Origin of the sequence: Dongia soli (assembly GCF_034044715.1) — a bacterium.
In the GTDB taxonomy this organism is placed as follows: Bacteria; Pseudomonadota; Alphaproteobacteria; order Dongiales; family Dongiaceae; genus Dongia_B; species Dongia_B soli.
Window position 1 is genome coordinate 1 of the sequence record NZ_JAXCLW010000013.1, and the last position, 56818, is coordinate 56818.

General features: G+C 61.5%; 54 protein-coding genes and 1 tRNA gene (1 of these 55 cut by a window edge). 18 read left to right on the forward strand and 37 right to left on the reverse strand.

Features of this window, described 5'->3' with window-relative positions:
• Window positions 1–464: 464 nt before the first annotated feature.
• Entirely contained in the window at window positions 465–677 is a 213-nt protein-coding gene (locus SMD27_RS22915) for a hypothetical protein (RefSeq protein ID WP_320510782.1), read from the forward strand.
• A gap of 205 nt (window positions 678–882) precedes the next feature.
• Window positions 883–1242 carry a hypothetical protein gene (locus SMD27_RS22920; protein WP_320510783.1) on the forward strand — a complete coding sequence of 120 codons (360 nt, stop codon included), beginning with the start codon at window positions 883–885 and terminating at the stop codon, window positions 1240–1242.
• A 205-nt stretch (window positions 1243–1447) separates the two neighbouring features.
• On the opposite strand, the gene SMD27_RS22925 is transcribed toward SMD27_RS22920, so the two are convergent.
• Window positions 1448–1630, reverse strand: coding sequence for a hypothetical protein (locus SMD27_RS22925; RefSeq protein WP_320510784.1), 183 nt, complete (start codon window positions 1628–1630; stop codon window positions 1448–1450).
• A gap of 1109 nt (window positions 1631–2739) precedes the next feature.
• Here SMD27_RS22925 and SMD27_RS22930 point away from each other — a divergent pair.
• The 4 genes from SMD27_RS22930 to SMD27_RS22945 are packed head-to-tail and all read left to right on the forward strand — an operon-like array spanning window position 2740 to window position 6629.
• Window positions 2740–3600, forward strand: a complete 861-nt coding sequence (locus tag SMD27_RS22930; protein WP_320510785.1) for an FAD binding domain-containing protein — start codon at window positions 2740–2742, stop codon at window positions 3598–3600.
• Window positions 3600–4100: a (2Fe-2S)-binding protein gene (locus SMD27_RS22935; protein ID WP_320510786.1), complete on the forward strand. Its 501-nt coding sequence runs from the start codon at window positions 3600–3602 to the stop codon at window positions 4098–4100. Before SMD27_RS22930 ends, SMD27_RS22935 begins: the two co-directional genes overlap by 1 nt.
• 2 nt (window positions 4101–4102) lie before the next feature.
• Window positions 4103–6379, forward strand: a complete 2277-nt coding sequence (locus SMD27_RS22940; protein ID WP_320510787.1) for a xanthine dehydrogenase family protein molybdopterin-binding subunit — start codon at window positions 4103–4105, stop codon at window positions 6377–6379.
• 4 nt (window positions 6380–6383) lie between these two features.
• On the forward strand, window positions 6384–6629 hold the full coding sequence (locus SMD27_RS22945) for a MoaD/ThiS family protein (protein WP_320510788.1): 246 nt from the start codon (window positions 6384–6386) through the stop codon (window positions 6627–6629).
• 105 nt (window positions 6630–6734) lie between these two features.
• Here SMD27_RS22945 and SMD27_RS22950 read toward each other — a convergent pair.
• A tRNA-Leu gene (locus SMD27_RS22950) sits at window positions 6735–6823 on the reverse strand.
• A 313-nt stretch (window positions 6824–7136) separates the two neighbouring features.
• Here SMD27_RS22950 and rnk point away from each other — a divergent pair.
• Entirely contained in the window at window positions 7137–7550 is a 414-nt protein-coding gene (gene rnk / locus SMD27_RS22955) for a nucleoside diphosphate kinase regulator (RefSeq protein WP_320510789.1), read from the forward strand.
• Window positions 7551–7566: 16 nt separating this feature from the next.
• Here rnk and SMD27_RS22960 read toward each other — a convergent pair whose 3' ends face one another.
• Together SMD27_RS22960 and SMD27_RS22965 are read right to left on the reverse strand one after the other, a co-directional pair.
• The gene (locus SMD27_RS22960; RefSeq protein WP_320510790.1) at window positions 7567–8352 is read right to left on the reverse strand and encodes a competence/damage-inducible protein A; all 786 of its coding nucleotides are present in this window, start codon (window positions 8350–8352) and stop codon (window positions 7567–7569) included.
• A 26-nt stretch (window positions 8353–8378) separates the two neighbouring features.
• On the reverse strand, window positions 8379–8714 hold the full coding sequence (locus SMD27_RS22965) for a hypothetical protein (protein WP_320510791.1): 336 nt from the start codon (window positions 8712–8714) through the stop codon (window positions 8379–8381).
• Window positions 8715–8805: 91 nt separating this feature from the next.
• On the opposite strand from SMD27_RS22965, the gene sfsA reads away from it, so the two are divergent.
• The 3 genes from sfsA (at window position 8806) to radC (ending at window position 11398) form a co-directional block, all read left to right on the forward strand.
• A complete protein-coding gene (gene sfsA / locus SMD27_RS22970; RefSeq protein ID WP_320510792.1) occupies window positions 8806–9585 on the forward strand; it encodes a DNA/RNA nuclease SfsA in 780 nt (259 codons plus the stop codon).
• A 207-nt stretch (window positions 9586–9792) separates the two neighbouring features.
• Window positions 9793–10617 (forward strand): type I methionyl aminopeptidase, encoded by an 825-nt coding sequence (gene map, locus SMD27_RS22975; protein ID WP_320510793.1) that lies wholly within the window; start codon window positions 9793–9795, stop codon window positions 10615–10617.
• A gap of 10 nt (window positions 10618–10627) precedes the next feature.
• Complete coding sequence (radC, locus tag SMD27_RS22980) at window positions 10628–11398, forward strand: RadC family protein (protein WP_320510794.1); 771 nt, start codon at window positions 10628–10630, stop codon at window positions 11396–11398.
• Between the two features lie 63 nt (window positions 11399–11461).
• On the opposite strand, the gene SMD27_RS22985 is transcribed toward radC, so the two are convergent.
• Window positions 11462–13138: a Na/Pi cotransporter family protein gene (locus tag SMD27_RS22985; RefSeq protein WP_320510795.1), complete on the reverse strand. Its 1677-nt coding sequence runs from the start codon at window positions 13136–13138 to the stop codon at window positions 11462–11464.
• An 11-nt stretch (window positions 13139–13149) separates the two neighbouring features.
• Window positions 13150–15897 (reverse strand): HAD-IC family P-type ATPase, encoded by a 2748-nt coding sequence (locus SMD27_RS22990; RefSeq protein ID WP_320510796.1) that lies wholly within the window; start codon window positions 15895–15897, stop codon window positions 13150–13152.
• 332 nt (window positions 15898–16229) lie between these two features.
• On the opposite strand from SMD27_RS22990, the gene SMD27_RS22995 reads away from it, so the two are divergent.
• Both SMD27_RS22995 and SMD27_RS23000 read left to right on the forward strand, forming a co-directional pair.
• Entirely contained in the window at window positions 16230–17522 is a 1293-nt protein-coding gene (locus tag SMD27_RS22995) for an MFS transporter (RefSeq protein WP_320510797.1), read from the forward strand.
• On the forward strand, window positions 17503–19272 hold the full coding sequence (locus tag SMD27_RS23000; protein ID WP_320510798.1) for an alpha/beta hydrolase: 1770 nt from the start codon (window positions 17503–17505) through the stop codon (window positions 19270–19272). The genes SMD27_RS22995 and SMD27_RS23000 overlap by 20 nt, the downstream gene beginning before the upstream one ends.
• Here the strand turns inward: SMD27_RS23000 and SMD27_RS23005 are convergent.
• Window positions 19231–19449, reverse strand: coding sequence for an arginine deiminase family protein (locus tag SMD27_RS23005; RefSeq protein WP_452094311.1), 219 nt, complete (start codon window positions 19447–19449; stop codon window positions 19231–19233). The two genes, SMD27_RS23000 and SMD27_RS23005, sit on opposite strands and share 42 nt — an antisense overlap.
• A 450-nt stretch (window positions 19450–19899) precedes the next feature.
• Here SMD27_RS23005 and SMD27_RS23010 point away from each other — a divergent pair, with 450 nt between their 5' ends.
• Window positions 19900–20388 carry a DODA-type extradiol aromatic ring-opening family dioxygenase gene (locus tag SMD27_RS23010; RefSeq protein WP_320510800.1) on the forward strand — a complete coding sequence of 163 codons (489 nt, stop codon included), beginning with the start codon at window positions 19900–19902 and terminating at the stop codon, window positions 20386–20388.
• A gap of 74 nt (window positions 20389–20462) precedes the next feature.
• On the opposite strand, the gene grxD is transcribed toward SMD27_RS23010, so the two are convergent.
• The 9 genes from grxD to SMD27_RS23055 form a co-directional block, all read right to left on the reverse strand.
• On the reverse strand, window positions 20463–20801 hold the full coding sequence (gene grxD / locus SMD27_RS23015) for a Grx4 family monothiol glutaredoxin (protein WP_320510801.1): 339 nt from the start codon (window positions 20799–20801) through the stop codon (window positions 20463–20465).
• Window positions 20802–20872: 71 nt separating this feature from the next.
• Window positions 20873–21778: an EamA family transporter RarD gene (rarD, locus tag SMD27_RS23020; RefSeq protein WP_320510802.1), complete on the reverse strand. Its 906-nt coding sequence runs from the start codon at window positions 21776–21778 to the stop codon at window positions 20873–20875.
• Between the two features lie 93 nt (window positions 21779–21871).
• Complete coding sequence (locus SMD27_RS23025; RefSeq protein ID WP_320510803.1) at window positions 21872–22108, reverse strand: BolA family transcriptional regulator; 237 nt, start codon at window positions 22106–22108, stop codon at window positions 21872–21874.
• Between the two features lie 31 nt (window positions 22109–22139).
• On the reverse strand, window positions 22140–24344 hold the full coding sequence (purL, locus tag SMD27_RS23030; protein WP_320510804.1) for a phosphoribosylformylglycinamidine synthase subunit PurL: 2205 nt from the start codon (window positions 24342–24344) through the stop codon (window positions 22140–22142).
• Window positions 24341–25030: a phosphoribosylformylglycinamidine synthase subunit PurQ gene (gene purQ / locus SMD27_RS23035; RefSeq protein WP_320510805.1), complete on the reverse strand. Its 690-nt coding sequence runs from the start codon at window positions 25028–25030 to the stop codon at window positions 24341–24343. Before purQ ends, purL begins: the two co-directional genes overlap by 4 nt.
• A 13-nt stretch (window positions 25031–25043) precedes the next feature.
• The gene (purS, locus tag SMD27_RS23040; RefSeq protein WP_320510806.1) at window positions 25044–25286 is read right to left on the reverse strand and encodes a phosphoribosylformylglycinamidine synthase subunit PurS; all 243 of its coding nucleotides are present in this window, start codon (window positions 25284–25286) and stop codon (window positions 25044–25046) included.
• 77 nt (window positions 25287–25363) lie between these two features.
• Window positions 25364–26128: a phosphoribosylaminoimidazolesuccinocarboxamide synthase gene (gene purC, locus SMD27_RS23045; RefSeq protein WP_320510807.1), complete on the reverse strand. Its 765-nt coding sequence runs from the start codon at window positions 26126–26128 to the stop codon at window positions 25364–25366.
• A 316-nt stretch (window positions 26129–26444) separates the two neighbouring features.
• Window positions 26445–26771, reverse strand: coding sequence for a hypothetical protein (locus SMD27_RS23050; protein ID WP_320510808.1), 327 nt, complete (start codon window positions 26769–26771; stop codon window positions 26445–26447).
• Window positions 26772–26899: 128 nt separating this feature from the next.
• A complete protein-coding gene (locus SMD27_RS23055; protein ID WP_320510809.1) occupies window positions 26900–27646 on the reverse strand; it encodes an NRDE family protein in 747 nt (248 codons plus the stop codon).
• A 160-nt stretch (window positions 27647–27806) separates the two neighbouring features.
• On the opposite strand from SMD27_RS23055, the gene SMD27_RS23060 reads away from it, so the two are divergent.
• A complete protein-coding gene (locus tag SMD27_RS23060) occupies window positions 27807–28130 on the forward strand; it encodes a DUF1476 domain-containing protein (protein ID WP_320510810.1) in 324 nt (107 codons plus the stop codon).
• A 102-nt stretch (window positions 28131–28232) separates the two neighbouring features.
• Here the strand turns inward: SMD27_RS23060 and purB are convergent, their stop codons facing one another.
• From purB to cimA, 6 genes are all read right to left on the reverse strand, one after another.
• A complete protein-coding gene (gene purB, locus SMD27_RS23065; RefSeq protein WP_320510811.1) occupies window positions 28233–29525 on the reverse strand; it encodes an adenylosuccinate lyase in 1293 nt (430 codons plus the stop codon).
• Window positions 29526–29628: 103 nt separating this feature from the next.
• Window positions 29629–30165 (reverse strand): hypothetical protein, encoded by a 537-nt coding sequence (locus SMD27_RS23070; protein WP_320510812.1) that lies wholly within the window; start codon window positions 30163–30165, stop codon window positions 29629–29631.
• A 177-nt stretch (window positions 30166–30342) separates the two neighbouring features.
• Window positions 30343–31281: a DMT family transporter gene (locus tag SMD27_RS23075; RefSeq protein ID WP_320510813.1), complete on the reverse strand. Its 939-nt coding sequence runs from the start codon at window positions 31279–31281 to the stop codon at window positions 30343–30345.
• A gap of 165 nt (window positions 31282–31446) precedes the next feature.
• Window positions 31447–32061 carry a 30S ribosomal protein S4 gene (gene rpsD, locus SMD27_RS23080; protein ID WP_320510814.1) on the reverse strand — a complete coding sequence of 205 codons (615 nt, stop codon included), beginning with the start codon at window positions 32059–32061 and terminating at the stop codon, window positions 31447–31449.
• A 239-nt stretch (window positions 32062–32300) separates the two neighbouring features.
• Window positions 32301–33071: an RNA methyltransferase gene (locus SMD27_RS23085; protein WP_320510815.1), complete on the reverse strand. Its 771-nt coding sequence runs from the start codon at window positions 33069–33071 to the stop codon at window positions 32301–32303.
• Window positions 33068–34660, reverse strand: a complete 1593-nt coding sequence (cimA, locus tag SMD27_RS23090; protein ID WP_320510816.1) for a citramalate synthase — start codon at window positions 34658–34660, stop codon at window positions 33068–33070. The genes SMD27_RS23085 and cimA overlap by 4 nt, the downstream gene beginning before the upstream one ends.
• A gap of 112 nt (window positions 34661–34772) precedes the next feature.
• On the opposite strand from cimA, the gene SMD27_RS23095 reads away from it, so the two are divergent.
• Both SMD27_RS23095 and SMD27_RS23100 read left to right on the forward strand, forming a co-directional pair.
• Window positions 34773–35420 carry a LysE family translocator gene (locus SMD27_RS23095; protein WP_320510817.1) on the forward strand — a complete coding sequence of 216 codons (648 nt, stop codon included), beginning with the start codon at window positions 34773–34775 and terminating at the stop codon, window positions 35418–35420.
• Between the two features lie 12 nt (window positions 35421–35432).
• Window positions 35433–36530, forward strand: coding sequence for an FAD-dependent oxidoreductase (locus SMD27_RS23100; protein WP_320510818.1), 1098 nt, complete (start codon window positions 35433–35435; stop codon window positions 36528–36530).
• 17 nt (window positions 36531–36547) lie between these two features.
• On the opposite strand, the gene cysS is transcribed toward SMD27_RS23100, so the two are convergent.
• From cysS to SMD27_RS23115, 3 genes are read right to left on the reverse strand one after another with little or no spacing between them, the layout of a single operon-like run.
• Window positions 36548–37936, reverse strand: a complete 1389-nt coding sequence (gene cysS, locus SMD27_RS23105; RefSeq protein ID WP_320510819.1) for a cysteine--tRNA ligase — start codon at window positions 37934–37936, stop codon at window positions 36548–36550.
• A 27-nt stretch (window positions 37937–37963) separates the two neighbouring features.
• Window positions 37964–39304 carry a glutamate--tRNA ligase gene (gene gltX / locus SMD27_RS23110; RefSeq protein ID WP_320510820.1) on the reverse strand — a complete coding sequence of 447 codons (1341 nt, stop codon included), beginning with the start codon at window positions 39302–39304 and terminating at the stop codon, window positions 37964–37966.
• Window positions 39305–39316: 12 nt separating this feature from the next.
• On the reverse strand, window positions 39317–41005 hold the full coding sequence (locus SMD27_RS23115) for an NAD+ synthase (protein WP_320510821.1): 1689 nt from the start codon (window positions 41003–41005) through the stop codon (window positions 39317–39319).
• Window positions 41006–41116: 111 nt separating this feature from the next.
• Here SMD27_RS23115 and SMD27_RS23120 point away from each other — a divergent pair, with 111 nt between their 5' ends.
• On the forward strand, window positions 41117–41443 hold the full coding sequence (locus tag SMD27_RS23120; protein ID WP_320510822.1) for a hypothetical protein: 327 nt from the start codon (window positions 41117–41119) through the stop codon (window positions 41441–41443).
• A 17-nt stretch (window positions 41444–41460) separates the two neighbouring features.
• Here SMD27_RS23120 and SMD27_RS23125 read toward each other — a convergent pair whose 3' ends face one another.
• The 7 genes from SMD27_RS23125 to SMD27_RS23155 all read right to left on the reverse strand — a co-directional run bounded on the left by SMD27_RS23125 (window position 41461) and on the right by SMD27_RS23155 (window position 49745).
• Window positions 41461–42651 carry a nicotinate phosphoribosyltransferase gene (locus SMD27_RS23125; protein ID WP_320510823.1) on the reverse strand — a complete coding sequence of 397 codons (1191 nt, stop codon included), beginning with the start codon at window positions 42649–42651 and terminating at the stop codon, window positions 41461–41463.
• An 81-nt stretch (window positions 42652–42732) separates the two neighbouring features.
• Window positions 42733–44115 (reverse strand): class II 3-deoxy-7-phosphoheptulonate synthase, encoded by a 1383-nt coding sequence (locus SMD27_RS23130; RefSeq protein ID WP_320510847.1) that lies wholly within the window; start codon window positions 44113–44115, stop codon window positions 42733–42735.
• A gap of 142 nt (window positions 44116–44257) precedes the next feature.
• Window positions 44258–45622, reverse strand: a complete 1365-nt coding sequence (gene gor / locus SMD27_RS23135) for a glutathione-disulfide reductase (protein ID WP_320510824.1) — start codon at window positions 45620–45622, stop codon at window positions 44258–44260.
• A 90-nt stretch (window positions 45623–45712) separates the two neighbouring features.
• Window positions 45713–46783, reverse strand: a complete 1071-nt coding sequence (locus tag SMD27_RS23140; RefSeq protein WP_320510825.1) for an ABC transporter ATP-binding protein — start codon at window positions 46781–46783, stop codon at window positions 45713–45715.
• A 68-nt stretch (window positions 46784–46851) separates the two neighbouring features.
• Window positions 46852–48006: an extracellular solute-binding protein gene (locus tag SMD27_RS23145; RefSeq protein ID WP_320510826.1), complete on the reverse strand. Its 1155-nt coding sequence runs from the start codon at window positions 48004–48006 to the stop codon at window positions 46852–46854.
• Window positions 48007–48087: 81 nt separating this feature from the next.
• Window positions 48088–48888 carry an ABC transporter permease gene (locus tag SMD27_RS23150; RefSeq protein WP_320510827.1) on the reverse strand — a complete coding sequence of 267 codons (801 nt, stop codon included), beginning with the start codon at window positions 48886–48888 and terminating at the stop codon, window positions 48088–48090.
• Complete coding sequence (locus SMD27_RS23155) at window positions 48885–49745, reverse strand: ABC transporter permease (protein ID WP_320510828.1); 861 nt, start codon at window positions 49743–49745, stop codon at window positions 48885–48887. Before SMD27_RS23155 ends, SMD27_RS23150 begins: the two co-directional genes overlap by 4 nt.
• A gap of 176 nt (window positions 49746–49921) precedes the next feature.
• Between SMD27_RS23155 and dapF the strand changes: the two genes are divergently transcribed.
• The gene (dapF, locus tag SMD27_RS23160) at window positions 49922–50809 is read left to right on the forward strand and encodes a diaminopimelate epimerase (RefSeq protein ID WP_320510829.1); all 888 of its coding nucleotides are present in this window, start codon (window positions 49922–49924) and stop codon (window positions 50807–50809) included.
• A 10-nt stretch (window positions 50810–50819) separates the two neighbouring features.
• Here the strand turns inward: dapF and SMD27_RS23165 are convergent, their stop codons facing one another.
• The 5 genes from SMD27_RS23165 to hpnD form a co-directional block, all read right to left on the reverse strand.
• Window positions 50820–52193, reverse strand: a complete 1374-nt coding sequence (locus tag SMD27_RS23165; RefSeq protein WP_320510830.1) for a hypothetical protein — start codon at window positions 52191–52193, stop codon at window positions 50820–50822.
• Window positions 52190–53155: an ABC transporter ATP-binding protein gene (locus SMD27_RS23170; RefSeq protein WP_320510831.1), complete on the reverse strand. Its 966-nt coding sequence runs from the start codon at window positions 53153–53155 to the stop codon at window positions 52190–52192. The genes SMD27_RS23165 and SMD27_RS23170 overlap by 4 nt, the downstream gene beginning before the upstream one ends.
• 96 nt (window positions 53156–53251) lie before the next feature.
• Window positions 53252–54736, reverse strand: coding sequence for an NADP-dependent succinate-semialdehyde dehydrogenase (gene gabD / locus SMD27_RS23175; RefSeq protein WP_320510832.1), 1485 nt, complete (start codon window positions 54734–54736; stop codon window positions 53252–53254).
• A 111-nt stretch (window positions 54737–54847) separates the two neighbouring features.
• A complete protein-coding gene (hpnE, locus tag SMD27_RS23180) occupies window positions 54848–56122 on the reverse strand; it encodes a hydroxysqualene dehydroxylase HpnE (RefSeq protein ID WP_320510833.1) in 1275 nt (424 codons plus the stop codon).
• A protein-coding gene (gene hpnD, locus SMD27_RS23185; RefSeq protein ID WP_320510834.1) for a presqualene diphosphate synthase HpnD crosses the window boundary here: on the reverse strand, window positions 56123–56818 show its 3' portion. The gene runs 156 nt beyond the window's last position; only the last 696 of its 852 coding nucleotides appear in the window; its start codon lies off the right edge, out of view; its stop codon occupies window positions 56123–56125.

A 56818-nucleotide genomic window follows, 5' to 3' on the forward strand; every position in this document is an offset into this window, starting at 1 on the left:
CACATCATTGTCGAAGACCGCCGGATCGCCGACCTCGGAATGCGCCGCCAGAACCCGGTTCAGCCAAAGCCGGAGCCGCTTAACCCTTCGGAAAACCCGGCTGCGCCTCTTTGGCCGCCGGTCTCGTCCTGCATGCCATGGCGCCGGTCCGCTTCCATGATCCTCCCCATCCCCATAGTCATTACCACTATGGATACAGCGAATCATTCGATCCGCGTACAAGCAGCCCGTGCGATAGTGCGACGACTGTCACGCGGCGCCTGTGTTTCCCGCCGCCCTGGACCCAACCACCACGACCATGAAAGGACCCTTGGGCCAAGCTGCCGGTGTCAGCTTGACCCGCGCCCAGCAATTCTGCATGGACAGCAGTAATATATATCTGCCAGCTCGCCCCGTTGATACCGGAACCTTCGCCCGCGCTCGGCGCTTAACATTCGCGCTGAACTTCCGAAGAGGATTCCTCAATGACTCAAAACAAGCAGCCAAACCAAAATCAGAGCAGCCATAAAGTTCAGGGCAAACGTCCTGATCAAGGGCAGAATCAAGCACAGCACCCCGATCAGTTGCAAGGCGGGGAGAAAGCGACGCCGCCAGAACCCAAGACAGATCGGGAGCGTGCTCAACACCAGGATCAAGTCCGTGTCGGTCGAGAAAAGCAGAAAGACAAAGAGCGGTAACTGAGTTCATCGCAATCGCCGTACAGCGACCTATACTAGGCGGAGTGATCTACTCCGCCTTTTTTTGCCGCCCCTCTCGCCTTCGTCTCGCTTAAGCGCAACCAACCGATTGTAGAAAGTCAATGCGCCGCTCACACAATCAGGAGCGACGGAACAGTTGCCGCCTCTGCTGTTTTCTTTGGCATAGCAACACGAGGAGGTACCTATGAAACTTGCTACAGTCGCGTTCGCTGCGACCTGCCTGATCTTTGCATCGGCCGGCAGCAGCATCGCTCAAAGCAACAACACCACTGAGGGCACCAATCCGCAACCGCCGACAACCACCGGCACGACCAATGTACCCGACGCTACGGGCGGCGGCACGCAGGGCGGCGGTGCCGGCGAAAACAGTGGCTCGAATAACTCCGGCGGCGTATCAGGCGGTGGAACTTCCGGCGCCGGCGGAACATCCGGCGGTGCCGGCGGGACTTCCGGTGGTGCCGGCGGCACATCGGGCGGCGCGTCCGGCGGCGGAAGCTCCGGCGGCGGTTCAAGTAGCGGCGGCTCAAGCGGCGGCGGCGACTAAGGCTGATCTCCTTCCCAAGAGCCGCCACGAGGCGGCTCTTTTTTGCCCGGCCATCGATGGAGTATCGAACCACGTTTCCTCATGGGAGGCCGGAAGCCGACAGCCAAACTGTCTCGCTTGACGCAATCACTGCAATAGACCGGGGCATTTGAACGAGGAATACGAGGAGGCCCCACTTAAGCGATGTCGCGATCAGGGGGCCTCCTTACCGGCCGAGACCGCCACCACCTCCATCGCCAAGACCGCCACCTCCTCCATGACCAGGGTCTATACCATTGCGCTCGTTTGCATTCTGCTGCTTTTCCAGGGCTCGTTGGGTTGCGTCTTTATCACAGGCGGCGATGAAAGCGATGCAGGCGGCCAGCAGCGCGAACTTTCTACGCGTCATGAGAACTCTCCTTCCTAGATGGCACAAATTCCCGGAAGCGGTTTTGGTCGGGCGCGCTGGCCCAAGCGAAGAGCTGCATGTTTACCTGCAGCCGCGCGATGGGCGCGACCAAGCTTTTTGCTCTACCGGACATTATGGGATCTTCCATCCTTTTACATGCCGACGAACATTTCTCGAGGAAATCGTTTCAAGAAAGTAGGCACGTTCCACATCAGCCAAGCCGGTCTCCATATCCTTTTGCAGCCGGAGCTTCGTCACGAGTACCTGCTTCCTGGCATTGATGACGTCTTAAACGCCACTGTACGCTTCATCACATCGATACGTCCTTGTGGCCACAGAGCTGGATGTAGCGGAAGGGCATATTGCCGTATTCGCCCGGTTTTTCTCCAGTTCGCACCGAGGGCGTGGATATAGTAAAACAGGAACCCAAGCACGAAGGGGGCATGCAAAAAGGGGGGTGAACATCGCCGGTCGCCAGGATCGCATCCAACAGTGCATGCGCGTCTGCCGCTGCACTTTGGTAAGGCAGCACCTTGGCCATGCCCGTCAACACGATGCCGCTCGTCTTGGTTCCGTTGCTTCTATGCGCTAGACAACAATGAACGGACTATCTCGGAGCGGACAATCGAAGCGTCTTCGCAGCTACGCGGTGTCGCAGTCCACCATATCGGTTCGATAGTGCCTCAGCCTCATGTCAGCTGATTTTCGAGACGGCGCGATGCGGACCGGATCGGTCCGATAGGGACTCTGCTGGACGCATCCCGCCGACTGATATGCGCGCTGCCTCATCCAAGCGGTATCACACCGGACGTCTTCCCGTGGCCGCGAAGCGAGAATGAGGCACTTTGATTTCGGGTCACAGGCGGCCGCGCTTGCCAAGGCAAGAGCTCTCCGCCTAGAATTCCGCCAAACATTCAATCAACTATTTTGCTGAAACACCTCGATCATCATGGCCCGACCCTTCCCTCCATTTTCAAGCCGACAGCCCAAGCTGGGCCGCGCCGGATCTTTGTCGGAGCAGCGGCCATGAGATGCTGGAAGTTACGAAAATTATCCTTCCTTTTCAGCTATTTATCCGCGATCAACTCAATATCTGGGAAACATAACGAATGAGATATGAGCGTCCGACCTCCTTCAAGGCAGCGGCCGAGCTGCTGGCCAAGGAAAAGGGCCAGGCCTTTATCCTGGCTGGGGGCACCGATCTTCTGGTGCGCATGCGGACCGGCTTCGTCGAGCCGGATCTGGTGGTTGATGTCAAGCGCATCAACGGATCGAGAGAGATCAAGAAGACCGAATCGGGTTTCGTCATCGGCGCCGCGGTTTCGGGCGCCGAACTCAGCGAGCACAAGGCGTTAAAGAAGGCTTGGCCAGGTGTGGTCGAAGCCGCCAATCTGATTGGCTCGAAGCAAGTGCAGGGACGCTGCACCATGACCGGCAATCTGTGCAATGCCTCTCCCGCTGCCGATAGCGTGCCGGCTCTGGTTGCCGCCGGCGCCAAGGCGGTCATCGTCGGGCCGAAGGGCAAGCGCAGGGTGGCCGTGGAGGAGATTCCGGTTGGTCCCGGCAAGACCTCGCTGAAGAAGGGCGAGATCGTCGAGAGCATCATCCTGCCCAAGCGGCCGCCGAAATCCGGCGATGCTTACCTGCGTTTCATCCCGCGCAGCGAGATGGATATTGCCGTGGTCGGCGTTGGCGTCAGCGTGACGCTGGATGGCAAAGGTGTCGTCACCAAGGCGCGTGTCGCCCTCGGCGCCGTTGCGCCGACTGTCCGCCTGGTGCCGGAAGCAGCCAAGGCGCTGATCGGCACAAAGATGGAAGAGGCTGCGTTGGATAAGATGGCCGAAGCCTGTTCGGCCGCCTGCAGCCCGATCGACGACAAGCGCGGCACGCGCGAATTTCGTATCAAAGTCGCCGGCGTGCTCGCGCGCCGCGCCGCTATCATTGCGCGCCAGCGCGCGGGAGGAAAGTAATGTCCGGCGTTCATGTCACCACCAGGATCAACGGCGATGAAATCCAATTCGTCTGCGAACCCGATGAGAGCCTGCTCGATGTCTTGCGCAACCGCCTTGGCCTGACCGGCGCCAAGGAAGGCTGCGGCACCGGCGATTGCGGCGCCTGCAGCGTCACAATCGATGGCCGCCTCACCTGTTCCTGCCTGGTTCTGGGTGCTGAGGTCGATGGCCTCGATATCGGCACCATCGAAGGCATGGCCAAAGGCGATGAACTGCACCCCTTGCAGAAGAAGTTCATCGAGCATGCCGCTCTGCAATGCGGCATCTGCACACCGGGTTTCCTGGTCGCAGCCAAAGCATTGCTCGACCGCAATCCCACGCCGAGCGAAACCGAGATCCGCTTCGGCCTCGCCGGCAATCTCTGCCGCTGCACCGGCTATGACAAGATCGTGCGCGCCGTCCAGGCGGCCGCCGAAGAAATGAATAGCGCGAAAAAAATCCAGCAGAAGGTGGCCTGACCATGCCGCTCGACAATCCCTCCGATAATATCCGCAAGTTCAAGCTGGTCGGCACCCGCCCCGATCGCCAGGACGGTTTCGACAAAGTGACCGGCCGCGCCAAATTCGGCGCCGATGCCGTCGCCCCGGGCCAGCTCGTCGGCCGGATCCTGCGGTCGCCGCATGCCCATGCCCGGATCAAGAACATCGACACCTCCAAAGCGGAGAAACTTGCCGGGGTCAAAGCCGTGGTGACACGGGCAGATTTCCCCGACAAGACCGATGGCGATAGCGGCCTCTTCGACATCCTCACCAATATCATGGCGCGGGATAAGGCTCTTTATGAGGGCCATACCGTCGCCGCCGTTGCCGCCGTCAGCGCCGCCGTTGCGAAACAGGCGCTTAAGCTGATCAAGGTGGATTACGAAATCCTGCCGCATGTCACCGATGTCGATGAGGCGATGAAGCCGAATGCACCGGTACTGCATCCGAAGCTTTTCACCGAAGGCCTGCCCGAGAAGCCGAAGAAGCCGTCCAATGTCGCGCGGCGGTATGAATTCGGCCATGGCGATGTCGAAGATGGTTTCGCCAAGGCCGATATCATCGTCGAACGCAGCTTCAAGACGGAAGCCACGCATCAAGGCTATATCGAGCCTCATGCCTGCCTCGCCAATGTTTCGCCCGATGGCAGCGGCGAGCTTTGGGTTTGCACCCAGGGCCACTTCATGGTGCGCGATTACTGCGCGCGGTTGCTCGGCCTGGAGATTTCCAAGCTGCGCGTTACCGCGTCGGAGATCGGCGGCGGCTTCGGCGGCAAGACCACGGTCTTCCTGGAACCGGTGGCCCTGGCCTTGTCGCGCAAGGCCAATCGCCCGGTGAAGCTGGTGATGAGCCGCGACGAGGTCTTCAAATGCACCGGCCCGACCTCCAGTGCGTCGATCGACGTGAAGATCGGCGTCACCAAGGACGGTCTGATCACCGCTGCCGATGCGACCTTGCGCTATCAGGGCGGCGCCTTCCCCGGTTCGCCGGCGGAATTCGGCGCGATGAGTGCTTTCGCGCAGTATCATCTCGATAACGTGCGCACGATCGCCTATGACGTCGTCACCAATCGCCCCAAGCAGGCGGCTTACCGCGCTCCCGGCGCGCCGATGGCCAATTTCGCGGTCGAGAGCGTGATCGAGGAACTGGCGCATAAGGTCGGCATTGAGCCAATCGATTTCCGCATCAAGAATGCGGCGCGCGAAGGCACCCGCTCCTCCTATGGCCCGGTCTATGGGCCGATCGGCCTGCTTGCGACCCTGGAAGAAGCCCGCAAGCACCCGCATTTCAAGGCGCCCCTCGGCCCCAATCAAGGCCGCGGCATGGCGGCGGGTTTCTGGTTCAATTTCGGCGGCCAGTCCTGCGTCAGCCTCAACATCCCGGTGGATGGCACCGTCACGATCTCGGTCGGTTCGCCCGATATCGGCGGCTCGCGCGCCTCGATGTGCCTGATGACGGCGGAAGAGCTCGGCATTCCCTATGGGCATGTGCGGGCGATCATCGCCGATACCAGCTCCCTCGGTTACAACGATGTCACGGACGGCAGCCGCACGACCTTCGCCACTGGCATGGCCTGCATCCTCGCGGCGCGAGATGCGATCAAGAAGCTCTGCCAGCGCGCTGCCATGATGTGGGGCATTCCCGAAGAGGCGGTGACCTGGGAAAAGGGCTATGCCAAACCGGCCGGCGCCAATGCCGGCAATTTCCCGCCGCTCTCGCTGAAGGAAATTGCCGCGGCGTCCGGCGCGACCGGCGGTCCGATCGCTGGCCATCACGAATATTCGGCCGATGGCGCGGGTGTCAGCTTCGCCACGCATATCTGCGATGTCGAGGTGGATCCTGAGACCGGGGCAGCCCGCGTGGTGCGCTATACCGTGCTGCAGGATGCCGGCAAGGCGGTTCATCCCTCCTATGTCGAGGGCCAGTTCCAGGGCGGCGCCGTCCAGGGCATCGGCTGGGCGCTGAATGAGGAATATATCTACGGCAAGGATGGCCGGTTGCAGAATGCCGGCTTCCTCGATTACCGCATCCCGGTCTGCTCGGACCTGCCGATGATCGATACGAAGATCCTGGAAATTCCCAATCCGGGCCATCCTTATGGTGTCCGCGGCGTCGGCGAGACCTCGATCGTCCCGCCGTTGGCCGCCGTCGCCAATGCCGTGTCGAACGCGGTCGGCGTGCGCATGACCGAACTGCCGATCTCGCCGCCCCGCCTCCTGAAGGCGCTGGAAACGGCGAACCTGGCGAAAGCCTCGTAACTCCATGGCCAGGGTCACCGTCTGGGGCTCGCTCAGGAGCCAAACCGGTGGCCAGGCCACGGTCGAAATCGAGGCACGCAATGTGATGGAACTGCTGGCCCGGCTAGGTGAAACCTATCCGGGCCTGCAGCCCACCATCAAGCGCGGCGTCTCTGTCTCGATCGACGGACTTATCTATCGCGAAGGCTGGCTGCAGCCGTTGAAACCGGAAACCGAAGTCTATCTCCTGCCCCGCATGACGGGTGGTTGACTGACCGTGTGCGCGTTTATGATCCGCGCATGACATCGTCGCCGGGTGGAGAGTCTCCCGCGCCAAAGCAGTCCGTGGATTGAGTAATATCAAGACCGGCGTGAATGGTGCCCGCTGCCGGACTCGAACCGGCACAGAAGTTTCCTTCCGAGGGATTTTAAGTCCCTTGTGTCTACCAATTCCACCAAGCGGGCCTGCGAGGCGGGGCACCGGCCGGAAGGGCCGGTGGACGGCCATATAAGTCGTCCGCCGATCCTCTATCATCCTCTTTGGAGCCCGTCCAGCTTTGACCCGCGCCGCTCTTGAAACTGGGCGAGCGAGCTGCCACATCTCACTGATGATGCAGTTCTTGCCTGCCAATCTTCAGATGATGCATGGGGCGTGTCCGCGACTGGACAGCGTTGCCCCGGCGGCTCGACGCGACTGATTATCGCCCGCCGGGGCCTCTCCTACCACCTCACCTATTCAAAAAGTCCAAATAATTCGTCGTCGAGGGAGACTTACGTCATGACCCAGAGCGTCCAACGCCCACCTATCACCCTGAGCAGCACCGATTTTGAACGGCTCGACAATCTCATCGCGGCGATCGAGCGCAGCCAGCCGGACGTGGCGGCCTATTTATCGGAAGAGTTGGACCGGGCCAAGGTCGCCCCGAAGGAAGACTTGCCGGAGAAGCTCGTGGTGATGGGGGCGGATGTGACCTTCCGCGACGATATGACCGGCGATGTTCATCACAAGCAACTGGTCTATCCCGATCAGGCGCATGGAGAGGATGATCGCCTGTCGATCCTGACGCCGGTGGGCGCTGCCTTGATCGGCCTGAGCGAGGGTCAGTCGATAGACTGGCATACCCGCAGCGGGGAGGAGCGCCGATTGACCATTTTGAAAGTCGCGCGCCTGCCTGTGCATACAGCGTCTTAGTCAGACCGGCCAGCGATCAGGCCGCCGGCTCGCCGTCGATCGGTTCGGCGCCCAGCCGGCGGATGATATCCCGCAACTCGACCGCTGCCGCTTCCAGTCTCGCTTGCTGCGTCCCGCGCATGACGAAACTGGCGCCGTAGCGGCCCTGGCGGAAATAAGGATAGGAACCGATATCGAGATCGCTGTAGCGATCCTGCAGCAGGCCGAGATCTTTGGCGATGACACCTTCGCCGATATGGGCGCTCACCGTCACCGACAGCACCTTGTCACCGCCTTGCAGCCGCCCCTTCAAGCCGTCGAACATCGCCTGACAGATTCGCGGCACGCCGGCCAGCACGTAGACATTGCCGATCTGGAATCCCGGGGCGGCGCTGACCGGATTGTCGATCAGCACCGCGCCCTCGGGCACATGGGCCATGCGCAGCCGCGCTTCGGTGAGATGTTCCGGCCCGCCATATTGCCGGGTCAGCAGATCGACAGCCCGTTCATCGCGGATCAGCTTCAGACCGAAGGCCTTGGCGATACTGGCTGCGGTGATGTCGTCATGCGTCGGCCCTATTCCGCCGGTGGTAAAAACGTAATCGTAACGAGCGCGCAGTTCGTTCACCGCGGCGATGATGGTCGCCTCGATATCCGGCACCACGCGCGCTTCCATCAGGCGGATGCCGATCTCGGTCAGCGCGATTGCGAGATAGTTGAGATTGGCATCCTTGGTTCGGCCCGACAGGATTTCATTGCCGATCACCAGAACGGCGGCGGTGACGATACGCGGTTGTGGTGCAGTTGAGAGAGCAGCCGTCATGATGATCACATCGCCTTGTTACATCGTCACTTTACGGCTCGATAGCCGAGATCGGTCATGCAGCTATTGACCAGGTTGTCATAGCGTTTCTGAGTCGAATAAGCGTTGATATTCTCGTTCAAGGTCGGATTGAGGCCGCTATTGGTGCCGCCGCCCATCACGGCACGGTCCTGGTCGATGCCGCTATCCACCTTGGTCTGGCTCTTCGCATAGGCCTCGCAGCCCCGCTGGTCGCGATCACGCTGATCGGGGTTGCCGTTATTCTTGGTCCAAACCGCCTGGTGCGATGTGCTGGAGCAGGCAGTCAGCACCGCCACCGCCGCGACTGCCCCCAAGGCCAAGAATTTGCTTCGTTGCCGCATGGTCGGACCTCTCATGAATCGGTGCTTAACTTGCCGTGAAGCGGCGGTTGTTGCAACTATGTCGCCACGACGATCAACCGGATGTTGCCGCATGCGTTTTTCCGCGCCGCTTCTTCGCGCCACCCTGATTCGCCGCTATAAACGCTTCCTGGCCGATATCCGCCTGGCGGACGGCACCGAAGTCACCGCCCATTGTCCCAATCCCGGCTCGATGATGGGGCTGGCAGAGCCCGGCTTGACCTGCTGGCTCAGCGATCACCGTGGCACTGCCCGCAAGCTGCCCTATGGCTGGGAATTGGTGGAATTCGGCGGCACCACGCCGCGTCCGCATTTTGTCGGCATCAACACCAATCTCGCGAACGGTATTGTTGCCGAGGCGCTGGCAGCCAGCCGCATCCCTGCCTTGCGCGGCTATGCGGAAACCCGCCGTGAAGTAAGGCTGAGGCAGGAGGTCAGGACCGGGACAGAATCCCGGCTCGACTTTCATCTCCACGATGAGGAACGAGGCGATTGTTTCGTTGAGGTGAAAAGCGTCACCCTGAGCCGCCGGCCCGGCCTTGCCGAATTTCCCGATGCCCGCACTGCCCGGGGCGCCCGGCATTTGCAGGAACTGGCCCGCCTGGCCCAACAGGGCAAGCGGGCCGTGCTGCTTTTTCTCCTGCAGCGGGATGATTGCCGGTCGCTCCGTTTCGCCCAAGATATCGATCCCGGCTATGTTGCCGCTTTGCAAGCCGTGGCGCCCAGCATCGAAATCCTTGCTTATGCCTGCGATATCGGTCCCGAAGGAATCGAACTGGCAGGTCCCGTTACGATCGAACTCACCTGCCCGACCGCCTTCGGCCGGGCGAAGAGCCGGCGACTAATCCATTGAAGCAAGACGAATTTACACGCCGAGGCGGCGGGAACTGCACGCCTCGAAGCGGCGGGAAGCTGCCATACCGGCCTGGAAAAGCGGGATATACTTCCCATATCGACGGTGGCAGCATAATACCAGGCCGCGAGGCGGCGCACAGGAAGGTTGCGCCGCCGGTGCAGCGCTTTATGCTATTCCAAAATCGGGTTTCAAGGACTGATGACAATGCAGAAGCAGGATGTCGCCGACGAATGGGTCGACGACAATCGAAAGATCAAGATCCATGACGCGGCCGCCTTCGATGGCATGCGCAAGGCTGGCAAACTGGCCGCCGAGACGCTGGACTTCATCACGCCCCATGTGGTCCCGGGCGTGACGACGGATGAGCTCGATCGCCTGTGCCATGGTTTCATCGTCGATCATGGGGCCATTCCGGCGCCACTGAACTATCGGGGCTTCCCTCGCTCGATCTGCACCTCCATCAATCACGTCGTCTGCCACGGCATTCCGGGTCCGAAGAAACTGGGCGAAGGTGATATCCTCAATATCGACATCACCACCATTTTAGATGGCTGGCATGGCGATACCAGCCGGATGTTCCTGCTGGGCAAGGTGGGTGTGCAGGCGAAGAAACTGGTCGATGTCACTTATGAAGCGATGATGCTGGGCATCGCCGAAGTGAAGCCCGGCAATACGGTGGGCGATATCGGCTACGCGATTCAAACCTTTGCCGAGAAACAGGGTTTCTCCGTCGTGCGCGACTTCTGCGGCCATGGCCTGGGCCGGGTGTTCCATGATTCGCCGAGCATCCTGCATTTCGGCCGCAAGGGAACCGGGCCGGTGCTGAAGCCTGGCATGTTCTTTACCGTCGAGCCGATGATCAATGCCGGCCGTTATGACGTGAAGATCCTGGAAGACGGCTGGACTGCGGTCACCCGTGACAAGAAGCTTTCGGCGCAATTCGAGCATTCAGTCGCCGTGACCGAGACCGGCTGCGAGATTTTCACCCTGTCACCCCAGGGTTGGGATAAGCCGCCATATAACAACTGAGCCCATACCCGTGTCGCAGCGCGAGCCGACGATCCCCGCCAGCTTGCCGCTGGAAAACGACGCTGAGATACGCGACGGCGAAGAGCGCCGCCTACCGCCCTCACCGAAGCCGCATTATCACGGCCATCGCGACCGGCTGCGCCAGAAGCTGCTGGGTGTCGGTCCCAGCGCGCTTGCCGATTACGAGGTGCTGGAGCTGGTGCTGATGCAGGCAATCCCGCGCCGCGATGTCAAGCCGCTGGCCAAGCAACTGATCGCCCGCTTCGGCAGTTTCGCCGGCGTCATCGCCGCCGATCCCACGGCCTTAAAGCAACTCGACGGCATCGGTGAATCGGCGATTTCCATGATCAAGATCGTCCAGGCAGCAGCCCAGCTGATGTTGCGTCAGGAAGTCTTGAACCGGCCCATTCTCGGCTCCTGGCGGCAATTGCTGGATTACTGCCATTCGGTGATGTCGCAGGAAAAGGTCGAGCAATTCCGCTTGCTCTTCCTGGACGGCAGGAATCGCTTGATCGCCGACGAGATCCAGAATATCGGCACGGTCAATCATGCGCCCGTCTATGTGCGCGAGGTCGTGACCCGCGCTTTGGAATATGGTGCTCTCGCAGTCATCCTCGTCCATAACCATCCAACGGGCGATCCCTCGCCGTCGCGCGACGACATCGCCGTGACCCGCGAAGTGCGCAAGGCACTTGAGGTGGTCGGCATCAAGCTCCACGACCATTTGATTATCGGCAAGGAAGGCCATGCGAGTCTGCGGAGCCTGGGCCTGATGAACTGACGAACTGACGGCCACCGTTTCGCAACGGCATCACGCGGTTCTCCCGGACATCCGGCCACCGACTCAGGCAACGGCGGCGGCAAGATGGGCAGTTGCGCGCCAAGCGTGATGTGCCCGCCGGTCAAGCATGCGGACCGCCTCGACACGGGCGATGGCATCGCCCGCGGTCAGCCTGCCGGAAGCGACCGAATCCAGCGTCAGGCGACGGTGCTCAAGTCGCAGATCCGCCAGCTCCTGCGCACAGCGCGCCAGACGCTCTATAGGCTGGATTTCAGAGGCATTACCGGGCTTCATACCGGCCACTGTCACATCGGAGGGATCCGCATCTGAGGGATCTGCATCGAGCGGCAGCGCTTCGGGCGCCAGGGCGGATGCCTGGGCACCGGCGGCCGCAGCCACGCTTTGCATGGCCTCGGCGTGCAGCTTTACGGCACGCCGCTCGTCCGGGCTGTCGAGCGTCACATCGATCCGTGCGCTTTCCTGGGTCACCTCGGCCAGTCGGACGGTGTGGTCCAGGGCATGCACGGTGCTGATGAGCCACCGTTGTTCCTGCTCGGACACCAGGGGCTCGGTCACCTTCGACAGGAAAGCCCGGGCTTCGTGCAGGGCAGCGGAGGCTTCGCGGATCATGGCACTGTCGGCGGCCCCATTTTTCGAGGAACACAGAGCGTCGAGTATGCGGGCGACGGTACGGCGTACAGCCTCGATCGCCACGGTTGGGGCGGCGGCGAGCGCAGCGGGGTCCAGAGACCGGGCAAAGTCGGAAACCCGTTCCGGCACGATCCGCTCGATGACCCTGGTAAACGGCCCGATCAGCGGGAGCAGGATTGCGACACCGATCACATTGTAGGCGGTGTGATAGGCCGCCACCAGCGTCACCGGGTCGACACTCTCCGAGGCGCGCAACATCAGCCGGACGACCACCGGAAAGACAACGAGCGCGACCAGGGCGGCGATGAGCTTGAAGGCGACATAGGCCACAGCCAATCGCTTCGCTGTGCTGCTCGCACCGATCGCCGCCATCGCCGAACTGGTTGATGTCCCGATGTTCTGCCCAATGACCAACGCCATGGCCTGATCCAGGTTAATCGCGCCGGCATAGAGTGCCGAGATGGTAATCGTGGTCGCGGCAGTCGACGACTGCATGACGGTCGTCATGACGATGCCAGTGGCGACCAGCGCCAGCACGCCCAGCGCGCCCGACCACCACGGAACGCCAGGCTCGCCAAGTATGGCCGGAAGGTCTGCCGGGTTGAGCTGCTCGGCCAGCCCGCTCATTCCCTGCTGCAGCGTCGTGAGACCGACCAGGATCAGCGCGAAACCCGCAATTGCCGCACCGCTGGCCGCCCACCGCCCCTTTCCCATCAGCTTGAGCAACGCGCCGACGAAGATGATCGGCAGCGCATAGGCGGTGAGGGAGATCCTGACACCCAGGAGCGCCACCAGCCATCCCGTTCCGGTGGTCCCGATATTCGCGCCGAACACCAGACTCAAGCCTTGCTGGAAGGTCAGCAACCCCGCGCTGACCAGTCCGATCGTGGTCATGGTCGTGGCACTGGAGGATTGTACGAGAAGCGTGACAACGGCGCCCCAGAACGTGCCGCTTAATGAGGTCGCGGCCGCTTTCGCCAGGACGACGCGGAGCGACGAGCCGGCGAGCGCCTTGAGGCCATCCGTCATGACGGCCATGCCCAGAAGGAAAAAGCCTATTCCGCCGGCAATAGCGACTGTCGTCTCCAAGGACGTCCCCCTTATGTGCCCGCTTCTGCCGCGGTCACGGCTTGCCGCAGCAATGCCGACGACCGGATGACGAGCTTCTCCGCTTCCACCACAAGGAAGAACGCCAGGCCCCCGGCGAAAAGCCAGGGCCAGGTCCGCAGCGGAATCGCTTCGTTGCCGAAGATCGCCTGGAGCGGCGGCGCGTAGGTGAAAAGCAGCTGCAGGACAACGACCGCGCCGATGCCGAGCGGCAGGTACCGGTTGCCAAGATGGGCGGTGACAGAGAGGGAGCTGTCCAGCAGGTAGCGGCTGTTCAGCAGGTAGAACAGGCCGATGGTGATCATGTTGACCGCGACCGTGCGGGCGAGTTCGTCCGACGCGCCTTGCGACTTCATCCAGAAGAACGCCCATAGCGTGACGGCGAGCAGCGTCAGGCCGACGAAGATCACGCGCCAAATGCCGAAGCCGGTCAGGATCGGCCGGTCGACCGCACGCGGCGGGCGGTTCATTGCGTCGAGTTCGTGCGGCTCGAAAGCGATCACCAGTCCCAGGGCAACCGAGGTGACCATGTTGATCCAGAGAACCTGCGGTGCGGTGATCGGCATGGTGAAGCCCAGGAAGATCGCCACCGTGATCACCAGTGCCTGGGCGACATTGGTTGGCAGCATGAACAGGATAGCTTTTTCGATATTGTTATAGACGGTTCGCCCCTCCTTCACCGCAGCGGTGATCGAGGCGAAGTTGTCGTCGGCGAGAATCATCTCGGCGGCTTCCTTGGTGACCTCGGTGCCTTTGATTCCCATGGCGACGCCAATGTCGGCCTTCTTCAGCGCCGGCGCGTCATTCACGCCATCACCCGTCATCGCCACGATCTGGCGGTTGGCCTGGATGGCCTTGACCAGGCGAAGCTTGTGCTCCGGGCTGGCGCGGGCGAATACATCGACCTCGCGTACCGTCTCCTGCAGGGTTGCCTCATTCATTTCTTCGATCTCGGCCCCGGTGACGGCGGTCTTTCCATCGCCGATGCCGAGCATCCCGGCAATCGCCGCCGCCGTGATCCGGTGATCGCCAGTGATCATGGTGACGCGAATGCCACCGCCATGGCATTCGCGCACCGCCTCGATAGCCTCCTTGCGCGGCGGATCCAAAAGCCCGATCAGACCAAGCAGGACAAGGGTCTTCGGCAGGTCGGCCGGGGACAATCCTGCCGGCTTGCCGACAGGACCTTCGTGCCAAGCGAGCGCCAACACGCGTTCCCCTTGCCCGGCCAGCTGGTCGGAGGCCTGCATGAAGCGCGCTCGATCGATCGGCACCGCTGGTCCGGCGACCGTCTGCTGGCGATCGCAATGCGCCAGGATGACCTCGGGCGCGCCTTTGACGAGGAGGAACTCCTGCCCCTCCGCCGACCTATGGAGCGTCGCCATGAACTTGTGTTCCGATTCGAACGGAATGGCATCGATCCGCGGAGAGGCAGCGAGTTCGGCCCCGCGGTCGAAGCCGAGCTTGGTCGCGAAGGGATAAAGCGCCCCCTCGGTCGGATCGCCTTCGACCTTCCAGATGCCTTGCTCCTGGAACAGCACGGCGTCGTTGCACAGCATCGAGACGCGCCCCATAAGTGCGAGTACCGGCTCCTTAGCGACCGCTTTGCCGTCCCTTGTGATCTCGCCCTCCGGCGCATAGCCGTTGCCGGTGACCTGGTACGTCGCCTCAGCCGTGACGGCGGACACCACCATCATTTCCATCAGCGTCAGCGTGCCGGTCTTGTCGGAGCAGATACGCGATACCGATCCCAGCGTCTCCACCGCCGGCAATTGCCGGATGATGGCATTGCGCTGGGCCATGCGTTGCACGCCGATAGCGAGGGTGATGGTAATGATGGCGGGAAGACCTTCCGGAATGACCGAGACCGCAATGCCGACCACCGCTTGAAACAGCTCAACGAAATCGATGCCCTTCACCCACTTGCCGTAAGCGAATACCAGAACGCCAACAGCGGCGACGACGGCGGTGATGGCATAGCCGAACTTCTTGACCTGGCGCAGCAGCGGCGTTTCCAGCGCGCTGACCCCGGCCAGCAATGCGTTGATCCGGCCAAGCTCTGTCGTGCTGCCCGTTGCGACGACCACGCCGGTCGCCCGACCGGACACCACCATCGTGCCCGAGAACGCCATGCACCCACGGTCACCTACGGTCGAATTCAGGGCAACGGGCTCGATGTTCTTGTCGGTTGGCACTGACTCACCGGTCAGCGCCGCTTCTTCAGTGCGCAGGTTCTTCACATCGGCAAGGCGCAGGTCCGCGGGGATCTTGTCGCCAGACTCCAACAGCACGATATCGCCCGGCACCAGTTGCTCCGCCGCGATCAAGCGCGTCTCGCCGCCGCGCAAAGTCCGCGCTTCGGCCGAGAGCATGTTGCGGATCGATTCCAGCGCCTTCTCGGCTTTGCCTTCCTGGATGAATCCGAGAATCGCATTGAGGATGACCACGCCGAAGATGATCGATGCATCGACCCACAAAACCAGCATCAGCTTGATGAAGCCGGCGCCGAGGAGGACATAGACCAGGACATTGTTGAACTGGGCGAGGAACCGCATGAGAGGTCCCCGTCTTTTGCCTTCCGGCAAACGGTTGTGCCCGTATTTCTGCAGCCGAGCCACAGCGTCATCGGGATCAAGCCCATTGATGCTGTCGGTGCCGAACCGCTTCACGACCTCATCTGCCGCGATCGCATGCCAAGCCACTGCATCTCCGGCGGTGCTCGCCCTGGCGGCTTGGTCCATGGTCGCGCTCCCCCTGGACTGCTCTCATTTTGCGCGCCCGAGAGATTGCGGCGCCCTCTGAGCTTGCCGCAATCCACGAGCTTGTCGCAATATATTTGTACCCGCATCGCCAAATGGCGGAACAATTGCTACGCTGCAATCTAAATAGATAGCCAAAGGTTAATCCTTATCGCGCCGCAGCAATATGCCGCCGCGAAACGGGCGGATTTGGATGATGGTATTTCATTTCGATCAAAGACCGCGCGGCCGCCTCCTGGCGCGCAACATGTAATGAAGTGTGGGATGTAGTTTACTCTCGAAGCTCTTTCAGCACCGGATGGGCGAGAAGTGCCATGATGTCAAACACGTCGACGCGCGCACAAATCGGAACGCTCATCATCGCGACGGGCTTTATCCAGATCGGCAATGGCTTCTTTAACACCTTCATTTCCTTGCGCGTGGCGATCGAGGATTTTGAGGCGACCACAGCCGGGCTCGTGCTGAGCAGCTATTTCGTGGGCTTCACCATCGGCGCCTTGCGCTGCGGAAAAATCATCGCCCGGATCGGGCATATCCGCGCCTATGCCGCCTTCGCCGGACTGGCCGTCGCGGCGACGGCGACCATGCCGCTCCTTGTCGGGCCGCTACCGTGGCTGATCCAGCGCGCAGTGATCGGCTTTGGCTGCTCCGGTCTTTTCGTCACTGCGGAGAGCTGGCTGAACGCAAGGGCCCTACCGGCCGAGCGCGGTCGCATCTTTTCCATCTACATGGTCGGCACCTTCGTGGCGCTCGCACTCGGGCAGCTCCTGATCGCCCGGGTGAATGTCACGACAGCAGGCCCGTTCAGCATGATCGCCGCGTTGTTTTCCCTGGCCCTGGTGATGGTAAGCATGACCCGGGCGGAAGCGCCCCGCACGGCGACAGCACCCAGCCTGCCCTACCAGCAGCTTCTGCGCGCCGCTCCCATCGCCGTTGCCGGTTGCGCATTAAGCGGCCTTATCACCGGCACCTTCTATGCCCTGGTGCCGGCCTGGATGCAGGGTGAGGAGATTCCACAGTCGACGATCGGATTCTTCATGCTCGTGGCGGTCCTCGGCGGCCTCATCTTCCAGGTGCCGGTCGGCCGATGCTCCGACCGGTTCGACCGGCTCTCCGTGCTGGCGGTGCTCGGCCTCGGCTTCGCGTTCACCGCCGTTGCTCTTATCCACCTGCCCAATCACCCGGCGATAGAGCTGCCGGCCGCAGTCCTGCTGGGCGGCTTCATGTCCTGCCTCTATCCCGTCTGCATCGCCAACGCGCATGATCACATGCCGGCCGATCGGGTATTGGCGGTGAGCGGTCGCCTCATTCTGACGAACGGGGTAGGAGCAGCACTCGGTCCTATCCTGGGCATGAGCCTCATGCGGCGTTTCGACATCGATGGCGTGTTCTACCTCATGGCCGCCGCAGCCAGCCTGATAGCACTGCTGGCTGTCGGCCGGAGCTTGACCTCCCCCGCGCCACCGCATCTGGAAAGACCATTTGATATCCTGACACCACAGGCGGCACCGGTAGCGCATGACCCGATCGGGGCCGCCGACGGACCGGCGCGCCCGGCCGAGGCTGCGCCGATGGAGCCGGTTCCGCATGATGTGGCGGAACAGTAGAACCCGTCCTCATGGCGCCAATGACGACCTCGCGGGGCGACGGACGACGCTCGGCCAATATGGGGCGCTCAGCAATATGAGGTGGGATTGGCTCGTCAGACTATGGCATTCCCTGTCGACGGTCGGTCTCCTCCTGGGGTCGCTATTCTTTGCCGCCTCGCTCACGCCGACCCTGGTGCCGCGTACGTTTCTTACCCAGGGGGTGCTCTCGGGATTTTCCTTCGCCGCCGGCTATGGCATCGGTGTGCTCGGCAACTGGCTGTGGACTTATCTGGAAGTGCCTCGGCCCCAAGGCCGTATCCTGCGCAACGTGACACTCGCCGCCGCCATCGTATGCGCGATCATCGTCATCGCTTTCTTCTGGCGGTGGACCCAGTGGCAGAATTCGATCCGGCAGATCATGGAGCTCGAGCCGCTCGCCGGCGCGCAGCCGCTGGGTTTCGCGCTGATCGCCCTGGTAACTCTGACTATTTTGATTGCGCTGGCCCGGCTCTTTCAGCTGGTGTTCCATTTCGTGTCGACACGCCTTCATCGCTTCCTGCCGAAGCGGGTGTCCAATGTCCTCGGCGCGATCGTGGGGATTGCGCTATTCTGGTCGGTCATCAACGGCATTCTCGTCCGAGCCTTGCTGCATCTGGCGGATTCCTCCTTCCGCGAATATGACGCGCTGATCGAGCCGGAGACGAGCCCGCCGACAGCGCCCCTGAAGACCGGCAGCAGCGCCTCCTTGATCCGCTGGGACGATCTTGGACGAGCCGGCCGGGAATTCATCTCATCGGAGCCAAGCAGCGCCGATCTGCACGCCTTCTCGGGGAAGGATACGCGCGAGCCTGTCCGCGTCTATGTCGGATTGCGATCCGGGGAGACGCCACAGGCCCGTGCGAATCTCGCCCTGGAAGAATTGAAGCGGGTCGGCGGCTTCGACCGATCCGTGCTGATCGTGGTGACGCCGACAGGCACCGGCTGGATCGATCCCGGCGCGCTGGACAGTGTCGAATACCTCCAAGATGGCGATGTGGCGAGCGTTGCCATCCAGTATTCCTATCTTCCCAGCTGGCTCACCCTGCTGGTCGATCCGGGCTATGGCGCCGACACCGCCCAGGCGCTGTTCTCGGAAATCTATCGCTACTGGACGAGCCTTCCGCGTGACCATCGCCCGAGACTTTATTTGCACGGCCTCAGCCTCGGCGCATTGAATTCCGCCCAATCCGTTCAGCTATTCGAGATAATTGGCGATCCGATCGATGGCGCCTTATGGAGTGGACCGCCTTATTCGAGCGAAGTCTGGCGTTCGTTCATGAATGACCGGAATCCCGGAACGCCGGCCTGGCTGCCGCAGTTCCGCGACGGTTCTTTCGTGAGATTCATGAACCAGGACGGCGTGGCCGTCGCGCCGGATTCACACTGGGGACCCATGCGGATCGTCTATCTGCAATATGCAAGCGATCCGGTGACATTCTTCGACTATCAGGACCTATATCGCGAGCCCGACTGGATGATCCCGCCGCGCGGGCCGGACGTGTCGCCGGATCTGCGCTGGTATCCCGTCGTAACCCTGTTTCAGTTGACGCTGGACATGTTGATGGCAACGACAACGCCACCGGGCTACGGCCATGTCTTCGCACCGGCGCATTATGTCGACGCATGGATCGAGGTGACCGATGTCAAAGGCTGGTCCGCCGACGACATCGCACGGCTGAAGCGGCACCTAGCAAAAGACAATGACCACAGAGGCGACGCGCTTCAGTAATCGACCGCATCCCGGGCAAATCGGACATGTCATGCAATGCCCGCCGCCGCGACAGCGCCCCAATTCGCCGCCCGATATCGTAATCACCTCGATACCCTGCTTGCGCAACAGGGTATTGGCATAGGTGTTCCTGTCATAGGCGAAGACGACGCCGGGTGAGGCACAGATGATTGGGATGAGCTTTGTTAAACATTTCCCGGTAACTTCTTATCCACTTCAACTTCTATGCACGTCGATGGCTCGGCGGCTTTGCGATGAGCGGCAGACTTTTGCAGCGCGTCATTATTGAGGCTACAGTCAGTTCACTTAAGCACTGGAGGATGCGCGCGACATGACCGACCGCCTGCCCGTACTGTTTGTTTCGCATGGTTCGCCCATGCTGCCTTTCGAGGATATCGAGGCGCGCGGTTTCATGTCGGAACTCGGGCGTGAATTGCCACGACCGGCGGCCGTCCTCTGCATTTCGGCGCATTGGGACAATCCGCGAGCCAGCCTGACCGCATCGGCACAGCCCGAAACCATTCACGATTTCTACGGCTTCCCGCGCGAGCTCTATCAGCTTCGTTATCCGGCACCGGGTGATCCGGACTGGCCGAGCAAGCCGCGAAGCTCATCCGCGCGAGCGGCTTGGATGCCGAGCTCGACGGACAGCGCGGCCTGGATCACGGCGCCTGGAATCCCTTGCTGCTCATCTATCCGCAGCACCACATTCCCGTGGTGCAATTATCGCTGCTGTCCCAAGGCTCGACCGCTGATCATGTGGCATTGGGCAAAGCCATCGCTCCATTGCGCGACCGACAGGTGCTGATCCTGGCCTCCGGCGGAGCCGTGCACAATCTTCGCCAGATCAATTGGCAAGGCGGCCCGGCCCCCGATTGGGCGCAGGCTTTCGATGACTGGCTGCATGACCGACTTGTCGAAGGAGATACGAAATCGCTGATCGATTACCGGCAGAAAGCGCCTGGCGGGGCGCTCGCTCATCCCAGCGAAGATCATCTCCTGCCGCTCTTCGTCGCGCTTGGCGCCGCTTCCATCGGTGAGGCGAAAGCGACCGCGCTTCACCGCAGTTTCGCCCATGGCAGCCTCAGCATGGCGGCCTATCGCTGGAATGGATGAGCTGTCTAAACGAGGCGCAAAAAAGCCCGGCTGGATTACCAGCCGGGCTGTTCGTTAACCGGTCGATCAGACGATCAGGCGGCCTGATTGGTGCTGACGCCCTTGGTCTGGAGCAATTCCTGCAATTCGCCGGACTGATACATCTCGCGGATGATGTCGCAGCCGCCGACGAATTCGCCTTTCACATAAAGTTGAGGAACCGTCGGCCAATTGGCGAATTCCTTGATGCCCTGGCGCAGGCTGGGATCGGTGAGGACGTCGATGCCCTTGAACTTCACGCCGACATGCGTCAGCACCTGCACCACCGCCGCCGAGAAGCCGCATTGCGGGAAAACCGGCGTGCCCTTCATGTAAAGCACGACGTCATTGTTGGTGATGTCATCGCGAATGCGGTCGAAAACCGGGTTGCTCATGGCCTAATCCTTGGAAAACGGAGGTCGTCATACGAAGCTTTCTTGGTACATGGCGGCAATCCGGCGGAATGTCAATCCTGACCGCCCTGTGCAGGTATTTGTCGCCGACGGGCGAGCCAGGGCAAGAAGGAATAGAGGGCAAGCCCAAGCCAAATCAGCAGAAAGGTAACACCCTGCCCCGGCAGGATCCGCTCGTCTAATAGGAAAATAGCCACAAGAACCTGCATGGTCGGGTTGAGATATTGCATCAAGCCCAAGGTCCGCAAATCAAGCCGGTTGGCTCCCGCGGCGAAAAGCAGCAGGGGAATAGCGGTGAAAGGGCCGGCCAAAGCCAAAAGCCCGCGCCAATGCCAGTCCCCATTTATGAAATGTCCTTGCCCAGTACCTTCGGCCCAGCCCAAATAGACGAGCGCGACGGGCAGCAGCACCAGGGTTTCGGCAAACAGGCCGGGGATCGCCGGCAAGGCAACAACCTTTCGGCCAAGACCATAGAAGGCGAAGGTCACGGCCAGGATGAGGGCGATCCAGGGCACCTCCCCAACTGCCACAACCTGCCACAGCACGCCGGCGGCAACACAAACGATGCCGGCAAGCTGTCCCCAGGAAATCCGCTCCCGCAGAATCACAGCCGCCAGCAGGACGCTCATCAGCGGGCAGATGTAATAACCGAGGCCCGCTTCGATGACGTGGTCCGTTCCAACCGACCAGATATAGGTCAGCCAATTGACCGACAGCATCGTTACCGCGGCGACCAATTGCAGCATGCGGCGGCGTGAACTCACCAGCAGACGAAGGGCCGACCAATTGCCGAGCAGCATCACGCCGAAACCCGTCACTACCAGCGACCAGATCACCCGATGGGACAGCACCTCCATCGGCGAAATTTCTGCAACAGCATGGAAATACACCGGCAGCGCGCCCCACAGAACATAGGCGGCGAAAGCGGCAAGCAATCCGCGTTTGGTAGCTGGGGTCATGATTACAGACCGGAACCCATTGCTCGATATACCGGCACCAACAGAATAGCCGGGACAAGCCCGGCTATCGTCAACTGCAACGGCGAGCTAGGTTCAGGCCTTCGGCGCCGAGGTCTGCAGAGCCAAAGCATGGAGCTTATCGCCCATGCCGCCGCGCAGCGCTTCATAAACCATCTGGTGCTGCTGCACACGGGTCTTGCCGACAAAGGCCGCCGAGATGACCTGGGCGGCGTAATGGTCGCCATCGCCCCGCAGATCCTCGATCGTCACCTGGGCATCCGGCAGGGCTTCCTTGATCAGCCGCGCAATTTCGCTGGCTTCCATCGCCATGGTGTTTCTCCCTCTCCCATCCCCGATCGGCTTATTCCACCGCGCTCATCAGACGCGGGAAGAAAGCCTCATGTGTCGATTTTAGCGCGCCGACATCCATCGCGCCATGGCGGCCGAGATCCAGCTTGTCGCCGCCGGTTTCACCCAGGCGGGTGATCGGCACGCCCGCCAATTCGGCCTTGGTCATGATGGCCTCGGCATCCTTGCTGCGGACCGTCAGGACATAGCGCCCCTGATCCTCGCCGAACAGATAGGCATGGGCGAAATCCACGCCGGCCGGCACGCCGATGCGGGCGCCGATCCCCCCGGCCATCGCCATTTCCGCCAGTGTCACCAGCAGGCCGCCATCGGCGCAATCATGGCTCGCGGTTACCAGGCCGCCATCGATCAAACCGCGCACGAAATCGCCATTGCGGCGTTCAGCCACGAGATCGACTGGCGGCGGTGCCCCTTCTTCCCGGCCGTGGATTTCACGCAAGTAAATCGAGGCGCCGAGATGACCTTTGGTCTCGCCGATCAGCAGCACGGTTTCGCTCGCTTCCTTGAAGGGGATCGAGACGCTCTTGCCCACATCGGCGATGACACCGACGCCACCGATCACCGGGGTGGGCAGGATGCCCTTGCCGTTGGTTTCGTTATAAAGCGAGACATTGCCGGAAATGACCGGATAGTCGAGCGCCTTGCACGCTTCCGCCATGCCTTCGATGCAGCCGGCGAACTGGCCCATGATCTCGGGCCGTTGTGGATTGCCGAAATTCATATTGTCGGTGATGGCGAGCGGTTTGGCGCCGGTCGCGGTGATGTTGCGCCAGGTCTCTGCCACCGCCTGGGCGCCGCCCTGATGCGGGTCGGCATAGCAATAGCGCGGCGTGCAATCGCTGGTGATGGCGAGGCCCTTGGGCTTGCCCGGCAGTTGCACGATGGCGGCATCGCCGCCGGGGCGCTGCACCGTGCGGCCCATCACCAGGTGATCGTATTGTTCCCAGACCCAGCGGCGGCTGGAGAGATCGGCGGAGCCGAGCAGCTGCAGCAGCACGGCGGGGATATCCGCCGGCACCGGCAGGCTCGAGGCCGCGATCTCCGGCTGCTTCGGCGTCGCCACCCAGGGGCGCTCATAGACCGGTGCCTTGTCGACCAGCGGCGAGACCGGCATATCGGCCTCGACCTTGCCGTTCTTCTTCAAAACGAGATGGCCGGTATCGGTAAGAACGCCGATCTCAGCGAAATCCAGTTCCCACTTCTCGAAGATCGCCCGGGCAGTCTCGCGCGCTTCCGGCTTCAGCACCATCAGCATGCGTTCCTGGCTTTCCGAGAGCATGATCTCGTAGGCGGTCATGCCGGTCTCGCGGACCGGCACCTTGTCGAGATCGAGCTCGATGCCAAGGCCGCCTTTGTCGGACATTTCGACCGAGGAGGATGTCAGGCCGGCCGCACCCATATCCTGAATGGCAACGATGGCATCGGTCGCCATCAGTTCCAGGCAGGCTTCCAGCAGCAGCTTCTCGGTGAAGGGATCGCCGACCTGCACAGTCGGGCGCTTCTCTTCCGAATCATCGGTGAATTCCGCCGAGGCCATGGTGGCGCCGTGAATGCCGTCGCGCCCGGTCTTGGCGCCGACATAGATCACCGGATTGCCCACACCCGCCGCCGCCGAATAGAAGATCTTGTCGGCATCGGCGAGGCCTACGGTCATCGCATTGACCAGGATATTGCCGTTATAGCTGGCGTGGAAATTGACTTCGCCCGCCACCGTCGGCACGCCCATGCAATTGCCGTAGCCGCCGATCCCGGCGACCACGCCGGCGATCAGATGACGGGTCTTGGAATCTTCCGGCTCGCCGAAACGCAAAGCATTCACATTGGCAATCGGTCGCGCGCCCATGGTGAAGACATCGCGCATGATGCCGCCGACACCTGTCGCCGCACCCTGATAGGGTTCGATGAAGCTGGGGTGATTATGGCTTTCCATCTTGAAGACGGCCGCCTCGCCATCGCCGATATCGATGACGCCGGCATTCTCGCCCGGCCCCTGGATTACCCAGGCCGCCTTGGTCGGCAGCTTCTTCAGCCAGACGCGAGAGGATTTGTAGGAGCAGTGCTCCGACCACATGACGGAGAAGATGCCGAGTTCAGTCATCGAGGGCTCGCGGCCCATGATCTCCAGCACCAGTTTGTATTCGTCACTCGTCAGGCCGTGTTCGGCGACGATTTCGGGCGTAATCTTCACGGCACTCACGACAGCGCCTCCACCATGCCTTGGAACAGCGCAAAGCCATCGGTCGAACCCTGCAGCGGATCGATGGCGTTTTCCGGATGCGGCATCATGCCAAGCACATTCTTGGTGCGATTGAAGACACCGGCGATATTGCGCAGCGATCCGTTCGGATTGTGCTCGACCGCGACATTGCCGTCCGGTGCGCAATAGCGGAAGGCGATCTGGTCGTTGGCTTCCATTTCACCGAGCGTCTTGTCATCGACAAAATAATTGCCGTCGTGATGCGCCACCGGCACGCTCAACACCTGGTCCTTCTCGTAACGCGAAGTGAACAGGGTCTGGGTGGTCGCGACCTTCAGATGGACATTGCGGCAGACGAATTTCAGATGGGAATTGCGCAGCAGGACACCCGGCAGCATGCCGGCTTCGGTGATGATCTGGAAGCCGTTGCAAATGCCGATGACGGCCACGCCCTTCTCGGCCCGCTCCTTCACTTCGCGCAGGATCGGCGAATGGGCGGCAATGGCGCCGGTGCGCAGATAATCGCCGTAGGAGAAGCCGCCGGGCACAAGAACCAGATCGACCTTGGGCAATTCGCTGTCGCGATGCCAGACCATGACCGGCTCGGTGCCGAGGGCTTTGCTGAGTGCGGCTTTGGCATCCTGCTCCCGGTTCGAGCCGGGGAAGACCACGATGGCAGCTTTCATTGTCGTCACCCCGTCAGTCGACGAGTTCGATGCTGTAATTCTCGATCACCGTATTGGCGAGCAATTTGGCGCACATCTGATCGACGGCGCTCTTCGCCTTGGCCTTGTCGGTCTCGGCGAGATCGAGTTCGATATATTTGCCTTGGCGGACATCCTGGACGCCATCGAAACCGAGTGTGCCGAGCGCATGGGCGATCGCGCGACCCTGGGGATCGAGAACGCCGGTTTTCAGGGTAACGTGCACACGGGCCTTCATATCAGTTCTGTCCTCTTTCGTCCGAAGGGTCGTATCGATCGCCGGCCATCAGCAGGCTCGGGCTTACTACATGGTCCCTATTGCATCGTGGCCGGGCCCTTCATGTCGCGGGGGCCGCCTTCCGGCAGGATACCGAGACGCCGCGCCACTTCCTGATAGGCTTCCTCGACATTGCCGAGATCGCGGCGGAAACGGTCCTTGTCCAGCCGCTCATTGGTCTTCACGTCCCACAAGCGGCAATTATCCGGGCTGATCTCATCGGCCAGCACGATGCGCATTTCCTCATTCTCGTAGAGACGGCCGAATTCCAGCTTGAAATCGACCAAGCGCAGGCCGACGCCAAGGAAGAGACCGGTCAGGAAATCATTGACCCGCAGCGACAATGCGAGCATCTCGTCGATATCCTGCGGCTGCGCCCAGCCGAAAGCCGTGATGTGTTCTTCCGAGACCATCGGATCGCCGAGTTCATCGGACTTGTAATAATATTCGACGATCGAGCGCGGGAGCTGGGTGCCTTCAACAATGCCGAAACGCTTTGACAGCGAGCCGGCGGCGACATTGCGCACCACAACTTCCAGCGGGATGATCTCGACCTCGCGCACCAATTGCTCGCGCATATTGAGGCGGCGGACGAAATGGGTCGGGATGCCGATCTCGCCCAGGCGGACCATCAGATATTCGGATATCCGGTTGTTGAGGACGCCCTTGCCGGTGATGGTGCCCTTCTTCTGATTGTTGAAGGCGGTGGCATCATCCTTGAAATACTGGACCAGGGTCCCGGGCTCAGGGCCCTCGAAAAGGACCTTGGCTTTGCCTTCATATATACGGCGACGGCGGGACATCCGGTTTCTCCACAAAAAACAGGCAGGCGCAGCAATGACCGTTCGGGCCGTCTCCCGAGCTAATCCTAGGGAACGGCTGTTTCACGACTGCCCCAGCCAGCCGATACAGCTGTGGGACGTTAATTCCGGACTGGCCAAGACTCCGCGCGCGAATCCGCATCCTTCTAGCAGGTCGGCCCCCCGATGACAACGTTGGCAGCCCCTCATGCGGCAGCGCAGCGCATGCAAAAATAGCAATACAGATCAGCAGCTTACCTGGCCGTACCAGGGATCGCCCGGTCGGCCCGTGCGTGAAAGATCGTTCCCGGCAGATTGTTTAGAAAGCGGCTTGCGCGGTAACGGTCAGGCTGCAGCCGCAGATCGGGCAAACCGCGACTTCCTGTGCCGTCATCGGATTGGCGCCGGCAGCAATCTTGTCGCTGAGCAGCTGTCGCAGCTTGGCGATCAATGCGCTGTGATCACCGGCCGGGAGCGGCCCCGCGGCGGCCAGATCGCTGGCCTGTGCACTGCAACGCAAGGCAGCCATATCACTGAGCGGCTTTGGCATGTCCTGAAGCGTGATGGCGAGGGCTGAACGGGTCGCCAGGGGGACTGTCAGGGTGCCCAATGCGATGCCCGATAATAAATGCCGGCGCGTTAACATGCGTTCCTCTTCTTCACGGCTATGAAACGCCACCCCTCAGGCCGGAGCTTATGCCAGCGGATGAGTCGCCGGCAAGTCTGGCATCATCGGATTGTGTAACAGCGCGCCGTCATAGATCTGCAATGTGGCTACAGCTGCACGTCGTACCACTCGCCCTTATCGGGGTGACCGCCGCAGAACTTCCAGATCGGTTTACGCTCACTATGCGCCACCGAGGGCAGGGCAATGAGCGAGGATGAGACCGTGCCGAAGCCGGTATTCGAAATGATGTTCATGGCATCGAAGACCGTGGCGCGGGGCTCGGTTTCGCGCGAGGCCAGCAATTCCATCCAATCCCGCCAATCATCCTTGTCGGGGTCCGGCTCCCGGGCTGTTTCCCAACGCGGCAGGTAATGGCGAATTCGCGAACTGTCGATATCATTCCGGTCACGGGCGGTGATCATTGAAATCCCCGGCGGCAACTCTTCCACTTCCACCCCGTCGCCCAGATTGCGTAGCCAGTAGGCATCGCGATTATCTGCCACCACCATGTTGAACGGCCGATAAGCCTGGGGATCGAGCTGCTGCAACATATCGACCGCATCCGCTGCATCGGCGAAATCCAAGGCATCGAGCACCAATTCGCCCCGGCTGCGCTTGCCCGGCATCGGTCCCAAAGTGTTCATGCGATTGAGGATGCCGACGACAACCCCGGTTTCGTTAAGGCCAAGCCAGGAGCCCCCGGCCAGATCGTCGCGGCCCGCGATGACTTCCGGCCTATCGGGCCAGTGTCGGCCCGGGGGCGACCAGGGACGGTCGGCCATTTCATCCCGATTGCTGGCCCAGAGGATGGGCCAATCGTCTTCCGGGCGTCTCAAAATAATGACACTGCACATGATCCGCTTTCGAGCACTTTCGGGTAATTCTCGAGAATTTCATCCAATATACGCAGCCAACCGCAAGACTGCGAATATGTGACCTTGCTATTAGACTTGACGAAGGCGGAGGGGCCAACCATTTTTAGGCACTCATCCATGCTTTGGGGAAATGCCCTTTATGTCGACTTTCGATGACCGCGAACAAAGCTTCGAAAACAAGTTCAAGCACGACAAGGAATTGCAGTTTCGCATAAGCGCCCGCCGAAACAAGCTGCTGGGACTGTGGGCCGCGCAGCTGCTGGGCATTCACGGCAGCGAAGCCGAGGCTTATGCCAAGACCGTCGTCACCGCCGATCTCGAAAAGCCGGGGGACGACGATGTGGTGCAGAAGGTGTTGGCGGATTTCAAGGCGCGAGGCGTCGATATGAGCGAGCATCGCCTGCGCAAGCGTATGGAAGAATTGCTGCAGACAGCGCATCAGCAGATCATGTCGGAAGCCTGACGGCCTGCTGACCGTCAGCTTACGGCAAGAACAGAAAACCGGCGGTGCATGACACCGCCGGTTTCGTTTAGGCGCGGTCCAATAATAACGTTACCGAACTGCTTAACCGAAGACGCGTTTGAAGATCGCGTCCACATTCTTGGTGTGGTAGCCGAGATCGAAACATTCCTCGAGCTGGGCCAGCGGCAGCCGATCGGTTACTGCCTTGTCCTTCTTCAGTTCGGTAAGGAAATCGGCTCCTTCGAGCCAAACTTTCATCGCATTGCGCTGCACCGCCTGATAGGCCTCCTCGCGCGTCATGCCGGCCTGGGTGAGCGCCAGCAGCACGCGCTGCGAATGGACAAGGCCCCCATAGCGATCGAGATTTTTCTGCATGTCCTCGGGATAGACAATCAGCTTGTCGACCAAGCCGGCGAGGCGCATCAGGGCGAAATCAAGGGCGATGGTGGCATCGGGGCCGAAGACACGCTCGACCGAGGAATGGGAAATATCGCGTTCGTGCCACAGCGTCACATTCTCCAGCGCCGGTGTCACGGCGGCGCGCACGACACGGGCAAGACCGGTCAGGTTCTCGGACAGCACCGGATTGCGTTTATGCGGCATGGCCGAGGATCCCTTCTGCCCAGGCGAAAAGAATTCCTCAGCCTCGCGCACTTCCGAGCGCTGCAGGTGACGGGTTTCCGTCGCCAGATTCTCGATCGAACTGGCGATGACGCCGAGCACGGCAAAGAACATGGCGTGACGGTCGCGTGGAATGACCTGGGTCGAGACCGGCTCGACCTTGAGACCGAGCTTCGCCGCGACATGGGCTTCCACGCGGGGATCGATATTGGCAAAGGTGCCGACGGCGCCGGAAATGGCGCAGGTCGCGATTTCTTCGCGGGCGGCGATCAGACGCTGCTTGGCGCGGTCGAAAGCCGCGTAATGGCCGGCGAGCTTCAGACCGAAGGTCGTCGGCTCGGCATGAATGCCGTGGCTGCGGCCCATGGTCGGCGTCAGCTTGTATTCGAAGGCGCGCTTCTTCAGCGCGGCCAGGACCTGATCGAGATCGGCCAGCAGCAGATCCGTCGCCTGCTTCAACTGCACGGCGAGGCAGGTGTCGAGCACGTCGGAGGAGGTCATGCCCTGGTGCACGAAGCGGGCCGACGGGCCGACATGTTCGGCCAGATTGGTCAGGAAGGCGATAACGTCATGCTTGGTCTCGCGCTCGATCTCGTCGATACGGGCGATTTCCCATTTGCCCTTGGCCCAGATCTCGGCCGCCGCTTCCTTCGGCACCACCCCCAATTCCGCGAGCGCATCGCAGGCATGGGCCTCGATCTCGAACCAGATGCGGAAACGGTTCTCGGGTTCCCAAATGCGGGTCATTTCCGGGCGGGAATAGCGCGGAATCATCTGTTACCTCTCCTATCGCTTGGCGGCGCTAAAGCACCGGCAAACCACCGGGAAGTCAACAGGATTCGCGCCACATCGTCGGCATGACCGGCATGCCGCTTTTTTAAGCGTGCGCCAGCACCGCCATCGCATGCAGCCCGTCCAGCAGCGGCTGGGGATTGAAGGGGGTGAAAATGCCGCTGCCCATCGGCGCATGACTGCCGCCGGCCGCCGTCTGGAACGAGGCCAGATCGCCGCCGGTATCGGCGAAAATATCCGCCGCGGCGAGTGCCACCGGTTCTGCCGGATGCTGGAGATGGGCCAGGGCCGTATCCTCCGGGTCATGTATAGCCATAGTGTTGTCTTGGGTGGTTTCTTGCCCCGGTTTGGCGGCTAGCTGCCCTGCCGCATCAACCGGATCATTGCTGGCGACCAGCAGGTGGGCCGGCAAGGCTTGGCCATGGCTCGCCGACAGGAAATGGTCTGCCACGGCCAGGCCCGATGACGTGCCGGTTTCCATGGCAATGGCGCTGTGGGCCGGCACTGTTTCGGCAATGGCCGCAAGTTGGGTGAGATCGAAAAGATCATCGCCGCCGGCCAGCAGCGAGAGCGCCCCATGGTCCGCCGATGCGGTCTCGAAACCGTATTCTGTGACAGTCATCCCCCGACTCCTTGTCCCCACTCGATCCATGGCCGGTCGAAAGCCGGCCTCAGGAGCACAAGTTTCACGCGAGGGAATTTAAAATTGTCTTAAATTTGTATCCAGTTTCGCGAGCTGAATCAGGGACTTAGGTTAACCGCCGCTTAACCATGATACCACTTGCAAGACAAGGGCCGGTTACACAGGCACGGCCCGACGCCGGCGCCGGCGATACCGGTATTGCAGAAATTCCGAGTAAAGGATGCCAAAGATGACCAGTGTTGCACCAAGGATCTGCACCAGGCTGGGCTTGACACCCATGATGGCAAGGATCGCCAGAGACACGATCGGCACCAGATTGAGATATACGGTGGCAACGACGACCCCGAGATGCCGCACGCCATAATTCCAGAGGATCAGGCAAAGCACGATCGAGACGAAGGTCAGCCAGCATAACAGCGCGAGATGCCATCCATCGGGCGGCGGGGCCGGCGGCACCTGAGCCCAGCCCACCTGTCCAGCCATGAAATACACCGCCATCAGCATGGGGGCGCCGCCGATCGTGGTGCTGGCGGAAATGCGAAGCTGCGACCAGCCGGTCAACCAGCGTTGCGCCGCAATCGAATACCAGGACCAGCAGGCGGCTGCGGCGAGAATGAGGAGCTCGCCGCCGCGGATCACGAAGACCGAATGGGCCGAGCGCAGTTGTGAAAAATCTACCGTGGCCAGAATGCAGCCCGAGACGGCGAGAATGATCGCAGGCACGACCCGGCGATCCATCGGCTCGCGAAAGCTCAGCCAGGCGACCACCCCGGCAATCACTGGCCCTGCCGCCGACAAGACCGCGGCGACGATGGGATTGGCATGGGCGACGCCCACCGTATAAAGCGGTGCAAAAAAGCCGAGACCGATCGTGCCGAGCAGAAACGGCCGCCACCAGGAAATGCGCGGCGACGCCTCGCGAAAGCCCTCCAGCAACCAGACCAGCATGATGAGGAGCGGCGCGCCGGCGACATAACGAACCGAGCCAAGAAAGAACGGATCCCAAACGGGGAGCAGGTAATTGACGGTGGGTATGACGGTGCCCCAGGTCAGTGCCACAATCAGCAGCCCGAGATTCGCGCCCCATTTACCCATGATCGACCTATATATCTCCCCGTTTTGGCGGCGACTGTGACAGCGGCCCTCTTCACCGTCAAATCGCGATAGCGCATGATGGTCATGCTGTTCATTGAGCATGCGCTTCGGCAAATAAAAAGGCCGGCTGAAACGCCGGCCTTTTCACTGCACCGATCGTCAGGATCAGCGCGAATAGAATTCCGTGACCAGATGCGGTTCCATGGTCACCGGATAGGGCACTTCGGCCAGTTGCGGCACGCGCACATACTTCGCCGTCATCTTCTTATGATCGGCTTCGATATATTCCGGCACGTCGCGTTCACCGGATTGCGCGGCGCCGACGACCAGCGCCATATCCCGGGAGCGCTCGCGCACTTCCACCACATCGCCTTCCTTCAACTGATAGGAACCGATATTGACGCGCTTGCCATTGACCTTGACATGGCCGTGATTGACGAACTGGCGGGCGGCGAAGACCGTCGGCACGAACTTGGCGCGATAGACGACGGTTTCCAGGCGGCTTTCCAGGAGGCCGATCAGCATTTCCGACGTGTCGCCACGGCGACGCACAGCTTCGGCATAGAGCTTGCGGAACTGGCGTTCGCCGATCGAACCGTAATAGCCGCGCAGGCGCTGCTTCGCCATCAACTGGATGCCGAAATCGGTCGGCTTCTTGCGGCGCTGGCCATGCTGGCCCGGGCCATATTCACGGTTGTTGAGCGGGCTCTTCGGCCGGCCCCAGAGATTGACGCCCAAGCGGCGGTCGATTTTATGCTTGGCTTCGATACGCTTACTCATAAGTTGTCCTTTCCCGCGATGACGCGATGTCGTTGGTGTCCCGGCTGTCCGGCCCGGTCAAATCCGGCGGCTGGGCAGCAGCGACGAACGCGCTGCCCGGCACGAGAGCGGGCGGACTATAGCCAGCGAGACGGCAGAGTCAAGGAAAGGCGGCAAATAACTGGCGGCGCCGCCTTATCTATATTTCTGTCCACGCGGTAAATTACACACAGGTCGCGTTAAATACCGGGCTCGGACCCTCAGCGGTCGGACTCCGCCGCCGATTTACGGGCCTGGCGCAGGGTCGCCAGTTCTTTCACGACGCCATGCAGGGTCCTGATTTCCTGCTCCGTCAGATTGGCGCGCTGCCACATATTGCGCAGATTGCGCACCATATGCGGCCGGGCTTCCTCGTTGCGCAGGAAGCCGCAGGCATCGAGCTCGCGTTCGAAATGGGCGAAGAAATTGACCAACTGGTCCTTGCTGGCCGGGACCGAGCCATTCATTTCCAGCACCGAACCCGGCGTCGCATCGCCCGCCTGATACCATTCATAGCCGACCAGCAGCACCGCCTGACCGAGATTGAGCGAGGTGAAAGCGGGATTGAGCGGCACCGTCAGCAGCGTATCGGCGAGACTCAGATCGTCATTCAGCAAGCCGGTCCGTTCGGGCCCGAACAGGAAGCCGACACGGCCGCCGCCGGCCACCCTGGCACGCGCCTCTTGGGCGGCGTGACGGGCAGTGACGATCGGCTTCACCATCCGCCGGTCGCGGGCCGTCGTCGCATAGACATGGGTGAGATCGGCGATCGCCTCGGCGGTGGTATCGAAGACCTTGACCGGCGGCATCATCTCCAGGGCGCCGACCGCCGCCCGCTCCGCTTTGATGTTCGGCCAGCCGTCGCGCGGCGCCACCAGGCGCAAATCGCTGATCCCGCAATTCAGCATGGCCCGCGCCGCAGCCCCGATATTCTCGCCCATTTGCGGCGTCACCAGAATGATCGCCGGCGCGGCGGTTTCCGCCGAGCTCAATTGGAGCTCGCCTTCAAAAGCTTCCAGGTGATGGCATCGTTCAAAGCCTCATAAGAAGCATCGATGATATTGCCGCTGACGCCAACCGTGGTCCAACGCTCGCCGCTGGCATCGGCGCTTTCGATCATCACGCGGGTGATCGCTTCGGTACCGTCCTGCGGTGTCAGGATGCGCACCTTGAAATCGACCAAGCGCATATCATCGAGTACCGGATAGAGCGGCACCAGCGCCTTTCGCAAGGCGGTGTCAAGCGCATTGACCGGGCCGTTGCCGGTGGCGACCGTCATGGTTTCGTTGCCATGCACGTCGACCGTAACGGTGGCTTCGGATTCCGTCACCAATTCATTGCGGGCATTCCAGCGCCGCTCATCCATCACGCGGAAGCGGCTAAGCCGGAAGAAATCCGGCACATGGCCGAGCGCACGGCGCGCCAGTAATTCGAAACTGGCTTCGGCGCCGTCATAGGCATAGCCGTCGAATTCCCGCGCCTTCACCTGTTCAACCAGCGTTGCGACCTTCGGGTCATGGGCATCGATGGCAAGGCCGATTTCCCGGAAGCGCGCCATGATATTGGCCCGGCCGGATTGATCGGAAACCACGATATGGCGCCGATTGCCGACCAGGCTCGGTTCGATATGTTCGTAGGTGCGCGGGTCCTTCTCCACCGCCGAGACATGCAACCCGCCTTTATGGGCAAAAGCGGAATCGCCGACATAGGCAGCGCCGCGATTTGGCGCACGGTTGAGCCGCTCGTCCAGCAGGCGGGAAATATGTGTGAGCTGCGCAAGGTCCGCATCACTGATCCCAAGCTTGAAATCGGTCTTCAGCATCAGCGAGGGAATAAGCGAAATCAGATTGGCATTGCCGCAACGCTCACCAAGTCCGTTCAGCGTGCCCTGGACCTGGCGGATGCCGGCGCGAATGCCCGCCAGCGAATTGGCGACGGCATTCTCCGTATCGTTATGGCAATGAATGCCGAGATGGCTGCCCGGCACGTGATTGACGACCTCGCCGACGATACGCTCGATCTCATGCGGCAAGGTGCCGCCATTGGTATCGCAGAGCACGACCCAGCGCGCACCGTTCTTATAGGCGGCCAGGATGCAATCCAACGCATATTGAGGATTGGCCTTGTAGCCGTCGAAGAAATGCTCGGCATCCAGCATCACCTCGGACTTGCGTTCCTTGGCATGCAGGACGCTCTCGGCGATCATATCGATATTCTCGTTGCGCGGAATGCCGAGCGCGACATCGACCTGAAAATCCCAGGACTTGCCGACCATGCAAACCGCCGGCGCCTTCGCCTGGATCAGGGCCGTGAGGCCGGGATCGTTGGCGGCGCTGCGGCCGGGCCGGCGGGTCATGCCGAAAGCGGTAAAGGTGGCATGCTTCAATTCCGGCGGCGCATTGAAAAAGGCGTCATCGGTGGGATTTGCGCCGGGCCAGCCGCCCTCGACGTAATCGACCTTCAGCTTGTCCAGCGCCTGGGCGATCGCCATTTTGTCGCCCACGCTGAAATCCACCCCCTGGGTTTGCGCCCCATCGCGCAAGGTGGTATCGAACAGATATACGCGTTTGTCGTCAGACATGATTTCTTCCTCTGGCTCCAGGTTTCACCATATCGACCCGGCAAGGTCAACCAAGCTGCGGACAGAGGGGAAGCGACGCGTGCATGGCAGCCCGGCGGAGAGATACGTCCAAATGCTTGATCCGGCGCAACTCTGGCCCTTCATCCTCGCCTGCCTGGCGCTCAACCTGACGCCAGGCGCCGATATGACCTATGTCATTGCCCGCTCCGCAACCCAGGGGCGTGGGGCCGGCATCGCCGCCAGTTTCGGTATCGCGGCCGGCAGCTTTGTCCACAGCCTGTTCGCCGCGCTTGGCATTGCCGCCTTATTGCAGCAATCGGCGACCGCCTTCCTGCTGATCAAGATCCTCGGCGCCGGTTATCTGCTCTATCTCGCCTGGAAAGCCTGGCGCAGCCCGATTACTGCCCCGGCGGCCGGGACTCCCCTACCCCGCATTCCGCTGCTGCGGGTATTCGGCGAGGGACTGCTGACCAATCTCTTCAATCCCAAGGTCGCGCTGTTCATCCTCGCTTTCCTGCCGCAATTCGTCGATCCACATCGCGGCTCGACGATTTCACAGATTTTGCTGTTGGGCCTGATCTTCAATTTCGGTGGCACGCTGGTGAACTGCGTGGTCGCCGCTTCGGCCAGCATCACGGCCCGTTTGCTCAGGCAACGCCTGTCGGGAAACCGCCACAGTCTCGGCCGCTGGCTGAACCGGTTCACCTCGGTGATCTTCGTCGGCCTCGCCTTTCGCCTGGCCTTCGCCGAGCGCCGCTGAGGAGAGCTGGCCATGAATATCATCGTCATCGGCGCTGGCATCGCAGGTCTCACTACCGCTTTCAATCTCGCCCATCACGGCGCCAATGTGACGCTGATGGAGCAAGGGAACATCCCGCACGACCGGGCGTCCTCTTTCGATCAGCATCGCATCATCCGCCACTTCTATCCGGATTCGGAGGCCTATGGCCGGCTGGTGGAACAGGCGCTCGCCGCCTGGAACCGGCTGTGGCGTCGTATCGGGCGGATACATTTCGCCGAAACCGGCGTACTGGCGATCAGCACCGAAGCAGGCGATTGGAGCGATCGCAGCCGCGGCGCCCTGGAGCGCATCGGCATCGCCTATGAAAGCTGGAGCCAGGCCGACCTGCAAGCGCGCCTGCCGCAGCTTTCCCTGCCGGACCACGCCACGGGGGTTTTCACCCCGAGCGGCGGCGCGCTTTTTGCCGACCGGATCTGCACCGACCTCGCCCGCAACCTGCGGCACAATGCCGTCGACCTGTTGCCGAAACACCGGGTTGTTGAAATCGAGACCGAAACCGGGCGGGTCGTCACCGAAAGCGGCGAGGCCTTCAAGGGCGATCAGATCCTGATCGCCGGCGGCGCCTGGATCGGCAAGGTCGTGCCGGCTTTGGCCGCGAAAATCACCACCTATCGCCAGGCGGTCCTTTATCTGACGGCGCCGCCGCAATGGGAAGCGGCCTGGCGCCAATCGCCGGTCATCGTCGATTTCGGCGGCGCGAGCGGCGCCTATGCGCTACCGCCGGTCAATGGCAGCGATCTGAAAATCGCCGTGCCGGCGCATCGCCGCCTCGGGGATCCTGATAAAGATAGGTCGCTGGATTTCGACGAGGCAGAGACGATCCTCAACTACCTGCGCGGCGACCTGGTCGATGTCGATCAGTACCGCCAGCTTTATCTCAAAACCTGTTTCTATACCTTTGCGCCGGAAGATCGCTTTCAACTGCACCGCGAGGGCCGGTTGATCGCCTATAGCGGCTGTTCCGGCCATGGCTTCAAATTCGGCGCCCTGGCCGGCGAGATGCTGGCCGAAGTCCTGCTCGGCAAAGCAGATGCCGATCAGGTCGGCCGTGTTCTCGGCGGCTACTGAGGGACCGACTGAGACGCTTATGCCCGTTTCCAGGTCGTGCCCGAAGGCCCGTCTTCCAGCACGATGCCCTTGGAAAGCAGATCGTCGCGGATGCGGTCGGCCTCGGCGAAGTTCTTCGACTTTCGCGCGGCCTGACGGGCGGCGATTGCCATTTCGATCGCGGCAGCATCGAGACCGCTCTGATCGAGACCGGCAGTATCTTGGAGCCAGGCGGCGGGATCCTGCTGCAACAGGCCGAGCAATGCCCCGGCGCCGAGGAGGGCGCTCTTGATCGCGATCTTATCCTGATCGTCACTTGCCTTGTTCAGGCGGTTCAGCAGCTCATGCAATTCCGAGATCGCCAGCGGCGTGTTGAGGTCATCGGCCAAGGCCGCGACCAGATGATCCGTCGGCACCGGTTCGGCCTTGAGGCCGGCCACCTTTTGCAAAGCGCCATAAAAACGGTCGAGGATCGCCTTGGCTTCCTTGATCCCCTCGCGGGTAATGTCGATCGGCTGGCGGTATTGCGCCGAGAGCAGCGCGAAGCGGATCGCCTCGCCGCGATGCCCCTCTTCCAGCAATTGCCGTACGGTGACGAAGTTGCCGAGCGACTTCGACATCTTTTGGCCGTTCACCTGCACGAAACCGTTATGCAGCCAGTAGCGCGCAAGATGCGTGGTGCCATGCGCGCAGCGGCTCTGCGCAATCTCATTCTCATGATGCGGGAAGATGAGATCGATGCCGCCGCCATGGATATCGAAAATATCTCCCAGGAGATCCCCTGCCATGGCCGAGCATTCGATATGCCAGCCCGGCCGGCCGCGGCCCCAGGGGCTATCCCAGCCGACCTGATCCGGCGTGCTGGGCTTCCAGAGCACGAAATCGCCGGCATATTTCTTATAGGGCGCGACCTCGACCCGAGCACCGGCGATCATGTCGTCCTGGCTGCGGCGCGAGAGCTGGCCATATTCCGGCATCGAGGGCACGTTGAACAGCACATGACCCTCAGCCACATAGGCATGGCCTTTGGCGATCAGCGTTTCGATCAGCGCGATCATCTGCGCGATATAGGCAGTCGCGCGCGGCTCCTTATCCGGCGGCAGCGCATTCAATGCGCCCATATCCTGATGGAAGGCTTCGGTGGTGCGTTGCGTCACCTGGGCGATGGTTTCGCCGCTCTTCACCGCCGCCTCCATGATCTTGTCCTCAACATCGGTGATGTTGCGGACATAGGTGACATGCGCCTCGCCATAGACATGGCGCAGCAGGCGCGCGAGCACATCGAAGGCGACGACGGGACGGGCATTGCCGATATGGGCGAAGTCATAGACGGTCGGGCCGCAGACATACATGCGGACATTCATGGGATCGATCGGCTCGAAGACCTGACGCTCGCGCGTCAGCGTGTTGTAAAGATGAATCGTCACCGTTTCGTCCCTCTTCCCCGATATCTTTCAGGCCGTCTCGCCTTTCAGGCGGCGCAAGGCTCGCTCGCGGCCGATCAGCGGCAGCAGCACTTTCAATTCCGGCCCATGATCCGCTGCCGTCAGCGCCTGACGCAAGGGCATGAAGAGATCCTTGCCCTTGCGGCCGGTTGCCTTCTTCACCTGATCGACCCAGGCATTCCAGGTCGTGCTGTCCCAGGGCTCCGCCGGCAGCAACTCGGCAGCGGCGGCGGCAAAACCGGCATCGGCGATGACCGGTGTTAGGGCGCCACGGCAGACCTGATGCCACAGCTTCACATCCTCGACCTTTTCGACATTGGCGCGCGCCGCTTCCCATAGGGCGGCATCGATCTCACCGAGACCGAGAGCGGCGAGATGCGGCTTCGCTTCGTCGTAAGACAAAGCATGCAGCAACCGGGCATTAAGATGCGCCAGTTCGGCCGGATCGAAACGCGGCGAGGTCTTGCCGAATTTCGAGAGATCGTGATCCGGCAGCAGCTCTTCGAGATGCGCTGCGGGCCGCACCGGATCGCCGGTGCCGATATGGGCGAGATAGCTGTTGATCGACATCGGCTCCAACCCCTCGTCGCGCAACTGGCCGATCGAGAGCGAGCCAAGGCGTTTCGAGAGGCCCTCGCCCGCCGCATCCACCAAGAGCGGTAGGTGAGCGAATTCGGGCGCCGCCGCACCCAGAGCCTCGAAGATCTGAATTTGCGTGCCGGTATTGGTCACGTGATCGTTGCCGCGGATGATATGGGTGATGCCGAAATCGATGTCGTCGACCACCGAGGTCAAGGTGTAGAGATAGGTGCCGTTGGTGCGGACCAGGACCGGATCCGACTGGCTGGTCTCGTCGACATGCTGGGGGCCGCGCACGAGATCGTTCCAGTTGACCAGCCGGCCTTCCAGCTTGAAGCGCCAATAGGGCTGGATGCCCTGGGCTTCCAACCTGGCGCGGTCTTCCGCTGTCAGTTTGAGCGCAGCGCGGTCATAGATCGGCGGCCTGCCCTGCTGCAGCTGAACCTTGCGGCGCAGCTGCAATTCCTCGGCGCTTTCGTAGCAGGGATAGAGCCGACCGTTCGCCTTCAGTTTTTCCGCCGCCGCATCGTAGCGGGTGAGGCGCTCGGTCTGGCGGTCGAAGCTGTCCCAGGTAAGCCCAAGCCATTTGAGGTCGGTTTCGATCGCCGCGGCGAATTCGGCCGTCGAGCGTTCGAGATCGGTATCGTCCAGGCGGAGCTGGAACTGACCGCCTCGCTTCTTCGCGAAGAGCCAGTTGTTCAGCGCGATATAGATATTACCGACATGCAACCGGCCGGTCGGGCTCGGCGCAAAACGTACGCGTACGCTCATAACGATATCCGCCTATTCTCCACGATAGCGGTTGGTGATCGGGTAACGCCGATCCTTGGCAAAGCTGCGCCGGCCGATCCTGACGCCGGGCGCCGATTGCTGCCGCTTATACTCCGCGAGGTCCACCATGCGCCAGACCCGCGCCACCAGCGCCCGGTCGTGCCCGCGCGCCGCCACCTCGTCGATCGAGAGATCCTGTTCGATCAACCCATCCAGGATATCATCCAACGCCTCGTAAGGCGGCAGCGTGTCCTGGTCTGTCTGGTTCGGTTTCAGCTCGGCCGAGGGCGGCTTGGTGATGACACGTTCCGGCATGACCGCGCCGTCAGGGCCCAAAGCATCTTTCGGCCGCTGCGCATTGCGCCAGCGGCAAAGATCGAAGACGGTGGTCTTGTAGATGTCCTTCAGCACCGAATAGCCGCCGCACATATCGCCATACAGCGTGGCATAACCGCAGGCCACTTCGGATTTGTTGCCAGTGGTGAGCAGCAGGCCACCGAATTTGTTCGAGAGCGCCATCAAGGTGACGCCCCTGGCACGCGACTGAATGTTCTCTTCGGTCGTGTCGGCGGCCTTGCCGGCGAAAAGCGGCTTCAGCATCGTCTCGAATGCTTGCATCGCCGGCTCGATCGACACGATGTCATAGGCGATGCCGAGCAGCTTGGCGCAAGCCGCTGCATCATCCAGGCTTTCTTGCGACGTATAGGGTGACGGCATCATCACCGCACGGACCTTATCGGCGCCCAAAGCATCCACCGCCACTGCAGCGGTCAAAGCGGAATCGATCCCGCCGGAAAGCCCCAGCAGCACGCTGGCAAAGCCGTTCTTCACCACATAATCCTTGAGGCCGAGCACCATCGCCTCATAGATCTGTCCCAGGCGGTCCGGCAATTCGGCGACCTTGCAAGGAGCGCATTGCCAGCCATCGGCACCGCGTGTCCAGTCTGTGACCACGACCGCCTCGCGGAACATCGGCAATTGGCAGCGCAGCTCGTCACCGAGGCCGAGCACGAAGGAACCGCCGTCGAAGACCTGATCGTCCTGTCCGCCCACTTGGTTCAGATAGACGATCGGCAGATTGTTCTCCGCCTGGCGGCGGCGTGCGTGGGTCCGGCGCGCTTCCATCTTGCCGGTCTCGAAAGGCGAGGCATTGATGGAAAGTAAAATCTCGGTGCCGGATTCCGCCAGGCATTCGGTAACGTCGGGAAACCAGAAATCCTCGCAGATCGGTGTGCCGATCCGTACGCCCTTTACATTGAACGGCCCCTGCAGCGGTCCCTGCCTGAAGACCCGCTTTTCATCGAAGACTTCGTAATTCGGTAATTCATGCTTGAAGCGGCTGGCCTCGATCCGGCCATTGGCGAGGAGGAAGGCACCGTTATAGATGCCCGGCGCGGCCTGGCCGCTGCCGTTGTCATCGGATTTCTGGAGCCAAGGCGAACCTACGATCATGGCCGGACCGCCATCGGCGGTATCCTTGGCGAGTTCCAGCAGATGCTTACGGCAAGCATCGAGGAACGAGGGTTTGAGGGCGAGATCCTCGATCTGGTAGCCGGAGAGCACCATTTCGGTGAACAGGACCAGATCGGAATCACCTTCGGCCGCTTTGGCGCGCGCCTGGCGGATCTTCGCCAAATTTCCCTTGAGATCGCCGACCGTAGGGTTGAGCTGCGCCAGGGCGATCTTCAATTTGTCCGTCATGATGGCCGTATTCCTTTCCGTCCGGCAACTTAGCCGAGCTTAACGTTAAGTCAACTTTAGCCGATCGGGGATATAGGTTAGGAATATTCAGACCCGACAGGAGCCTGCATCATGATCAACCGGCGCCGCATTATCCTGCCCGCCATCGCCGCTCTTTGGACCGTTTCGGGCTTGGGTGCCAGCCCGGCCCTCGCGCAGGAAGCCGTGCCCCAGATGCCGGCCGATGCACCGGTCCTGGCGCCGATCAGCCAGCGTTTCGTGCTGATGGTGCTGGACCAGCCTGACCGTAACATCAACCTCGGCAGTTCCAGGATCAACATGATGTATGACACCAAGACCGGCCGGTCCTGGGTGCTGCAATATACCAGCAAGCCGAACAGCAATCAGCAGGGCTTCGTCTGGGTCGAGGTCCCCTACGCCGCGCCGCCACGCCAGTAGGCCACGGCAGAGAAGGTTTATTTCGGGAACAGGAATTCGCGGCCGACCTTCACGCGCTTGATGCCGTTATATTCGATGATATCGGCAGTGGCGTAGGTTTCGGTCCAGCGCTGCGGCAGGAAGGATCCTGTCCCGATCACATCGATGGGCGTATTGGCTTCCGCCATCACCTTGCATTTTGCCGGGTCAAAGCCCGAGGAAGCGACGATGCCGACCTTCCGGAAACCGGCATCGTCCAGCGCATCGCGCATATACCAGATCGCCGCCGCGGAAACACCGGCGCCGACCAGATGACGCAATTCCGTCTCGTTGCGGTAACCGCGGATCGCTTCCGGCACATGCCGTTCCAGCACGGCATAGGAGACCGTGGGATCGACCCCTTCGATGAAACGGCTGCCCGGCGTATCGATCCGCACCGAAAGCTTGCCTTGCGCCGCCAGCGCCGGGAAACGGCGGCAAACGGCGAGCGCATCGGTGACCTCGCGGGCGAAATAATCCACCAGCACCGTGATCGGCTGATCGGGAAAGGTGTCGTGGAACATCTCGGCGGCGCGCAGGGTCGAGCCGGCATAGCCGATCAAGGCATGGGGCATGGTGCCAAGCGCCTGCTCGCGGCCAAAATAATGCGCCGTGGCGGCCGTGGCATTGCCGATGAAACCCTTGGCCCCACCTTTACGCACGGCCCGTTCGGAGCCGACGCTGGCCGCATAGGCCATCAATTCCGCCATTTCCAAACCGGCGCAATGGCGCGCATCCATGGCGATGAATGCGACATTGGGCAGGTCGGTGCACATCGTATAGGCGTTGAAGGCCGCCACGCAGGCGGGGCCCAGTTTCTGCAGGAACAGGGTTTCGAGATCGGACAGATGAACCAGCGAGCCACGCAGATAGAGAATCGGCTCGCCAGCACCCACCCATTTACCTTCGGTATAGACCAGGTCGATATCGAATTTGGTGCCGCGCTCGGCAGCGACCTTATGCAGCCAGTCGATCGCCAGACGCGGCGCCGAAACCACCGGGCGGCGCATGAAGACCGCGTAGGTGACGCGGGTGTCGCCGAATTTCTCGACGACCGCTTTGGTTTTCAGGAAATACTGATCGGTCCAGGCCGCGATATGATCCGAGGCCGGTCCGGCCGCAGGAGATTTGCACGTTGCCGCGCCGCCGATCGTCTTATCCGTCGTGGTGCCGTCAGCGCCCGCCGTCATTATCGTTCTCCGTCACCGGCCTGTCGCTCTGATGATGGCTGGCGGCGGGTCGCATACCGCCGCCAGTACACGACCGAAGTCTCAGGAAGCTTCGGCGATCTTGTTGCCGTGCGACAGGCGCTCCGCCTTCAGCTGCTCGGCAATGAGGAAAGCCAGTTCCAGCGCTTGGCTGGCATTCAGGCGCGGATCGCAATGAGTGTGATAACGATCCGCGAGCGCATCCTCGGTAACCGCCTTGGCGCCGCCGATGCATTCGGTGACGTCCTGGCCGGTCATTTCGAAATGCACGCCGCCCGCATGCGTGCCTTCGGCCGCATGCACAGCGAAGAAACCACGGACTTCGGCCAGGATCCGGTCGAACGGCCGGGTCTTGTAGCCGGTCGAGGACTTGATCGTGTTGCCATGCATCGGATCGCAGGACCAGACGACCTTCGCGCCATGGCGCTGCACCGCGCGCAGCAGGGGCGGGAATTTCTGCTCCACCTTGTCATGGCCCATCCGGACGATCAGCGTGAGACGCCCCGGAATGTTCTGCGGGTTGAGGATGTCGATCAGGCGCAACAGCTCATCCGGATCCATGCTCGGCCCGCATTTCATGCCGATCGGGTTGTTGACGCCGCGCATATATTCGATATGCGCGCTGTCCGGCTGGCGGGTCCGGTCGCCGATCCACAGCATATGGGCGGAGCAGCCATACCACTTGCCGGTCAGGCTATCGACCCGCGTCAGCGCCTGCTCGTAATTCAGCAGCAGGGCTTCGTGGCTGGTGAAGAAATCCGTCTCGCGGATCTGCGGCACGGTTTCCGAGGTGATGCCGCAAGCCGCCATGAAATCCAGCGTTTCGGACAGGCGGTCGGCCAGCTCCTTGTAGCGATGGCCGAGCGGGCTGTCGGCGACGAAATCGAGATTCCAGCGATGCACCTTGTGCAGATCGGCAAAACCGCCCTGGGCGAAAGCACGCAACAGGTTCAACGTCGCCGCCGACTGGTTGTAGCTTTGCACCAGACGCTCGGGATCGGGCACGCGGGCTTCGGTGGTGAAGTCGATACCGTTGATGATATCGCCGCGATAGCTCGGCAACTCGACACCATTGATGGTCTCGGTCGGCGCCGAACGCGGTTTGGCGAACTGGCCGGCCATGCGGCCCACCTTCACAACCGGCAAAGCGGCGCCGAAAGTCAGCACAACTGCCATCTGCAACAGGACGCGGAAGGTATCGCGAATGTTGTTGGCGCTGAATTCGGCAAAGCTCTCGGCGCAATCGCCACCCTGGAGAAGGAAGGCCTTGCCTTCCGCGACATCGCCCAGCGCCTCGGTCAGACGCCGCGCTTCGCCGGCAAAAACCAGCGGGGGAAAACTGCGCAAACGCTCTTCCACCGATAGCAACTTGCCCGCATCCGGGTATTCCGGCACCTGGCTGATCGGCTTGCCGCGCCAGCTTTCCGGAGACCACTTCGCCGTCATTTCTCGTTCCTCACTCATCTGCGCAACCCCCGTTACGCCGCATTTCCGGGTATACGCCCGATTTTCGGGTGTTTCAATGCATCGAACCCATAGGTTAATGCAGCCCGGGCCAGCGTAACTAACGGGTACGCGGGCTTTCCTGTCAAGCGGCCGGATCGGGTTCCGGCACGCGCATGGTGACGAATTCCTCGGCTGCGGTGGGATGTACCGCCACGGTCTGATCGAACTGCGCCTTGGTCGCCCGCATTTTGACGGCAATGGCTATGGCCTGGATGATCTCGGCCGCGTCCAGCCCGACCATATGGGCGCCGAGCACGATCTGGCTCGCCCGGTCCACCACCAGCTTCATCAAAGTGCGCTCATCCCGCCCGCTCAGCGTATGCTTCAGCGGCTTAAAATTGGCCTTATAGATATCAACCGCACCATATTGGCGGCGCGCCTCGGCTTCGGTGAGGCCAACCGTGCCGAGCGGAGGCTGGCTGAACACCGCCGAGGCGATGGTGGTGTGGTCCATCGGCCAGGGTTTCTTACCGAAGACGGTATCGGCATAGGCCATGCCTTCCTTGATGGCGACTGGCGTCAGATTGACCCGGTTGGTGCAATCGCCGATCGCATAGATGTTGTCGACACTGGTCTTGGAATAGGCATCGACCTTGATAGCCCCATCCCTGCCGAGCTCGACGCCAGCCGCTTCCAGGCCGAGCCCATCCGTCTTGGGACGCCGCCCGGTGGCATAGAGAACGCAGTCAGCTTCGATGGCCGAGCCGTCTTCCAGCGTCACACGGTAGCCAGCCGAGGTTTTCTCGATCGAAGCAACGTCGCTGTTTACCCGAAGATCGATGCCTTTCTTGCGCAGCTCATCGGCCAAAAAGTGCCGGAGATCGTCATCGAAGCCGCGCAGGATCTGCTCACCGCGATAAAGCTGCGTCACCTTGGCGCCAAGCCCGTTGAAGATGCCGGCGAATTCCACCGCGATATAGCCGCCGCCGACGACCACGACGCGGTGCGGCAGCTCAGGCAGGTGGAAAGCCTCGTTCGACGTGATGGCGTGTTCGATTCCGGGTACATCCGGCTTTTGCGGCCAACCACCGACGGCAATAAGGATATTTTTGGCGGTGATCTTTTTGCCGCCGACCGAGACCGTGTGGCGGTCGATCAGTTCCGCCCGCTCCTCAATGAGTTCGACATTCGAGCCCGCCAGCAGCTTCTTATAGATGCCGTTCAGCCGGTCGATCTCCCGGTCCTTATTGGCGATCAATGTCTTCCAGTCGAAATGCGCCTCGCTCAGGCTCCAGCCATAGCCGGCAGCATCGGCGAAATCTTCATGGAAATGGGAGGCATAAACCAGGAGCTTCTTCGGCACGCAGCCGCGGATCACGCAAGTGCCGCCGACCCGGCTTTCCTCGGCGATCGCCACTTTGGCGCCGTAACTGGATGCCATGCGGCTGGCGCGAACGCCGCCCGATCCGGCACCGATGACGAAGAGATCAAAATCGAAATCCGACATTAGCCTGGCCCATTAAGCACAAAACGGGGGCCATCCTAACAGCCGGCCAGCGGAGTTCAAAGCCACCGGTTCCGTATATCGATCAATTGCTTAGAGAATACGGCAATGCCGGGGATCGATCTGCAGCGATACCGACTGCCCAAGCTCCAGCGCCCGATCCTTCAGGCTGACGAGGCTCAGCAGGCGGTGGCCGCCGGGCAGCTCCATCTGATAGCGGGCCATCGATCCCAGATAATCGACATCAGCCACGGTGGCCGGCAGCCCACCATTGCCGGGCGGGATGATGTCGATTTTTTCTGCCCTCACCACCACCTTGACCGCCTCGCCCGGCGAAACCGGCCGCGCCGCATCGGAAACCAGCAGCGAGCCGGCCGCGCCGAGATCGACCGAGATGCCTTCCGGAGCGACCTGGCGAACCGTGGCCGGCAGAAAATTGGCATTGCCGAGGAAGGTCGCCACGAATTCGCTGCCGGGATGTTCATAGACCTCGGTCGGTGCGCCCATCTGCTCGATATGGCCCTTGTTCATCACCACGACGAGATCGGACATGGCCAAAGCCTCGCCCTGGTCGTGGGTGACGAAGACCGTCGCGACGCCGATGCGGCGTTGAATATTCTTCAGCTCGACCCGCATCTCCTCGCGCAGATTGGCATCCAGTGCGGAGAGGGGTTCATCGAGCAACAACACATCCGGTTCGATTACCAGCGCGCGCGCCAAGGCGATGCGCTGCTGCTGGCCGCCCGAAAGCTGCGCCGGGAAACGCTCCTCGACCCCCGGCAGACGCACGATGTCGAGCGCGTGCTTCACCCGGCGTCGAATCTCATTCTTATCGACATCGCGATATTTGAGGCCGAAAGCGACATTGTCGTAGATCGTCTTATGCGGAAAGAGGGCGTAGTTCTGAAACACCATGCCGAGGTTGCGCCGATGGATCGGCACCTCGTTCATGCGCTTGCCCTTGATCATGACATCGCCTTCATCCGGCGTTTCCAACCCGGCGATCATGCGCAAGGTTGTGGTCTTGCCACAGCCCGACGGCCCCAGCAAGGTCACGAAAGCACCAGCCGGCACCGTTAGATCGATACTGTCGACCGCGACGACGGCAGAGGAGAAACGGCGGGTGATGCGATGCAATTCGACGGCGTTCATGTCACTCGGCATAGCTGGCTTCAACAATCAAATTGAGGCGGATCGGCCGCTGCAAGGTGCTGCGGCCGATCCGATTAATCTCAGCCGCCCTTGGAGATGCGGCTCCATTCCTTCTTGAATTCGTCCTGGTGCTCGTACCAGAACTTGGCCTTTTCCCAGACATAGCCGTCAAATTTGGCGGTGTCGTCATAGCCCGGCAGCTTCTTCACCGAATCCGGCATCGGCACCTTCGTCGGATCGAGCGAGGTCGGATAGAACTGGCCCTCGGCAATGGCGATCGCCACTTTCGGCTCGATGCAGAAATTGAGCAGTTGCTCGGCCTCTTCCATCGGCGAGCCCTTCAGCACATAGAGGCCTTCCAACCAGGCGAAGCCCACGGTGCTGAGGAAGCCGATATCCTGGCCGGAATTCTGCAGGCTGGCGACGCGGCCGGACCAGCCGTCAGACAGAACGATTTCTTCCTTGGCGAAGAGATCGATGAATTCCTGGCCCGAGCTCCAGTATTTCACGACGAGGTCGCGCTGCTTGCGGCAGGCATCCCAAATCGCATTGATGTCGCTTGGATTCTGCGGGTCCTGGCCGAGATAAAGCGCGGCCATCCAGGGGCGCGTCTGGAAGCTGTCATAGCCCGCCATCTTGCCCTTGTATTTCTCATCCCAGAGCAGCTTTACGCCTTTGGACTTCGCTTCCTCGTCGGAAATGTATTTCCGGTTATAGGCAAGGCCGGTCACGCCGTAATCGAAGGGCACGGCGGAGAGCTTGCCTTCCGATTCATTGCGGAAGGCGGTCAGCGTTGGTTCGAGAACATTCTTCAGATTCGGGATATTGGCTTCGTTGATCGCTGAAGCGAAACCCGCCTGGCAGAAGCGGTAATAGTCATAAACGCCGCTGACCAGGAAGACATTGTATTCCCCGGGCTGCGACGCCTTGACCAGCGACAGGAATTCATCGGTATCGCCGAATTCGCCCTCGACCACCTTCACGCCGGTTTTTTTGGTAAACGGCGGGAAGGCATTATTATGGAACGCTTCCGAGACGATGCCACCCCAGCCGTCGAAGCGGATGCTTTCCGCCGCCGCCATGGCGCTCTTCGTCAGCTTGCCCAAGGGGCCGCCCGCCACGCCGACCACAGCCGCCGCGGCGCCGATGATACGCAGCAGGCTGCGGCGGTCGATATCGCCGCTCTCATAGGCTTCCAGCAGCCGTTCATATTTTTTGCTGTCACCGAACTTCATTTTTTCCTCCCATCACGGAACCGGCACGACGCCGATTCCAGTTAGTTGCGGTCGCTACGACCCCGTTTGATCATCTACCTCTTACCTACCCCTGGCAAACCGGCGGACGACATAGCCGCCCGCCAATGGCAGGGCGACGGTGATCACGATCATGACGGCCCCCAGTGCATTGATTTCCGGGCTGATCGAGGTACGCAACATGGCGAAAATCTTGGTCGGCACGGTTTCGATGCCGGGCTTCTTCCAGAACAAGGTCGCCGTGATGTTGTCGAAGGACAAGGTGGCGGCAAACAGGAAGCCGCCCAGTACCGCCGGCGCCATCAAAGGCAAGGTCACGGCGAAGAAGGTCTGCAGGCGATTGGCGCCCAGGCTCATCGCCGCTTCCTCGTAATGTTGGCGCATGCCGACCAGCCGCGCTTGCACGACCAGCACCACGTAGGGCAGCGAGAGAATGGTATGGCCCAGCAGCAGCAGCATGTAGCTGCGCGGCTGCTCCAGGAATTTCAGGAACATCAGCAGCGCGACGCCAAGCACCACTTCGGGCATCAGCAGCGGCAGGCTGAGGAGATTGTTGACGACCGCCTTGCCCTTGAAACTGTAGCGAATGAGGGCGATCGCCGCCATGACCCCAATCGCCGTGGCGAGCAACGAAGAGGAGGCTGCCAGGATAATCGAGGTCTGGAAGGCCTCCATGATGGAATCGTTTCCGAACAGCTTGCCGAACCAGACGAAGCTGAATCCTTCCATCGGGAACGAACCGGTCCGCGCCGAATTGAAAGCCAGCAGCACCACCACGATGATCGGCGCGAACATAAAGATATAGACGAAGAGCGTCAGCAGGCGGAGCCCGTTCCAGCCGGCACCCGGACGATCGGCGCTCATTTCGCGAAACTCCGATAGATATCGCTGAGGCTCATGAAGCGGTTGTAAACCGCCACGATGATGCCAAGCGAGAACAGCAGCATCAGCGACAGGACCGAGCCGGTCGGCCAATCGAGCTGGCTGATGATGGCCTCATAGATGAGCTGCGAGAAGAACAGGGTATCCGTGCCGCCCAGCAGGCGCGGGGTAACGAAACTGCCGGCTGCCAAGACGAAGCAAAGCAGGCTGCCGGCGCCGAGCCCCGGCAAGGAAAGCGGCAGGGTGACCTCACGGAAGGTCTGCCAGGCGGTACAGCCAAGCGTTCGCGCTGCCGATTCCAGATTGCGGTCGATGCCATCGAGACTGACATAGACATTGATGATCATGTAAGGGAGCTGGAAATAGACCAGCCCCATGACCACCGAGAAATCGTTGTAGAGCAGCGACAACGGCTTATCGATGACGCCGACACTCAGCAGCACCGAATTGACAAAGCCGCTTTTGCCCAGGACGTTGATCCAGGCGAAGGTGCGAATGATGTAGGAAATCCAGAACGGTAGGAACAGGAGGAAGAGCAGCAGCGCCTTGTTGTTGAAGCGGCAGCGCGCCAGGAAATAGGCTGTCGGATAGCCCACGATCATGCAGATGACGGTGGTGATGGCCGAAATCTTGAAGGTTTCGCGCAAGGCCAGCCAGTAGAAGGGATCGCCGCCCACTGTAATCCAGTTGCCGAACTGGAAAGCCGGGATATCCTGCCCATTCGCGGCGCGCAGCCAGAACGAATAGATGAAAATGAACAGAACCGGCGCAAGCAGCAGCAAAGCCAGCGATATGAGCGCAGGCGATAAAAGGAAATATGGCCTGTATGCCGCCGGCACCAAGAACTCCCCCTACCCTATTAGCCAGTGATCTTGGCGCCGCCTTGCGAATTCAACATAATTATCGTCGAATGCCGGCGGCGCTCACGCACCGGTCCTCATCTTTTGTTGGATGTGATAATGCATAGATTATTCCGCCTTGTCCATCGGCAGCGGTTATGAAGGGGACATATCATATGTCTAATCCGATCGGAGCCGGCGATTTAACGGCCGACGCCCTGCGATTTGCCCGCATGCATGGTTGTGGCAATGATTTCGTGGTGATCGACGATCGCGACGGCAAGTGGTTCAGCCGCCGGGCTGAACTGGCCCGGGCCTTGTGCGATCGCCGCAAGGGCTTGGGTGGCGACGGCCTGATCCTGATCGGTAATGGCAAGGATACCGACTTCACCATGACCTATGTCAACGGAACCGGCGTCGATGGCGAGATGTGCGGCAACGGCGCCCGCTGCGTGGTGCGCCGGGCCCATGACCTGCAGATCACCGGCGACCGGACCGTGTTCTCAACCGAAGCAGGGCCGATCAGTGCGCGAATCGAAGGTGGCATCATCAGCCTGGGTATGACGCGGCCTAGGGACGCCGAACTTCACATCACGGTGGAGAGCGATGGGCGCAACTGGACGGTCCACTACATCGATACCGGCGTGCCGCATATCGTCATTTTCATCGACCAGATCGACGATGGCCCGATCGACGAGGTCGATGTCGCCAGATATGGGCCGGGCCTGCGCCGGCATCCGCGCTTCCCGCGTGGCGCCAATGTCAATTTTGCCGAGAAACGTGGCGCCAATACCTATCGGGTCCGGACCTATGAGCGGGGCGTGGAAGCCGAAACCCTTGCCTGCGGCACCGGCTCGGTCGCCACCGCCCTGATCGCGCATCTCTTGGGCGAGGCGCAGTCGCCGGTGACCATTCTGCCAACCGGCGGCGGCACGTTGCGAATCGATTTTCGCTCCAACGGCGAAGGCCGCTTCGAAGATGTGCAGCTGGCCGGCCCGGCGGAGACCATCGCCACCGGCACGATCGCCGAAGACTGGCTGCGCGAACGGAAGCTGCTGTCCTGAAAGCACAGCGTCAAGCGGCGGCGATGGCGGCCGGCACCGCCTGGGCTCGCCATCTTTGCCGCACGAAGACGGCGAGAACAGCAACCTGCACCAGGACCGGTCCGAAGGTCAGCACCGCATTGCCGGAATCGTAAGGCAGCACCAGGGAGAGGAGATGCGGCCCGCCGACAAAGGCGACAATCCAGGCCAGCGGAAAATAGGCAATCAGCAAATAAAGGATGCCGGCGATATCCGCCCGCTGCCGCCATTGCCCGAAATTCAGCAGCAATAGGAACAAAAGGTCGCGCGCGACGAACAGAATCCCGGCTGCCAACATGATGCGGGTATGCGGGCCGTATTCCTGCCACCAGCTTGCCAGCCAGGTCTGGCCGATCTCCGCCGTTGGCTGAGCAGGCAGCAGGGCGATCAGCACAAGCGCAAGGAGGGCGGTCACGACATAGGTGATCAGCCAGAGCGGCAGGAAGGTCAGCGCCTTGGCAAGATTGCCCTGGCGAAACGCCGCCAATCCCCAACGATAGCGCACGGCATCCTTCGGCTCTGCCAGGAAAGACCCGTAGACCAGAATAACGCCGAGGCCGACCGGCGCGCCGAGGATCGCAGCGATCGTTTGGCCCGGCTGGTCGGCAAGACCGGCGGCATAGATCATCGCAAAGGCCAGGAAAGCACACCAGACCCAGGGCACGTTGCTGTACTGGAGCTCGGCCCGCATCAAGCGATAGAGGCCGAACCAGGCCCAGGCGCAAAACACCGCCAGCGAGACCAGATGAAACAGAGCGGTGTGATAAGCATTGCCGAACCAGACGACCGTTTCCGGTCCCCGCAGCGCGTTATTGAGGTCACCGATTATGGTATTGCCGTAGACCAGCAGGCCGCAGATCTGCGCGAAGGTGACCATCAAGCGCCGGCGTAACTGCGCCTTGCGCAGCAGCAGCAAGGCAACGCCGAGCGAAACCGCATGGGCAAGCAAGCCACTGAGGATCAGATCAAGATTGAGGATGAGAAGGTCTGAGGCGTTCGCACCAGCCTGGAGCAGGACAATATCGGTCAGGGCCAGGCACAGCAAGGCACAGAACCAGGGATAGGCGGTCCCGCCGAGCAATTTGCCCCAGACCATCTGCCAGGCCGAGAGGCCGGACATGCGCTGCGTTTCCCAGGTATTGCCGGCAACTTCTTCCGCCAAGGCATCGGCGGCCCGCCGCGTGCCCCAGAAACCAATGATGATATTGAAGATCCAGCGGCCCGCATTGGCCATGGTCGAGGTGGCGAATTCGCCGGTCGCCGTGCCGGCATAATAAAGGATGCCGATGACGACGACGGCCGCCAGAACGCGCTGCCAGGAAAACTGCAGCCAGAGATTTCGGGTGAATTCAGGATTGCCGATCACTGTAGGGATACTCCCGCGGAACCGCCTGCAGTGATTTTCTGCGGAGCGCCGCTTTTCACATGAGTGAGGTAAGCGTCCTGGAGGCCGAGCCGGTCGGGCGCGAAACTAGCGACCTTGAAATCCTGGCCGACCAGCGTCTTCAGCAAGGCTGCATGCGCCAGGGAATCATCCGCCATCTCGATGACCGCATGTCCGGCATCCAGGCTGATGATGGTGAGATCGGCAATCTGGTGCAGGGCAGTTTCCAACGCATCACTGCGGTCAGCGAGGTCGAGGCGCAGCCGGACACGCCCGAGGGTCTGCGCCGCCTGGCCAAGCGGTGCATAATCGACGAGGCGGCCATCGCGGATGATCATCATATGTGTCGAATAATCTTCCAGCTCGGCAAGGATGTGCGATGAAACAATGATGGTCATGCCGTCATCGCGCAGGCGGCGCAAGACGGCGGCCAAGGCAATCCGCGCCTCGGGGTCGAGACCCGATGCCGGCTCGTCCAGCATCAGTACTTTGGGATCGTGAATGATCGCCTGGGCGATGGCGAGGCGCTGGCGCAAGCCGCGTGACAACGTCCCTGCCTTTTCCTTCAGGCGATCGGTCAGGTCGAGGCGCTCGGCCGCGCGCTGGGCTGCAGCCACCACCGAGGATGAGGCGACGCCCTGCGCCTGGGCCCGGTAGCGCAGGCATTGCTGCACGGTGAGGTCATCATAGAGACCGAAGAAATCCGGCAGGAAGCCCATGCGCCGGTGCGCGGCGCGCGGATCGTCATGAACATCGAGACCATCGATCGTCACCGAGCCGGCGAAGGGCCGGTCCAGCGCCGCGCAGATCCGCAGCAGCGTGGATTTACCTGCACCATTGGGCCCCACCAAGGCGGTGATGGTCAGCGGCGCGATCTGCGCTGACACGTTATCGAGCGCCCGGCGTCCAGGATAGTCATAGGTGAGATTCTGGATATCGATCATAAGAGCCTGGGAAATCTGGGGCCTGCAAACGAGAACCCCCTCGCCCCGCAGGATGAGCCGGCGGAACGAGGGGGTCGTTTTACGCGACGAGACGGATCAGATGCCGCCCATGCACATGTATTTGACTTCGAGGAAATCCTCGATGCCGTATTTCGAGCCTTCGCGGCCGATGCCGGATTCCTTCACGCCGCCGAAGGGTGCGACTTCGGTGGAGATGATGCCGGTATTGATGCCGACGATGCCATATTCCACCTGCTCTGCGACACGCCAGACACGGCCGAGATCGCGGCTGTAGAAATAGGCGGCCAAGCCAAATTCCGTATCATTGGCGAGCTTGATCACTTCCTCTTCGGTCTTGAAGCGGAAGAGCGGCGCCACCGGGCCGAAGGTTTCTTCGCGGGCCACCGCCATATCGGAGGTGACGCCCGTCAGGATGGTCGGCTCAAAGAAGCTGCCGCCAAGCGCATGGCGCTTGCCGCCGGCCGCCACCTTGGCGCCCTTGCCGGTCGCATCGGCGATATGTTCCTCGACCTTGGCCACGGCCTTCATGTCGATCAGCGGGCCCTGCTGGGTTTCGCCCTTCAGGCCGTCGCCGACCTTCATCTTGCCGACCGCCGCCTTCAGCTTCTCGGCAAAGGCTTCGTAGACGCTGTCCTGGACATAGATGCGGTTGGCGCAGACGCAGGTCTGGCCGGTATTGCGGAACTTCGACATGATGGCGCCTTCGACGGCGGCATCGAGATCGGCATCGTCGAAGACGATGAAGGGGGCATTGCCGCCGAGCTCCATCGAGACCTTCTTCACTGTCGCGGCGGATTGCTGCATCAGCAGCTTGCCGATTTCGGTGGAGCCGGTGAAGGTGAGCTTGCGGACGATCGGGTTGCCAGTCATCTCGCCGCCGATCGCTGAAGCCGAACCGGTGACCACGCTGAAGAGACCGGCCGGGAGACCGGCGCGTTCCGCCAGGACGGCAAGGGCCAGAGCCGAATACGGCGTCTGGGTCGCGGGCTTCAACACGATCGGGCAGCCGGCTGCCAGCGCGGGGCCCGCCTTGCGGGTGATCATGGCCGCCGGGAAGTTCCACGGCGTGATCGCCGCGACCACGCCGATCGGCTCCTTGGTGACGACAATGCGCTTATCGCCCTGATGCGCCGGAATGACATCGCCATAGATCCGCTTGCCCTCTTCGGCGAACCATTCGATGAAGGAAGCGGCGTAAGAAACCTCGCCCTTCGCTTCGGCCAGCGGCTTGCCCTGTTCGGCGGTCATGATGGTGGCGAGGTCATCCTGATTTTCCATCATCAGGTTGAACCATTTGCGCAGCACGACGGAGCGTTCCTTCGCCGTCTTCTTACGCCAGGCCCCCCAGGCAGCATTGGCCGCCTCGATGGCGCGGCGGGTTTCGGCAGCCCCCATATTGGGGATCGTGCCGAGCACCTCGCTGGTGGCCGGATTGGTCACATCAATGGTCTTGCCGGAATCGGCATCCACCCATTGACCGTTGATGTAGCACTGCTGACGAAACAGGTCCTTGTCCTTGATCGGCAATGCAACATCAGCCTTCGCTACAGCTAGGGTCATGACTACCTCAGTAAGTTTGGGAAAGATGGTGAAGTATAGCCCCCGTCCAGGTAAATGCAAAGCATGGCGGGGATGGCGGAATAGCCTGTCATGTCAACATGTTGCAATACTTCAGCCAACCACTGCAGTGGCCGCGGCGAAGCCGGAGCGGATCGCCCCTTCGATGGTTGCCGGCCAGCCGGTTTCAACCCAATCGCCAGCCAGCCAGAGATTGCGATAGGCGGTCTTCGGACCCGGCCGGCGGCGCAATTGTTCGGGCGTTGCAGCAAAGGTCGCGCGCTTCTCCTTGACGATGCGCCAGGGCGGCATTTTATCCACGTCGCGGTCGTGGACTTTCGCCACATCGCGCCAGATCAGCGACGCCAGTTCCTCCGCCCGGCGATCGACCAGGGCCTCGGCAGCACTGCAGGTAACGGAGAGGATACCCGGTTTCTTGAAGACCCATTCCGCCGTCCCACCAATCACGCCGGTGAAGCTAGGTTCGCCGCAGGAATCGTCGCTGAGATCATCGCAGCGGTAATGCGCATTGACGATGGCGCGGAAGGAATCCGGTGCGGTGATGACGGGCAGCAGATCGGCAGCTACCGACGGTGTCACCGCCAGGATCACGGCGTCTTCAGCAGCGACGTCGATCTGGACCTTGCCGAAATCGAGCCGACTGATACGGTCGCCCTCATAAGCGAGGCCGCGCAGCCGATGGCCGTAGCGGATTTCGCCGCCACGCTGCGCCAGCAGGGCGAGCGCGGGATCGACCAGGGTCTCCGAGAGACCGAGACGCGGCAGGACCGGATGCAGCGCCGCGCCGCCCTTGCCGAAGGTCTCCGCGAAAACCGCCCAGAGGCTCTGCGCCGAGGCATTGATGGGTTCAGTGTTCAGCACGGCAATCGCCAAGGGGGACCATAGGCGGCGATAGAGCACCGATTTCGGATCGAAGCATTGCGCCACAGTTGCATTAGGACCGGCCCGCTGCATCTTCAGCGCCGAAAGATAATCGGCGATGCGCGTGCCCGCGACACGACGATGCGGAAAGAAGATCCACCAAGGAAAGCGCCCCTCGGTCGGCCGCACGGTCCAGCGTTCACCGGTTTGCAGATCGATGAAGGGATAAACCGCCATATCCTGCGTGACCACCGTCGAGGCCGCGCCGATCTCGCTGATATAGGCCATCGCTGCCAGATTGCCGGTGACCATCAGGTGATTGCCGTTATCCAGCCGGCAGCCGAGATCGCTGTCATGATAGGAGCGGCAACGGCCGCCCGCCTGCTGCGCCGCTTCGTAGAGCACAACGCTTTTACCCGCGCGGCTGAGACGCATCGCCGCCGACAAGCCGGCGAGGCCGGCGCCGACGATATGAACGCGGCCAGATATCGTTATTTCCGTCGTCATTCAAAGGAATCCGTAGCGCAAGGCAATCCACAGTTTGCGCCATTTCGGCACCGATACCGGCTGTGTCAGGTCGCGCCAATCGGCGGCAATCAGCTTGTCGAGAATGGCGTGATACATGGCCCCCATCACCGCCGCCGGCCGCATCGCCTGCTTGGAACATTGCCGCATCGCCGCCTGGGCCTTGACGAAATGATTCTCGGCCTTGGCAGCCATGTCGCGGCAGACGGCGCGCAAGTTCGGATGTTTCAGCACGGCCTGTGGCTGGGTCGCATCGATCCCGTGCTGCTGCAGCACTTCGCGTGGCAGATAGAGCCGGTCGCGGCTGGCATCTTCGCTGAGATCGCGCAGAATATTGGTCAATTGCAGCGCTCGGCCGAGATGATGTGCGACGGTATCGGCCTGGGGCTCGCGTGTGCCGAAAGCCCGCACCGAGAGCCGGCCCACCGCACTGGCCACCCGGTCGCAATAGAGATCGAGCTCGGCCAGGCTCGGCGCCTGAATGACAACGGCATCCATTTCCATGCCGTCGATCACCGCGATGAAATCATCGCGCCGCAGATCGAACATCTGCATATAAGGGAACAAGGCACGCGCCACTGGATGCTGCGGCTCGCCGCGATAGAGCCGATCGATCTCGATCCGCCATTCGGTCAGCCGGCGATGCCGTTCCTGATCGGTAAGACCGTCGTCATCGGC

Coding starts and splice junctions, on each gene's coding strand:
- SMD27_RS23115 (WP_320510821.1), bottom strand. CDS start 41,005: ATGACGGACAAATTGAAGATCGCCCTGGCGCAGCTCAACCCTACGGTC.
- cimA (WP_320510816.1), bottom strand. CDS start 34,660: ATGTCTGACGACAAACGCGTATATCTGTTCGATACCACCTTGCGCGAT.
- SMD27_RS23120 (WP_320510822.1), top strand. CDS start 41,117: ATGATCAACCGGCGCCGCATTATCCTGCCCGCCATCGCCGCTCTTTGG.
- sfsA (WP_320510792.1), top strand. CDS start 8,806: ATGCGTTTTTCCGCGCCGCTTCTTCGCGCCACCCTGATTCGCCGCTAT.
- purC (WP_320510807.1), bottom strand. CDS start 26,128: ATGTCCCGCCGTCGCCGTATATATGAAGGCAAAGCCAAGGTCCTTTTC.
- rnk (WP_320510789.1), top strand. CDS start 7,137: ATGACCCAGAGCGTCCAACGCCCACCTATCACCCTGAGCAGCACCGAT.
- SMD27_RS22965 (WP_320510791.1), bottom strand. CDS start 8,714: ATGCGGCAACGAAGCAAATTCTTGGCCTTGGGGGCAGTCGCGGCGGTG.
- gltX (WP_320510820.1), bottom strand. CDS start 39,304: ATGAGCGTACGCGTACGTTTTGCGCCGAGCCCGACCGGCCGGTTGCAT.
- SMD27_RS23125 (WP_320510823.1), bottom strand. CDS start 42,651: ATGACGGCGGGCGCTGACGGCACCACGACGGATAAGACGATCGGCGGC.
- SMD27_RS23075 (WP_320510813.1), bottom strand. CDS start 31,281: ATGGGTAAATGGGGCGCGAATCTCGGGCTGCTGATTGTGGCACTGACC.
- gabD (WP_320510832.1), bottom strand. CDS start 54,736: ATGACCCTAGCTGTAGCGAAGGCTGATGTTGCATTGCCGATCAAGGAC.
- SMD27_RS23170 (WP_320510831.1), bottom strand. CDS start 53,155: ATGATCGATATCCAGAATCTCACCTATGACTATCCTGGACGCCGGGCG.
- grxD (WP_320510801.1), bottom strand. CDS start 20,801: ATGAGCAACCCGGTTTTCGACCGCATTCGCGATGACATCACCAACAAT.
- SMD27_RS23145 (WP_320510826.1), bottom strand. CDS start 48,006: ATGAAGTTCGGTGACAGCAAAAAATATGAACGGCTGCTGGAAGCCTAT.
- SMD27_RS23150 (WP_320510827.1), bottom strand. CDS start 48,888: ATGAGCGCCGATCGTCCGGGTGCCGGCTGGAACGGGCTCCGCCTGCTG.
- SMD27_RS23140 (WP_320510825.1), bottom strand. CDS start 46,783: ATGCCGAGTGACATGAACGCCGTCGAATTGCATCGCATCACCCGCCGT.
- SMD27_RS22960 (WP_320510790.1), bottom strand. CDS start 8,352: ATGACGGCTGCTCTCTCAACTGCACCACAACCGCGTATCGTCACCGCC.
- SMD27_RS22920 (WP_320510783.1), top strand. CDS start 883: ATGAAACTTGCTACAGTCGCGTTCGCTGCGACCTGCCTGATCTTTGCA.
- SMD27_RS23025 (WP_320510803.1), bottom strand. CDS start 22,108: ATGGCGATGGAAGCCAGCGAAATTGCGCGGCTGATCAAGGAAGCCCTG.
- hpnE (WP_320510833.1), bottom strand. CDS start 56,122: ATGACGACGGAAATAACGATATCTGGCCGCGTTCATATCGTCGGCGCC.
- SMD27_RS23050 (WP_320510808.1), bottom strand. CDS start 26,771: ATGTTAACGCGCCGGCATTTATTATCGGGCATCGCATTGGGCACCCTG.
- gor (WP_320510824.1), bottom strand. CDS start 45,622: ATGTCGGATTTCGATTTTGATCTCTTCGTCATCGGTGCCGGATCGGGC.
- purQ (WP_320510805.1), bottom strand. CDS start 25,030: ATGAAAGCTGCCATCGTGGTCTTCCCCGGCTCGAACCGGGAGCAGGAT.
- SMD27_RS22930 (WP_320510785.1), top strand. CDS start 2,740: ATGAGATATGAGCGTCCGACCTCCTTCAAGGCAGCGGCCGAGCTGCTG.
- purB (WP_320510811.1), bottom strand. CDS start 29,525: ATGATTCCGCGCTATTCCCGCCCGGAAATGACCCGCATTTGGGAACCC.
- dapF (WP_320510829.1), top strand. CDS start 49,922: ATGTCTAATCCGATCGGAGCCGGCGATTTAACGGCCGACGCCCTGCGA.
- SMD27_RS22925 (WP_320510784.1), bottom strand. CDS start 1,630: ATGACGCGTAGAAAGTTCGCGCTGCTGGCCGCCTGCATCGCTTTCATC.
- SMD27_RS22935 (WP_320510786.1), top strand. CDS start 3,600: ATGTCCGGCGTTCATGTCACCACCAGGATCAACGGCGATGAAATCCAA.
- SMD27_RS23000 (WP_320510798.1), top strand. CDS start 17,503: ATGATGTGGCGGAACAGTAGAACCCGTCCTCATGGCGCCAATGACGAC.
- SMD27_RS23060 (WP_320510810.1), top strand. CDS start 27,807: ATGTCGACTTTCGATGACCGCGAACAAAGCTTCGAAAACAAGTTCAAG.
- SMD27_RS22990 (WP_320510796.1), bottom strand. CDS start 15,897: ATGGACCAAGCCGCCAGGGCGAGCACCGCCGGAGATGCAGTGGCTTGG.
- SMD27_RS23095 (WP_320510817.1), top strand. CDS start 34,773: ATGCTTGATCCGGCGCAACTCTGGCCCTTCATCCTCGCCTGCCTGGCG.
- rpsD (WP_320510814.1), bottom strand. CDS start 32,061: ATGAGTAAGCGTATCGAAGCCAAGCATAAAATCGACCGCCGCTTGGGC.
- purS (WP_320510806.1), bottom strand. CDS start 25,286: ATGAAGGCCCGTGTGCACGTTACCCTGAAAACCGGCGTTCTCGATCCC.
- SMD27_RS23070 (WP_320510812.1), bottom strand. CDS start 30,165: ATGACTGTCACAGAATACGGTTTCGAGACCGCATCGGCGGACCATGGG.
- rarD (WP_320510802.1), bottom strand. CDS start 21,778: ATGACCCCAGCTACCAAACGCGGATTGCTTGCCGCTTTCGCCGCCTAT.
- map (WP_320510793.1), top strand. CDS start 9,793: ATGCAGAAGCAGGATGTCGCCGACGAATGGGTCGACGACAATCGAAAG.
- SMD27_RS23100 (WP_320510818.1), top strand. CDS start 35,433: ATGAATATCATCGTCATCGGCGCTGGCATCGCAGGTCTCACTACCGCT.
- SMD27_RS22945 (WP_320510788.1), top strand. CDS start 6,384: ATGGCCAGGGTCACCGTCTGGGGCTCGCTCAGGAGCCAAACCGGTGGC.
- SMD27_RS23130 (WP_320510847.1), bottom strand. CDS start 44,115: ATGACGGCGAAGTGGTCTCCGGAAAGCTGGCGCGGCAAGCCGATCAGC.
- SMD27_RS22915 (WP_320510782.1), top strand. CDS start 465: ATGACTCAAAACAAGCAGCCAAACCAAAATCAGAGCAGCCATAAAGTT.
- SMD27_RS23055 (WP_320510809.1), bottom strand. CDS start 27,646: ATGTGCAGTGTCATTATTTTGAGACGCCCGGAAGACGATTGGCCCATC.
- SMD27_RS22995 (WP_320510797.1), top strand. CDS start 16,230: ATGATGTCAAACACGTCGACGCGCGCACAAATCGGAACGCTCATCATC.
- SMD27_RS22940 (WP_320510787.1), top strand. CDS start 4,103: ATGCCGCTCGACAATCCCTCCGATAATATCCGCAAGTTCAAGCTGGTC.